The following is a 57,671-nucleotide window of genomic DNA, read 5'->3' on the forward strand; positions in this document are numbered from 1 at the left end:
GGGGGAGCGGGAACCGGGTGGTGCCGGTGGTGGCGGTGCTGCCCAGCTCCTCGGCCCGCAGCGGCGCCGTCCCCGAGCCGTCCTCCGCCTCGCACAGCACCAGCCGGTCGCCGGCGAGGTGCCCCGGCGGCGCCGACCAGTGCACGGCGGCCGCGCCGCCGGCCACGCCCGAGGACGAGCCGACGTTGACCGTCCACGGCACCCAGCCGCCCAGCGTGTGCGCGGGGTCCCGCCACCGCGCGGCCTCGGCTGCGGCCAGCGGGCGGTCACGGCGGGTGGGGCGGCCGAGGGCGTCGGTGCAGTCGTGCTCGAGGAACCGCTCCCGGCCCGGCGCGTCGGCCGGCGGGTGGACCAGCCAGCGGTCAGGGTGGACGTGGTCGTCCAGCCGGCAGCCCAGCAGCACCGCCTCGCTGTGCGGGAAGGCGCGGGGGTCGGTGCGGGCCACCCGGACCGAGTGGTCGGGGACGCCCGCGGCGCGGGTCAGCCGGCAGTCGACGAGGACGTGCCCGCGCTCGTCGGCGCCGTTGCGGATCTGCATCAGGTAGCCGGGACCGAGCGAGCGGTACTCCGAGCGCCAGTGGTGGACGGCCCCGGTGCCCCAGACGAAGTCGACGTCGCCCTCGACGAGCGTGTCGACGACGAAGCCCGTGCCCTGCAGCCGGAGGGTGTCCTGGTGGCCGTGCAGCGCCACGCGGTTGAGGACGGTGCGGGTGCCGTTGCCGCGGAGGGCCTCCGCCTGAGACCCGCCGGCCGGGGTCGTGTTCACGCAGCTGAGGTCGACCAGCGTGACGTCGTCGGCCTCGACGCCGACGTTGGCCCGCCAGCCGTTGTGCAGGTCCCGGTCCCCGAGCCGGCGGTTGGGGCAGTGGCTGGGGGAGGGCAGACCGTTGAGCTGGTTGTTGTTGTCGTAGCTGAGGACCGTGCGTCCGCGCCCGGCTCCCTGGATGGTGAGGTGCGGGCGGTCGGCGGAGATGTAGAGGATCTCGCGGTACGTGCCGGCGGCCACCTCGATCCTCACCGGCCGGCGGTTGCCGGCCGGGACGGCGTCGACGGCCCCCTGCACGGTGCAGAAGTCGCCCGAGCCGTCCTGGGCGACCCGGAGCACCTGCCGCCCCGCCGGCGGCGCGGCACGGGTGGTGAACCAGGGGCCCACCGCGCCGTCGAGCTCCAGCCGGTAGGTGCGGGCGTGCTCCAGCGGGGCGTGCGGGTAGATCTCCAGCACCCGTCCGCCCGAGCCGGGCCGCTCCAGCACGGGGTGGTAGCGGAACCAGTGCAGCTCGCCGGTGTCGGAGACCGCGCCCCCCACCGTCCGCAGGCAGGACGCCGGGTCGCCGGCGTCCAGGGTGTCGACCACGACGCCGTCGGAGCGGCGGATGCGGACCGGCCCCAGGTCCTGCGGTGAGGTCGGCTCCGCCACCGCGACGACCAGCGGCGTGTCGACGCAGACGTCCACCGCTCCCGGCCGCGGCCAGGGCGGTGGCATGCTGGTGGCATCCCACCGTCCGGAGCGTGTCGTCGTCGTCATGGCGGCTCCGGTCAGCGCCAGCCGGCCAGGCCGGCCCCGTCGCCGGCGATGCGGGGCTGGGACATGAAGACGATGGTCTGGTCGCGCACCCGCAGGATGTGGGACTCCAGCGCCTCCCGCGCGCCCGGCCCGTCGTGGGCCTCGAGCGCGTCCACCACGGCGCGGTGCTCGGCCACCGCGGCGTCGAGGCGCTGGTGGTTCATGGGTGCCTCCATCCCGGCCCGGGTGACGTGGATGTTCAGGTGCAGGTCGTCGTGCAGCGCCAGCAGCCGCGGCAGCCCCGCCAGCTCCACCAGGGCCCGGTGGAAGCGGCTGTCGTTCTGGCGGAAGGCGATGTACTGCGCCGGGTCCTCGACGGCCTGCTCGACCAGCTCCGAGGCCTCGTCGACGAGCTGGCGCAGCGCCACGGGGGCCGAGCGGGCACCCTGCTCGACGTAGCGCCGGACGCTGTGCGACTCGATCATCAGCCGGAGCTCGAACAACTCGTAGAGCGAGCTCATCGAGGGCACCGCCACGGTGAACCCGGCCGTGGGGTCGTAGGACAGCAGCCCGCGCTCGTGCAGCCGGCCCACCGCGCTGCGCACCGGGGTGCGGCTCATCCCCAGCTTGCGGGCGAACTCCCGGATCGGCACCGTCTGCCCGGGCTGGGGGTGCTCCTCGGTCAGCCACGTCACCAGGGCCTGGTGCGCGCGGTTCTCGAGGTTGGTGTCACCGACCGTCTCGCCGGCCGCCGGTCCGTCTCCCGTGGTGAGTGGCACCTGGATCCTCCCGTCCCCGCGCCGATGCGGTGCGTCGTCTCTGCTGACCCCGCGTGGGGTCCCCTCATGGTATGCCACCTGCCGTCTCGTGCACCGGAAGCCTCGACGGCAGCCGGTGCCGGTAGCGAGAGCGGCGTGAGATGGTCGAGGAACGGAACCTTGACATCGATCACGAAGCCCTCGATCATTATGGTATGCCACCGGCATTCAACACGTCGACGGAGACGCAGATGACCGAACCCCTGGGTGTCGTACCGCCCGTCGTGCTCCCCATGAGCCGCGACGGCGGGATCGACTCCGCCTCGCTCGAGCGGCACGTGAACCACCTGGTCGACGCGGGGGTGAGCGGTCTGTGGGTCAACGGCACCACCGGCGAGTTCTACGCCCTCGACGTCGAGCTGCGGGCGCGCGCGGTCCGCGAGTGCGTCAAGGCCACCGGGGGCCGAGTTCCGGTGGTGGCCCACGTGGGGGACACCTCGACCGACCTGGCGCTGCAGCACGCCCGTGCCGCCGTGGCCGCCGGCGCCCAGCACGTCGCCGTGCTGCCGCCCTACTTCATCGGCTTCGGCCAGGAGGAGCTGAAGGCGCACTTCCGGGCGGTGGCCCGGGTCGTCGGCGGGCCGGTGTACGCCTACCACCTGCCGCAGCTGGCCCCGGCCACCCTGAGCCTGGACTCGATCGTCGAGCTGGTGGCCGAGGGCGTGCTGTGCGGCGCCAAGGACAGCAGCTCCAACATGGTCTGGTTCCGACAGCTGCAGGCGCGGCTCCGGGCCGAGGGCACCCCGCTGCCCGTGCTGACCGGCGGGTCCAGCGTGGCCGACCTGGGCTACTTCCTCGGTGCGGTCGGATCCGTGTCGTCGACCGGCAACCTGACGCCGCGGCACCTGGTGCGGCAGTACCAGGCCGCCCTGGCGGAGGACTGGACCCTGGTGCGGGCCCTGCAGGAGCAGACCGAGGAGCTCATCGCGCGGCTGACCCTGCCGGGCCTGGCGCCCTCGCCCAGCCTGACCAACGCGGTCTACAAGTACGTCCTGGTGGCGCTGGGACGCATCGACGACGAGCACACCGCGCGGCCCCAGGCACTGCTGCCGGAGCCGGCGCGCCAGCACCTGGACACCCACGCGCTGCCCCTCGTCGAGCACCTGGAGTCCCAGGAGCACCCCCCACGACCCTGATCGACCTGCCGGTGCGCCCGCACCGGTTCCCAACGCAGGAGGAAGACAACGATGTCTCTCAACCCATCCGAGGTGGTGGACCACCTCCGCACCGGCGCCTGGTCCCGCCGGTCGGTGCTGGCCGCAGGCGGCGGCCTGGTCGCGGCGGCCTCGCTCTCCGGCTGCTCGTTCTTCGAGACCGAGGCGGTCCGCGAGGGCGGCAACGACGACGTCGGCGACGGGGTCAAGGGCAAGGAGGCGCCCTCCCTCGCCGCCAAGGTGGCCGCCGGGGAGCTGCCGCCGGTCGAGGAGCGGCTGCCGAAGAACCCCATGGTCGTGCAGCCGCTCAACCAGATCGGCCGCTACGGCGGCACCTGGCGCTCGGCGATGATCACCCAGGAGGACCGCACCTGGCTGACCCAGTCGATCGGCTACGAGCCGCTGGTGCGCTGGGTCCCGGGCTGGACCGGCAAGCCGGGCACCGAGGAGATGGTGCCCAACCTCGCGGAGAAGTTCGAGGAGCTCGAGGGCGGTGCGGTCTTCCAGTTCACGCTGCGCGAGGGCGTGAGGTGGTCCGACGGCACCCCGCTGACCGCGGAGGACTTCCGGTTCACCTTCGAGGACGTCAACACCTCCGAGGAGATGCACCCGGACGGCCTGTACGCGCTGTGGACCAACCCCAGCCAGCCGGACAAGCCCGCCGTCTTCGAGTCCGAGGGCAACGTGATCCGCTACGTCTTCGACGAGCCCAAGCCCGGGTTCCTCGAGGAGCTGGCCGCCAACGTCACCATGGTGCTGCCCAAGCACTACATGCAGCAGTTCCACGCCTCCTACAACCCCGACGTGGACCAGCTGGTGGAGGAGGCGAGCTTCAACGACTGGGTGCAGCTGTGGGAGTCCAAGGTCGAGGCCTTCACCGACGTGGACATGCCCACCCTGCACGGCTGGATGCTGACCGAGGCGCTGGGTGACGGCAGCTACGTCACCGCGGTGCGCAACCCGTACTACTGGAAGGTCGACCCGGACGGCAGCCAGCTGCCCTACATCGAGGACATCCGCTGCGAGGTCCTGCAGGACATCGAGGTGGAGCTGCTCAAGATCGTCAACGGCGAGATCGACATGCAGATGCGCAACTTCGCCACCATCCGCAACCTGCCGGTCGTCTCGGACAACCGCGAGAGCGGCGGCTACCGCATGTTCACGGTCTCCCCGCAGGGGGTGAACGCGATGGTCATCGGGTTCAACCAGACGCTGGAGGACGCGAACAAGCGCCAGATGTACGCCAACAAGGACTTCCGGGTGGGGCTGTCGTACGCGATCGACCGCCAGCGCGTCATCGACACCGTCTACGCCGGGCAGACCAAGCCGTGGCAGTGCGCCCCCACCGAGGGCGACCCCGTCTACGACGAGGAGTTCGGCACCCAGTTCACCGAGTACTCCGTCGACAAGGCCAACCAGGCGCTGGACCGGGCCGGCTACACCGAGAAGGACGGCGACGGCTTCCGGCTCAGCGGCGGCGAGCGGATCACCGTGACCGTGCTGGTCCCGAGCTCCTTCCCCGACCACATCGACGCCTTCGAGCTCATCAAGCAGGACTGGGCCGCGGTCGGCGTGGAGACCAACGTCCAGGTGCTGGCCGAGACGCTGTACTGGGAGCGGGTCGAGGCGAACCAGGCCGAGGCCTCCACCTGGACCGGCGGCGGTTTCGAGATCCGGGCCAGCCAGGGCTCCAACCACTACTTCCTGCCCTCCAACCCCCGCGGGTCCTCGCGCTACGGCCACACCTGGGCGAACTGGTACCGCGGCGAGCCGGGCGGCGAGGAGCCGCCGGCGCCGGTCAAGCGGCAGCTGGAGCTCTTCGACGAGATGCGCAGCACCTACGACGCCGCGGCCGCCACCGAGCTGGGCAAGGAGATCATCGAGATCGCCAAGGACCAGTTCGTCTACATCGGCATCTGCACCGAGCCCGACTCCTACGGCATCGTCCGCAACGACATGGGAGTCAACGTGGTGGAGGCGATGCCCGGCGAGGTCGGCTACCAGCCCCCGGGCCCGACCAACCCCGAGCAGTACTTCTTCACCGCCTGAGCTCCCGCGACCTCGAGGGCTACCGAACCATGCGAAGGGTGTGATCCGCCGTGGCCATGTACATCGTGCGCCGGGTGGGCCTGATGCTCATCACGTTGCTGGCGATCTCGTTCGCCACCTTCTGGATCATCAGCCTCCCGCCCGGCGACTACGTCTCGACCCTGGTGGCGCAGGCCGAGACCCGGGGCGAGTCGATCAGCGCCGAGCGCATCGCGGCGCTGCGCGACCGGTACGGGTTGAACGACCCGTTCCTGGTCCAGTACTGGAAGTGGATCAGCAACATCGTCTTCCACGGCGACTTCGGGGAGTCCTTCGCCTGGAACCGGCCGGTCTCGACGCTGATCTGGGACCGGGTCGGGCTGTCGTTCTTCCTCTCGGTCAGCACGCTGCTGCTGGTGTGGGCGATCGCCTTCCCGATCGGCATCTACTCCGCGGTCAAGCAGTACTCCCCGGGCGACTACGTGGCGACCTTTTTCGGGTTCGTGGGGATGGCGGTGCCGGAGTTCATGCTGGCCCTGATCTTCCTCTACATCGGGGTCCGGTTCTTCAACCAGAGCGCGGGCGGGCTGTTCTCACCGGAGTACGTCGACGCGGTGTGGAACCTCGGCAAGGTGCTCGACCTGGCCTCGCACCTGTGGTTGCCGGTCCTCATCATCAGCATCTCCGGCACGGCCGGGCTGATCCGCGTCACCCGGGCCAACCTGCTCGACGAGCTCTACAAGCCCTACGTGGTGACGGCACGGGCCAAGGGCCTGCCCGAGTGGAAGCTGCTGCTCAAGTACCCGGTGCGGATGTCGCTCAGCCCCTTCTTCAGCACCGTCGGCTGGCTGCTGCCGGGGCTGATCAGCGGCGAGACGATCATCTCGATCGTCCTCAGCCTGCCCACCACCGGGCCGTTGCTGTTCGGGGCCACCGAGAGCCAGGACATGTACCTGGTGGGCAGCTTCGTGCTCATCCTGAGCGCGCTCACCGTGGTCGGCACGCTGCTCAGCGACATCGCCCTCGCGTGGTGGGATCCACGCATCCGACACCGCTACCAGGGGAGCTGACCCATGGCAGAGAAGACCGTCGACGCGCTGCGCCGCAGCAGCAGCGAGCCGGCCGAGGGCGTCCAGCTGGGTCCCGCGGGGGAGCAGGTGCCGCTGGGCATCGGCGGCGACGACGCGGCGACGGCCCCCACCGCGGCCCCGCTGGCCACCGGCGGCACGGCCTCGCAGTGGCGCCTGGTCTGGCGCAAGTTCCGCAAGCACAAGCTCGCGCTGGTGGGGGCCTGGGTGGTGATCGCCATCTACGCGGTCGTGGCGTTCGCCGAGTTCCTCTCGCCGAGCACCACGCGGGCCCAGGACGCCGCCTACGCCTACGCGCCGCCGCAGGCGCTGCACGTCTACCACCCGACCGAGGGCCTGGGTCTGTACGTCAACGGCTACACGGTCACGCAGGACCCGGAGACCTTCGCGCTCGACTTCGCCGTCGACGAGAGCCAGTACATCCCGGTCGGCCTGCTCGTGAAGGGTGAGCCGTACGAGATGTGGGGCCTCATCCCGATGGAGCGGCACCTGATCGGCCCCGAGGACCCCGACCAGCCCTTCTACCTGTGGGGAGCGGACCGGGCCGGCCGCGACATGCTGACGCGGATCATCTACGGCGCCCGGGTGTCGCTGTCCATCGGTCTGGTGGGGGTGGCGGCGAGCTTCGTGCTGGGGCTCACGCTGGGCGGGCTGTCGGGCTACTACGGCGGCAAGCTCGACGCCTTCATCCAGCGCATCATCGAGTTCCTGATGGCCATCCCGAGCCTGCCGCTGTGGCTGGCCCTGTCGGCGGCGGTGCCCCCGACCTGGGGTCCGCTGACCCGCTACTTCGCGATCACGGTGATCCTGTCGGTGATCGGCTGGACCGGGATGGCGCGGGTCGTGCGAGGACGGTTCCTCTCGCTGCGGGAGGAGGACTTCATCACCGCCGCCCGGCTGGACGGCTGCAGCAGACCCAGGATCATCGGACGCCACATGCTGCCGTCGTTCTCCAGCCACATGATCGCGTCGCTGACCATGGCCGTGCCGGGGATGATCCTCGGCGAGACGGCGCTGAGCTTCCTCGGCCTGGGCCTGCAGTCGCCGGCGGTGAGCTGGGGCGTGCTGCTGCAGGACGCGCAGAACATCCGGGCGATCGAGACCGCGCCGTGGCTGATGCTGCCCGGTGCGGCCATCTTCGTCACCGTGCTCGCCATGAACTTCGTCGGAGATGGGTTGAGAGATGCTGCAGACCCCTACAAGTGACCAGGCGCCCGCCCGGCGGGTGGCCCTCGACGCGCCGCTGGTGCTCAAGCTGGACGGGCTGCGCACCCAGTTCGTCCTCGACGACGGCGTGGTCGAGGCCGTCGAGGGCGTCGACCTGGAGATGCGCCGGGGCGAGACCCTGGCCGTGGTCGGCGAGTCCGGCTGCGGGAAGAGCGTGATGGCGCGCTCGATCCTGCAGCTGGTCGACCGTCCCGGGCGGATCGTCGGCGGGCAGGTGTGGGTGCCGCGCCCGCCGGCGGAGGCGGTGGCCAGCCGGCGGCGCCCCGGCCTGCTCCGGCGCGGCCGGCCCGAGCCCGTGCAGCAGGAGGACGGCCCCGAGGGCATGGTGAACCTGATCGGCGCCGAGCCGGAGATGATCCGGGCCGTCCGCGGCAAGCGGATCGCGATGGTCTTCCAGGAGCCCATGACCTCGCTGTCGGCGGTGCACACGGTCGGCAACCAGATCATCGAGGCCATCCAGCTGCACGAGCCGATGAGCAAGGAGGCGGCCCGCGAGCGCGCCGTCGACCTGCTGCGCCGGGTGGGGATCGCCGGCCCGGAGAAGCGGATCGACACCTACCCCTTCCAGCTCAGCGGCGGCATGCGCCAGCGGGTGATGATCGCCATGGCGCTGTCCTGCGGGCCGGAGCTGCTGATCGCCGACGAGCCGACCACCGCCCTCGACGTCACCACGCAGGCCCAGATCCTCGAGCTGCTGGCCGAGCTCCGCGAGGACCTCGGCATGGCCATCATGCTGATCACCCACGACCTCGGGGTGGCGGCGCGGCTGGCCGACAGCGTCGCCGTGATGTACCTGGGCCGGGTGGTGGAGCGCGGCGAGCTGGCCGAGATCTTCCGCAGCCCGCGCCACCCCTACACCCAGGCGCTGCTGCGCTCGGTCCCCAAGCTCGGCCGCCGGCGCGGGGAGCGGCTGGCGCCGGTGCGGGGCATGGTGCCCCACCCCTACGCCCGCCCCAGCGGGTGCACCTTCCGGGACCGCTGCGACCACTTCATCCCCGGCAGCTGCGACACCGCGCTGCCGCCGCTGATCCGCGACGAGCAGGGCCACGAGGTCCGCTGCGTGCTGTACAAGGAGGACGACCGATGACGCACCCGACGGACGTGGCGGAGCGGCAGGTCGAGGCCCCGGCTGCGGAGGTGCTGCTGGAGACCCGCGGGCTGACCAAGCACTTCCCGATCAAGAAGGGCTTCCTGGGACGGACCGTCGGCCACGTCAAGGCCGTGGACGGGGTGGACCTGCGGATCCGCGCCGGCCAGACGGTCGGCCTGGTGGGGGAGTCCGGCTGCGGCAAGAGCACGCTGGCCCGCACGATCCTGCGCGCCTACGAACCCACCGCCGGGGAGATCCTCTACCGGCGCCCGGACGGCCGGGTGGTCGACCTGGCGCCGATGGGCGACCGCGAGCTCAAGCCCTACCGCCGCGACATCCGCATGGTCTTCCAGGACCCGTTCTCCTCGCTCAACCCGCGGATGACGCTGCTGCAGCTCGTGGGGGAGCCGCTGCGGGTCAACGACGTGGTGCCCCCCTCCCAGATCGAGGAGCGGGTGGCGACGCTGCTCACCCGGGTGGGGCTGCGGCCGGAGTACCTGCACCGCTACCCCAACGCCTTCAGCGGCGGCGAGCGTCAGCGGATCGGTCTGGCCCGGGCGCTGGCGCTGGAGCCGAGGCTGGTGGTGGCCGACGAGGCCGTCAGCGCCCTCGACGTCTCCGTCCGGGCCCAGATCATCAACCTGATGAAGGACCTGCAGGTCGAGGAGGACCTCACCTACCTGTTCGTCAGCCACGACCTCGGCATGGTCGAGTACATGTCCGACGAGGTCGTCGTGATGTACGTCGGCAGGGTGGTCGAGACCGGCCCCACCGACGACCTGTACACCCGCCCCTACCACCCCTACACCGAGGCGCTGCTCTCCGCCGTGCCCGACCCCGACCCGAACGCGGCCAGGCGGCCCGAGCGGATCGTGCTCCGCGGTGAGGTGGCCGACCCCTCCGACGTGCCGCCCGGCTGCCCGTTCCACCCGCGCTGCTTCTACGCCCAGGACAGGTGCCGGACGGAGGTCCCGGCGCTGCGGGAGATCTCGCCCGGCAGGCGCGCGGCCTGCCACTTCTCCGAGGAGCTGCAGCTGCGCGGCATCGACGAGAGCGAGGCCGCATGACCGCCCCGTGGTCGCGACGGACCCTGCTGCTCACCGCCGGCGTGGCCTCGCTCGGGCTCGGCTCGGCCGGGCTCAGCTCGTGCAGCTTCCTCAGCACCGAGCCGGTCAGCCAGGACGGGCAGGGGGCGGGCGGCCCGCAGCCCAAGGGCAAGGAGGCGCCGGCGCTGGCCGAGCAGGTCCGGGCCGGGCAGCTGCCGCCGCTGGAGGAGCGGCTGCCGAGGACGCCGATGGTCGTGGAGCCGGTGGAGGGGATGGGGCGCTACGGCGGCACCTGGCGCTCGGCGATGATCACCCAGGAGGACGTCACCTGGCTGGACAGCACGGTCGGCTACGAGCCGCTGGTGCGATGGGCCCGGAGCTGGACCAACTCCGCCGGCACCGAGGAGATCCTGCCCAACATCTGCGAGTCCTACGCCGAGCTGGAGGGCGGCAGCGTCTTCGAGTTCACGCTCCGGGAGGGCATGCGCTGGTCCGACGGCGAGCCGGTCACCGTGGAGGACTACCGCTTCGCCTTCGAGGACTGCAACGCCTCGGCCGCCTTCCACCCGTTCGGCATCTACAGCATGTGGACGAACCCCTCCGACGGCTCCCCGGCCACCTTCGAGCAGGTCGACGAGCGCACCATCCGCTACGTCTTCGACGGCCCCAAGCCCGGCTGGCTGCACGAGCAGTGCCGCAACCGGGTGATGGTGCTGCCGCGCCACCACCTCGCGCAGTTCCACGTCGACCACAACCCCGACGTCGACCAGCTGGTGGCGGCCGAGGGCCTCAACGACTGGATCGAGCTGCTGCAGCTGAAGTCGACGAACTGGACCAGCGCGGAGCTGCCGACCCTGCACGCGTGGCGGCTGGTGGAGGCGATCGGTGACGGCAACGCCGTGACCTTCGAGCGCAACCCCTACTACTGGAAGACCGACCCCGAGGGCAGCCAGCTGCCCTACATCGACGACCTGCGCGTCGACGTGCTGCTCGACGTCGAGGTGGAGCTGCTCAAGATCGTCAACGGCGAGATCGACATGCAGATGACCCACTTCGCCACGCTGCGCAACCTGCCGGTGGTCGCCGACAACCGCGAGAGCGGGGACTACCGGATGATCGACGTCGGCGCCGCCGGCACCAACGCCCTCGGCATCGCCTTCAACCAGACCTACGGCGAGGAGCACCTGGCCGAGCTGCACCGCAACAAGGACTTCCGGATCGGGCTGTCGCACGCCATCGACCGGCAGCGGATCATCGACTCGGTGTACGCGGGGCAGACCCGGCCCTGGCAGCTCGCGCCGACCGAGGGCCACCCCCTCTACGACGAGGAGATGGGCACCCAGTACACCGAGCACTCGGTGGAGCTGGCCAACCGGCACCTGGACGCCGCCGGGCTCACCGAGCGGGACGCCGAGGGCTTCCGCACCTACCGCGGTGAACGGCTGCGGGTCACCGCGCTGGTGAACTCCTCCGTCCCCGACCAGGTCGACGGGCTGGAGCTGGTCAAGCAGGACTGGGCCGAGGTCGGCGTCGAGCTGCAGGTCTCGCGGGTGGCCGAGACCCTCTTCTGGGAGCGCGTCGAGGCCAACCAGTCGCCCTGCTCGATCTCCACCGGCGGCGACTTCGAGATGCGCCCGACGATGGGCTCCAACCACTACTGGGTGCCCTCGAACCCCAGGGGGTCGTCGATGTGGGGCCACTCCTGGGCGACCTGGTGGCGCAGCGAGGGCGAGGACGGGGAGACCCCGCCGGACGAGATCCGCCGCTCGCTCGACCTCTTCGACCAGGCGCTGACCACCTACGACGCGGAGGCCTCCACCGAGCTCTCGCGGCAGATCCTGCAGATCGCCAAGGAGCAGTTCGCCTGGATCGGCGTGTGCACCCGACCCCAGACCTACGGCATCGCCAAGAACGACCTCGGCAACGTGCCGCAGTCCATGCCGGGCGAGGGCGTCTACACCGCACCCGGCCCCAGCCACCCCGAGCAGTACTACTTCGAGGAATGAGATGGATCCCCGCTTCACCGGGCGACTCGCCCCCGCCAGCACCGACCCCGACCTGACCGAGGCGCTGCTGCCCGTCCTGCACCCCTCCGACAGCCACGCGGCGACGCTCACCGAGTCCGCCCGCGGCGACCTGCTGTGCGCCTGGTTCAACGGCCCGCAGGAGGGCGACAAGGACACCGACGTGGTGCTCTCGCGGCTGCCCGCCGGCAGCGGGACGTGGAGCGAGCCGCAGCTCATCGCCTGCGACCCGGAGCGCTCGGAGCAGAACCCGGTGCTCTTCACCGAGCCCGGTGGGCGGATCTGGCTGCTGCACACCTCCAACGAGCCCCACGACCGGACCACCGCGCACGTGCTGGCCCGCACCTCCGACGACGACGGCCTCACCTGGTCACCGCCGCGGGTGCTGTTCGAGGGCCCCGGCTTCTTCCTGCGGAACCCGCCGCTGTTCCAGCCCGACGGCAGCTGGCTGCTGCCGGCCTACCAGGTGGACGCCCAGGGCGAGTACACCGTGGTCGTGATCAGCAGCGACCAGGGCAGGAGCTGGGCGACCTCCACCGTGCCCGGCAGCCGGCACCGGGTGCAGATGAGCGTGGCCCCCCGCCCGGACGGCAGCCTGCTCGGGCTGCTGCGCTCCCGGGCAGCCGACCGGGTCTACGCCTCCGAGTCCACCGACCTGGGCCGCACCTGGAGCGAGCCGGTGCGCACCGAGCTGCCCAACAACAACTCCGCGCTGCACCAGATCGCCCTCGCCGACGGACGGCTGGCCGTGGTCTTCAACGACGCGACCCTGGAACGGGACCAGTTCCGCTGGGTGCGGGCCGGGGACAGCTGGCGCAAGAAGGCCGTCCGCACCCCGCTCACCCTGGCGCTGTCCCGCGACGGCGGACGCAGCTGGCCCACGCGGCGCAACCTGCAGCTGGCCGACCTGGAGTACAAGGACGCCCCGATGGGCTACTCCTACCCGGCGATGATCCAGACCCGGGACGGGGCCCTGCAGGTGGCCTACTCGTTCCTGCGCAAGACGATCAAGCACGTCCGTCTCGACCCCGGCTGGATCGAGCGGGACGCCGACCAAGAGGCCACCCTCGACACCACCGAGGACGTCCGGTGAGCACGCCGACCGCGCAGGTCGAGCGCTGGGGTCTGCACGAGATCCAGCTCGACGGCCCCAGCGAGGGCAACCCCTTCACCGACGTCGAGCTGGGCGCCACCTTCTGCTTCCGCAACCGCGAGGTCGCCGTCGCCGGCTTCTACGACGGCGACGGCCGCTACCGCATCCGGTTCTCACCCGACCAGGAGGGCCGCTGGAGCTACCGGACGTGGAGCTCGGCGCCGGAGCTCGACGGGGTCCGCGGCGAGCTCGCGGTCGGACCGCCCGGCGAGGGCAACCACGGACCGGTGCACGTCTGGGACGGCTCGCTGTTCCGCTACGCCGACGGCACCCGGCACGAGTCCTTCGGCACCACCTGCTACCACTGGACGCACCGCGGCGACGAGGAGCTGGAGGAGCAGACGCTGCAGACGCTGGCCGGCTCCCCGTTCAACAAGGTGCGGATGTGCCTGCTCCCCACCGCGTCGATGCAGCCGCCACGGCTGGCCTTCGTCGGAGACACCCCGGGTGAGCTGGACAAGACCCGCTTCGACCCCGAGTTCTTCGCCCACCTCGAACGCCGGGTGCTCGACCTGCAGCGTCTCGGCATCGAGGCCGACCTCATCCTGTTCCACCCCTACGACAAGGGGCACTGGGGCGTCGACGACATGACGCCGGAGGAGGACCGGTTCTACCTGCGCTACGTGGTCGCCCGGCTGGCCGCCTTCCGAAACGTCTGGTGGTCGATGTCGAACGAGTTCGACTTCAACAAGGCCAAGACGATGGCCGACTGGGACGCGCTGCTGCAGCACCTGCAGCGGATCGACCCCTACCGCCGGCTGGCCTCCATCCACAACGGCACGGCCATGTACGTCTACGCCTCGATCTACGACTTCGACAAGCCGTGGACCACCCACCAGAGCATCCAGCACTGGGACGCCCGGCTGACCTCGACCTGGCGGCAGGCCCACCCCAGACCGGTGGTGGTCGACGAGATCGGCTACGAGGGCGACATCGAGCGCCGCTGGGGCAACCTGAGCGGTCGGGACCTGACCCGCCGGTTCTGGTACACCATGGCCGGCGGCGGCTTCATGGGCCACGGCGAGTGCTTCGTCGACACCAAGCCGCAGTGGGTCTCCTCCGGTGGTCGGCTGGTGGGGGAGAGCCCGGCCCGCATCGCCTTCCTCCGCTCGATCATCGCCGAGGGACCGGCGGACTGGATCGCCGCCCGCGACGACGGCTACCGGCTGGACTACTTCGGCGAACGACGCTTCGCCTACCACGACCTCGAGCTCGGCGACGACCCGCACGAGGTGGACGTGATCGACACCTGGGAGATGACCGTGACCCCACTGGAGGGGACCTTCCGCGGCCGTTGCCGGATCCCGCTGCCCGACCGCAGCGACCTGGCGGTCCGGGTCCGGAGGGTCTCGTGAGCCGCGAGCAGACGCCGGTGGCCGCGAGCGCGACCGGCGAGGCAGTCGGAGTCGCCCGCTGGGGGGTGCTGGAGCTCGACGTCACCGGCACCGCGGCGGCGGCCGTCACCTTCCACCACGCGGACCGGGAGGCGGTGGCCGGACCGGTCGACGTCGGTGGACGTCGGCTGGTCCGCTTCTCCCCGGACCTGCCCGGACGATGGAGCTACTCGGTCACCGACGCCGGCGGCGCCGTCCTCGACGAGGGCAGCCGGGAGTGCCTCCCCGCCCGGCCGGGCGACCACGGCCCGGTGCGCGTCCACGGCACCCGGTTCGTCCACGCCGACGGCACCCGCCACCACTCCATCGGCACCACCGCGCTGTGGTGGCACCACCAGGACGAGGTGGAGCGGGCCGCCACCCTGGCCACCCTCGTCGCGTCCCCGTTCGACACCGTCCGGATGTCCGTGCTGCCCGAGGGCGCCACCAGCTGGACCGACGAGGAGGGGCTGGCTGTCGTGGAGGCCGCGGTGGCAGAGCTCGCCCAGCTCGGGCTGCAGGCCGAGCTGGTGCTGTTCGCCACCGAGGGCGCGCTGCGCCCCGGCCAGCCCGGTTGGCAGCAGCACCTGCAGCAGGTGGTCGGTCGGCTGGCCGCCGCGAGCAACGTCACCTGGTGCCTCGCGCTGGACGCCGACCGGTCCGGGCTGCCGGCGCAGGTGTGGGACGAGACCCTGCGGGTGCTGGCCGAGCTCGACCACGGCCGCCGGCTGCGCACGGTGCACGCAGGCCCCGGCTTCGACTTCGGGCACCGGCTGATCACCCACAGCAGCGTCCGCGACGACATGCGCTGGGAGGCCCAGGACCTCGTCCGCGCCTTCGCGAAGCCGGCGGTGCTCGACGTGGGGTCCGAGGGCGACGTGCCGGTCCCCGGTGGCGGGCTGACGGCGCAGGAGATGGTGTCGCTGATGTGGTGGGGCGTGTGCCGCGGCGCGTACAGCTGGCACGCCGAGGAGTTCGTCGACGGGCCCTGGAGCCGGTACGGCGGCAAGCTGGACGGCGACGCCGCGCCCCGGCTGGCGTTCCTGCGCCAGGTGCTGGCCGCGGCGCCGGCCGAGCTGGCCCGCAACCCGGTGGAGCGCCACACCTTCACCCTCGAGGCGCCGGGGGAGTACTACCTGCAGTACCACGGGCTGCACCGCTACTCGACCCACCGCTTCTCGCTGCCCGAGGACGTCCGCTTCGGCGTCGAGGTGGTCGACACCTGGGAGATGACCGTCGACCGGCTCGCCGGCACCTTCAGCGGTGACATCGTCCTCGACCTGCCCCGCAAGCCCTACGTCGCGGTCCGGATCACCCGGTGCTGAGCGAGGAGGTCGCCCGGTTCCTGCTCGGCGCCACCCGCCCGCCCGGTGCACCGGCCGGCGGGACCGGCTGGGTCGAGCTGCTCGACCAGCTGCTCGTGGTGTCGGTCGGGCGACCCTGGCGGCCGAGCACCCCCGGCCTGCAGCGGCCGCGCCAGACGAGCGCCGACGGGCAGGTGACGGTGACCGGGACGGTGGGCGGGCTGGGCGTGACCGTCGGCGCCCGCCTCGAGGGCGACCGCCTCCGGCTGGACCTGGCGTGGCGCAACGACGGCAGCCGGGTGGTCGAGGACCTCGCCGTCGGCCTGCAGCTGCTCGCGCCGCCGCAGCTGCGGGTCACCATCCCGCAGGTCGTCTACCACGACAACCCGTCGGCCGACCCCGACCGGGTGGTGCCCCACGTCTCCCGCGGCGGCTTCGTCACCGAGCTGCACCGGCTCCCGATCCCCGGCGTCGCCCTGCAGCACCCCGACGGGCCGACCGTGTCCCTGGTGGTGCTGCCCGATCCCGACGAGGACGCCGACGGGCGGGTCCGCTACGGCTCCCTGGGCGCGGTCAGCACGCCGGAGGGCACGCGTGCGCTGGCGCTGAGCGGGGTGGTCGCCTTCGACGGCGAGCCCGACGTCACCTACGTGCACAAGGCCGTGACCGCTCCCACGGACCGGGGCTACCGGCGGCTGGAGCCCGGGGAGGTGCTGGCCCAGCACCTGCTCGTCGACCGCGGTGACGCCGTGCCTGGGCACGGCTTCCGGGAGCTGGTGCGGATCGGCCGGGAGGTCTTCGACGGCGGCGCGCAGGTGCGGCCCGGTCCGCTCGGGCGGCGCGAGCACACCGACCTGCGGCTCGCGGCCCTGGAGGCGCGCGCCTGCACCGACGGCGAGGTGGCCGGCTACCTGAAGTTCCCCTCGTGGGGGGAGCCGCGACGGCGCCCGGGCCGGGCGGAGGTGGACTTCCTCTACGGCTGGACCGGGCAGTGCCTGCGGCTGGCCTGGTGCGAAGCCTGGGTGGGTCTGGAGCGCGACGAGCCGCAGCGGGTCGCCCGGGCGCGGGCGGTCTGCGACTTCTACCTGGCCGGTTCCGCGACCGCGGTGCCCGGCCTGCGGCTGAACTCCTACGTGCACGACGAGCGCCGCTGGCAGGGTCTGCGGCGCCGGGGGACCGAGATCGTCTCGGCCCGGGCGCTGGGGGAGACGCTGTGCGACCTGGCCGACCTGGTGACCCTGTTCCGCCACCACCGCGCCGAGGTGCCGCAGGCGTGGGTGACGGCGCTGCGTGAGGGCGCGGACTTCGTCGCCGGTGCCGCGCTGCCGTCGGGTCTGCTGCCGCTCGGCTGGCTGCCCGACGGCACGCCCGCCGACGACCTGGCCTGCGCCGCCGGCCTGCCCGCCGTGCTGGCGCTGGCCCGGGCCGCCGCCGTCACCGGGGAGCGCCGCTTCCTGGACCGGGCGGTGGAGCTGGCCGAGGTCTACCACGAGCAGCACGACCGGACCTTCGACCGCCCGTTCGCCCACTCCACCCTCGACGCCGCCTGCGAGGACAAGGAGGCCGGGATGGCGTGCTTCGAGCTGCTGCTGGAGCTCCACGAGCAGACCGGCGACCAGCGCTACCTGCGGCGCGCCGAGGTGGTGGCCGACTGGCTGCTGACCTGGGTGTACCACTGGAACCCGGTGCACGACCGGGGCACCCCGCTGCGCGAGCGCGGGTTCGACGCGGTCGGCTGGCCGGGGGTGAGCGTGCAGAACCACCACCTCGACGTCTTCTTCCCCACCTTCGACCTGTGGCGGCTGGGCCGGCTGACCGGCGCCCCGCACCTGGTGCGGTGGGCCGGGACGATCCTCGACACCATGGGTCAGGGCGTCTGCACCCGGCCGGGGGAGTGGGGCTTCGACGTGGTCGGCGAGCAGGGTGAGGCGTTCTTCGTCACCGAGTGGCAGGACCGCGGCCGCAGCAACACCTGGAACCCGTCCTGGGTGATCGCGCTACCGCTGACCCAGCTGCTCCGGTTCTCCGCGGTCGAGGGCGTCGACGCCGGAGCTGTCGAGGACGTGGCGGACGACGTCCGGGGCGCCGACCGAGCCGAAGCTGCAGTCCTGCAGCCGTAGGCCCCTGATCGGGGCGTCAGGCAGCCCCACCAGGTTGAGGGCCCGGCCGGCGGAGGCCACCCGGAGCCCGTGCACCTCGATGTCGCGCACGTCCGGCGGCTGCGGTCCGGTGGTGACCCGGCCGTAGTCGAGGGTGATCTCGACCGCGGCCCCCGCCACCGTGCCCACCTCGATGTCGGAGAACAGCACGTCGCGGACGTAGCCGCCGCGGTCGGGGTTGGACTTGATCCGCAGCGCCCGCTTGAGGTCGGCGCTGCTCATCCGGCAGCGGTGGGCCACCACGTCGCGGATCCCGCCGCTGGTCTCGCTGCCCACCGTCACCCCGCCGTGCCCGGCGCGCATCTGGCAGTCCTGGACGACGATGCGCTCGCTGGGGCGCCCGACCCGCCGCCCGTCGTCGTCCTTGCCGGCCTTGATGGCGATGCAGTCGTCGCCGGTGTCGAAGGTGCAGCCGGTGATCAGCACGTCGCTGCAGGACTCGGGGTTGCAGCCGTCGTTGTTCTTGCCGTGGCTGTCGACGACCACGTCGCGGACGGTGACGTTCTGGCACAGCACCGGGTGGATGGTCCACATCGGGGAGCGGCGGAAGGTGACGCCCTCGACGAGCACGTCGCGGCACTCGTAGAGCTGGAGGAACTGCGGGCGCAGGTTCTGGCCGCGACCGAAGACGCGCTCCTCGACCGGCACCCCGGCGGCCGCGGCGGCCAGCAGCCGCGTCTTGGCCGGGCCCTCCTCGGGAGCCGGCGCGCCCACCCAGCTCCACCAGTGCTGCTCGTCGGCCCGGCCGTCCACCGTGCCGGCACCGGTCAGCGCGACGTTGCGCCGCCGGTAGGCGTAGATGAAGGGGGAGTAGTTGTAGCAGTCGACGCCCTCGTAGCGGGTCCGCACGCAGGGCAGGTAGTCCTCGGGGTCGCGGCTGAACTCCAGCACCGCGCCCTCGGCCAGGTGCAGCTCGACGTCGTCGAGCAGGTGGACCGCACCGGTGCGGTAGCGGCCCGCAGGGACCAGCACCCGCCCGCCGCCGGCCGAGGAGCAGCGGGCGATCGCGTCGGCGAGGGCGGCGGTGCAGTCGGTGCGGCCGTCCCCGACGGCGCCGTGGGCGGTGACGTCGAAGACCCGGTCGGCGAAGACCGGCGGCTCGATGCGGGCGAGGGTGCGGGCGATGCGCTGCTCGACGGTGAGCGCGGCGGGGGGTACCGGCACCCGCGCGACGCTAGCGGCTGACGGCGTGGTGCAGCAAGGGGTGGCACCGGTCGGCTTTGCCAACCGGGTGGGCCAGACGACAGGATTGTGCGGTGACTGACAGCGGCGGGGACGGGCGCAGGGGCGCAGACGACGCACGGGGACCGGACCGCGGAGGCCGCGGTGCCGGCCGTGGGCCCCGCTCCGGCGCCAGCCGTGACACCTCCCGCGGCAGCGGCGCCCGCGACGCCTCCCGCGGCAGCGGCTCCCGCGAGGACCGCCGTGGCAGCGGCCCGCGCGACGACCGCCGCGGCGGCGAGCGGCGCGGTGACGGGCCGCGGGGTGCCGGGGGCGGCCGGGGCGAGCGACCCGCCGGCGGGGAGCGACGTGGCGGCGGCGGGTACGGCCGTGACGACCGCCGGAGCGGCGCAGCCGGACGTGACCAGCGCCCGGGCGGCGGCTACGGCCGCGACGAGCGCTCCGGTGGTGGCAGTCGCGACGAGCGCACGGGCGGCAAGGCGTGGGGTCGTGACGACCGCCGCGGCGCAGGCGGCGGGGAGCAGCGCGGCGGCTACCGGGGCGAGGACCGTCGCGGCGGTGGCGGCTACGGCCGCGACGACCGCCGGGGCGACGACCGTCGGGGCGGTGCGGGCTACTCCCGCGGTGACGACCGCGGCGCCGGCAGGTACACCCGCGACGACCGGCGCACCGACGACCGGCGCGGCGACGCCCGTCGCAGCGACGACCGACGCGGCGACGACCGGCGCGGCGGCGGCCAGGACCAGCGTGGCGGTGGCTACCGGGCGGAGAGCCGGGGCGGCTTCCGGGACGAGCGTCGCGGCGGCTCCGACCCCCGCGGTGAGCGGGGCGGCGGCGGACGCGGCGGTCCCCGGGACGAGCGGCGTGGCCGCCCGGACCGCGGTGAGGGTGCGGGACGCCGTCCCGGACCGCAGGACCGGTCCGGCCGCGGCGAGCGCTCCGAGCCGCGCGGCGGCGGCCGCCCCTTCGTCGAGCGCGAGCCGCGGATGCAGGCGCACCGGCGGACCTCGCCCGACGTCGACCCGGTGCTGCCCCCGGACCTCGACCTGCGCGAGCTGCCCCGGGCCGTCCGCGCCGAGCTGCGTGGACTGCGCCCCGACGCCGCGGAGGAGGCGGGTGCGCACCTGCTGATGGCCGGCCGCCTGGTCGACACCGACCCGCAGCTCGCCTTCGCCCACGCCGAGGCCGCCCGCCGTCGGGCGTCCCGGCTGCCGATCGTCCGCGAGGCCTCGGCGGAGACCGCCTACGCCGCCGGGGAGTACCAGCACGCGCTCTCGGAGTACCGGGCGCTGCGCCGGATGACCGGCGGCGACGAGTACCTGCCCGTGATGGCCGACTGCGAGCGTGCGCTGGGCCGCCACCAGGACGCCCTGGACCTGCTGCGCGAGGCCGCCGCGGCCGAGCTGGACGCCGACGCGCGCGCCGAGGCCCTGATGGTCGAGGCCGGGGTCCGCGAGGACATGGGGCAGGCCCGGGAGGGTCTGCGGCTGCTCAAGAACGCCAACCGCCAGCCGGTGCGCGGCACCAGCCGCGACACCCGGGTCCGGCTGGCCTACGCCTACGCCGACCTGCTGCTGCGCACCGGGGACGAGACCGGGGCGAGCCGCTGGTTCGCGGCCGCGGCCGGGCTGGACACCGACCAGGTCACCGACGCCGCCGACCGTCTCGCCGCGCTGCAGGGCGTGGTGCTCGAGCTCGACGAGGAGGGCGTGGAGCCCTGGGCGCCGGTCGAGGACGAGGACGAGCCCGTGGGCGAGGAGCCCGTGGGTGAGGAGTCCGTGGACGAGGAGTCCGAGGACGAGGAGCTCGACGACGAAGAGCTCGACGACGAGGAGATCGACGACGAGGAGCTCGACGACGAGGGGCCCGAGGACGAGGAGCCGGTCGAGGACGAGGAGCCGGTCGACGACCTGCACGCGGGTGACCCCGACGGCGGGCCGGCCGTGACGGAGCCGGACCCCGAGCAGGAGACCCGGTGAGCCCCGTGTCCCTGGCCGACCGCCACGACGTGGTGCTGTTCGACCTCGACGGGGTGGTCTACCTCGGCCCGCAGCCCGTCCCCGGCGCCGCCGAGGGCATCGCCGCGCTGCGGGCCGGTGGGACCCGGGTGGCCTTCGTCACCAACAACGCCGCCCGTACCCCGCGCTCGGTGGCCGAGCACCTGGTCCAGCTCGGGGTGGAGGCCGGCGAGGAGGACGTCATCACCTCCGCGCAGGCCGGCGCCCGGCTGCTGGCCGAGCACCTGCCCGCCGGGGCGACGGTGCTCGTGGTCGGGGCGGAGTCGCTGCGCCAGGAGGTGCTGGCCCAGGGGCTGGTGCCGGTGGAGTCGGCCGACGACCGCCCGGCGGGGGTCATCCAGGGCTACGACCCCACGCTGGCCTGGCCGCGGCTCAACGAGGCCGCCCACGCGGTGCAGCGCGGGGCGCTGTGGGTGGCGACCAACACCGACAGCAACCGGCCCACCGACCGCGGGCTGGTGCCGGGGCACGGCACCGCCGTCGCCGCCGTCCGGGCCGCGGTGGACGTCGACCCGCTGGTGGCGGGCAAGCCGTCGCCGCCGCTGCTGCAGGAGGCCGTGCGGCGCACCGGTGCCACCCGTCCCGTGTTCGTGGGGGACCGGCTGGACACCGACGTGGCCGGCGCGGTCGCCGCCGGGATGCCCTCGGTGCTGGTGCTGTCCGGCAGCCACGGACGCCGCCAGCTGCTCGCCGCCCCGCCCGGCCAGCGACCCGACCACCTGGCCCGGGACCTGCGCGGGCTGCTGCAGCCGGCCCGCGACGTCGAGCTGTCGGACGGGACCGCCAGCTGCGCCGGTGTCGAGGTGAGCGAGGTCGCCGGCGCGCTCGCCGTCCCCGCCGGTCTCGACCCGGAGCAGCAGCTGGCCGCGGTCTGGGCCGCAGCCGCCCTGGCGTGGCGCGCCGCGGACGCCGGCCGCCAGCTGGACGTGGCGGCCGTGCTGGCCGCCACCCCCGACGTACCCTGAGCTCCCCGACGTCTGCGCAGGAGTGAGATGAGCGAGTCCGCGACGCCCGAGCCGGGCGCGGTGCCGACCAGCGACCTGCCCGAGGTGGACGCCGCCCTGCGCGAGGTCGCCGACCTCTCGTCGGTCCCGCTGGAGGAGCACCACCGGCGCCTGGAGCGGGCCCACGAGGTGCTGCACGCCGTGCTGGACCGGGCCCGCGGCGGCTCCTGAGGTGCGGCTCGACCGGGCCCTGGTCGAGCAGGGGCTGTGCCGCTCCCGCAGCCGCGCCCAGCAGCTGATCGCCGAGGGGCGGGTCCGGGTGGACGGCGAGGTGGTGACCAGGGCGGCCACCGTGGTCCAGGGCCAGCGGCTCGCCGTCGAGGACGACCCCTGGGTCTCCCGCGCCGCCCACAAGCTGCTCGGCGCCCTGGACGACCTCCGGCTCACCGTCTCCGGCCGGGCGCTGGACGCCGGCGCGTCCACCGGTGGCTTCACCCAGGTGCTGCTCGCCCGGGGCTGCGAGCTGGTGCACGCGGTCGACGTCGGGCACGGCCAGCTCGCCGAGCCGGTCCGCTCGGACCCGCGGGTGCGGGTGCACGAGCGCCTCAACCTGCGCGACCTCACCCTCGCCCACCTCGACGGCGAGCCCGTGGACCTGGTGGTGGCCGACGTCTCCTTCATCTCCCTCACGCTGCTGGTGCCCGCGCTGGCCGGCGTGACCCGGGCCGACGGGCGGATGCTGCTGATGGTCAAGCCCCAGTTCGAGGTGGGCCGGGAGCGGCTGGGCCGCGGCGGCGTCGTCCGCGACCCCGCGCTGCACCAGGAGTCGGTGCGCACCGTCGCCGCGGCGGCCCGCGAGCACGGCTGGCAGCAGCAGGCGGTGGTGACCAGCCGGCTGCCGGGCGCGGACGGCAACACCGAGCTCTTCCTGCTGCTGCAGCGCGGCTGAGCCGACACCTCCTCCTCACCCCCGGTTCAGCGCCCGTACCCGCGGGCGTCAGCCGGTGGCACCAGGCTCGGCACGACCGCCCCGGACCAGGAGGACCCGTGCCCGACACCCACGACACGACCGCGCAGCCCGCCGGCGACGGCATCGGCCGCCGCGGCTTCATCGCCACCACCGGCCTCGGAGCGGCTGCGGTCGCGCTGGGGGCGGGGGCTGCCACCGCCGGCCCCGCCGGGCCGGCCGCCGCCGCGTCGCCCACGCCGCTGCGCTTCGGCTCCGACGGCCGCTTCCGCATCGTGCAGTTCAACGACACCCAGGACGACGAGCGCACCGACCGGCGCACCGTCGAGCTGATGGGCGCGGTGCTCGACGACCAGCAGCCCGACCTGGTCGTGATGAACGGCGACAACATCACCGGCGGCTGCGCCGACGAGCGGGAGATGCGCCAGGCCATGAACAACGTGGTCGACCCGATGGAGCGGCGCCGGGTGCCGTGGGTGATCACCTTCGGCAACCACGACGAGGACTCCACCCCGCAGGGCGGCCTCGACGAGGCCGACATGCTCGAGGTCTACCGCAGCTACCGGTACAACCTGAACCAGCCCGGACCCAAGGGCGTCACCGGCACCGGCAACATGGCGCTCAGCATCGGCAGCCGGCGCTCGCGGCGCAGCGACGGCTTCACCGTCTACCTGCTCGACGGCGGCCGCTACGCCCCCGAGACGATCGCCGGGCAGGACCTGGCCGGCTACCCCACCTGGGACTGGCTGCGGATGAACCAGGTGGAGTGGTACTGCCGCACCTCGCGCGAGATCGAGCGCCGCAACCGCCGCCCCGTCCCGGCGCTGATGTTCGTCCACATCCCGCTCTGGGAGCACCGCTTCATGTGGTTCGGCGGCGTCGACGGCCGCAACGGCGGCAACCACGAGCTGGCGGTGCAGCGGCACGGCATCGTGGGGGAGCGCAACGAGGACGAGTGCCCCGGGCCCTTCAACAGCGGGCTGTTCTCGGCCGTGCTGGACCGCGGCGACGTCCGCGGCATCTTCTGCGGCCACGACCACGTCAACACCTACGTCGGCGACTACTACGGCGTGCTGCTCGGCTACGCCGGCAACACCGGTTTCGGCACCTACGGCCTGCCCGGGGCGGAGCGCAACCGGCTCCGCGGCGCCCGCGTCTTCGACCTCACCGAGGCCGGGGACGACGTCGAGGTGGAGACCCGCATGGTCTTCGCCGCCGACTACGGCATCGACCTCACCGCCGACGACCAGCCGATGGAGCCGCTGCCGCTGCCCCGGGGACGCTGACCTGCCGGCCGGCGGGTGTCGACGTGGACGGGCGCGCGCCGGCGCTGTCGTACCCAGCCCGTAGGGTGATCGCGTGAACGAGGCACACCCCACCGCTGCGGTCGCCGACGTCCGCCGGGTCGCCGTCCTGACCCACAGCGGACGGCCACCGGCGGTCGAGGCGGCGGTGCGTTTCCTCCACGGCATGGGCGAGCACGGTCTGGAGTGCCTCGTCCCCGAGGTCGACCTGGAGCTGCTGCGGGGACGCTGCCCCGCCGCCCGGCTGGTGCCCTTCGAGGGCGCCACCGGTCCGGAGCAGGACCACTGCGAGATCATGGTGGTCTTCGGCGGCGACGGCACCATCCTGCGGGGGGCCGAGTGGGCGGTGCCGGCCGGCGTCCCCCTGCTCGGGGTGAACCTGGGCCACGTCGGCTTCCTGGCCGAGGCCGAGTCCAGCGAGATCGACACCGTCGTGGAGCAGGTGGTGGCGCGCAGCTGGCGGCTGGAGGAGCGCACCGTGCTGGAGGTGGTGGTCACCGAACCCGGGGCGACGACCCCCCGCTGGCGCTCCTTCGCCGTCAACGAGTTCTCCCTCGAGAAGGCGGCCCGGGAGAAGATGCTCGAGGTGATGGTCGAGATCGACGGCCGTCCCCTCTCGCGCTGGTCCTGCGACGGCGTGCTGGTCGCCACCCCCACCGGCTCCACCGCCTACGCCTTCTCCGCCGGCGGGCCGGTGATGTGGCCCGACGTCGAGGCCCTGCTGCTGGTCCCGCTCAGCGCCCACGCCCTCTTCGCCCGGCCGCTGGTGCTGGGCCCCTCGTCGACCATCCGGGTGCAGATGCTGGGCGTCTCCAAGGCCGCCGGCGTGGTGTGGTGCGACGGGCGACGCTCGGTCGACGTCTCCGGGGCCTCGGTCGAGGTCCACCGCAGCGACCACCGGCTCCGGCTGGCCCGGCTGACCGAGGCCCCCTTCACCGACCGGCTGGTGGGCAAGTTCGGGCTGCGGGTCGAGGGGTGGCGCAGCGACCCGCTGGGGCGGGAGCTGCCGGCGTGATCTCCGAGCTGGCCATCACCGACCTCGGCGTCATCGACTCCGCCGTGCTCGAGCTGCACCCCGGGCTGACGGTCGTCACCGGCGAGACCGGCGCGGGCAAGACCATGGTGGTGACGGGGCTGGGGCTGCTGCTCGGCGGGCGGGCCGACCGGGCCGCCGTCCGGGTGGGTGCCGAACGGGCCCGGGTGGAGGGCCGCTTCACCGCGCTGCCCCCGCAGCTGGCCGAGCGGGTCCGCGAGCACGGCGGCGAGCTGGAGCAGGACCCGACCGGCGAGGGTGCAGGTGGGGAGGAGGGCGGCGAGGAGCTGCTGGTCACCCGGCAGCTGTCGGCCACGGGCCGCACCCGCTGCTGGTTGGGCGGTGCTCAGGTGACGGCCAACCAGTGCGCCGACGTGGCCGCGGAGCTGATCGCCATCCACGGCCAGTCCGAGCAGGTGCGGCTGCAGCGCCCCGACCGCCAGCGCGAGCTGCTCGACGCCGCCGCCGGCCCCGGGCTGGCCGAGGTGCTGGAGGCCTACCGCCGCTGCTACGCCCGCCGGCGGGCGCTGCAGCAGGAGCTGACCGAGCTCCGCGACCAGGCGCTGGCCCGGGCCCGGGAGATCGACCTGCTGACCTTCGGCCTGGACGAGGTGTCGGCCGTCGACCCCCGTCCCGGGGAGGACGTCGAGCTGGCCGCCGAGGCCAGCCGGCTGCAGGCGGTCGACGAGCTGCGCTACTCCGCCGGACGGGCCCTGGTGGCCCTGGCGGGCGAGGAGGACGCGCTCGACGCCTCCGGGGCGCTGGCGCTGACCCAGCTGGCGCGCAAGGCGCTGGCCGAGCTGGCCGCCACCGACCCGCAGGCCGCCGGTCTGGCGGAGCGGGCCACCGAGGCCGAGGCGCTGCTCGCCGACCTCGCCGTGGACGTCTCCGCCCACCTGGACCGGCTGGAGGCCGATCCGGCCCGGCTCGAGCAGGTGATGCAGCGCACGGCCGCGCTGACCGCGCTCACCCGCAAGTACGGCCGCGACGTCGACGAGGTGCTGGCCTGGGCCGAGGCGTCCGCACGCCGGCTCGGCGAGCTGCAGGGCGGCGACGCCCGGATCGCCCAGCTGGAGGACGAGCTCACCCGGGCCGCCGCCGAGCTCGCCGAGCTGGGCGGGCGGCTGAGCGCGCTGCGGGCCGGCGCGGCCGCCACCCTGGCCGAGCGCTGCGTGGCCGAGCTGGCCGCGCTGGCCATGCCGCACGCCCGCCTCCGGTTCGAGCTGACCCCGCTGGAGGAGCCCGGCCCGCACGGGCTGGAGTCGGTGCAGCTGCTGTTCTCCGCCAACCCCGGCAGCGACCCCGCGCCGCTCGGGCGGGTCGCCTCCGGCGGCGAGCTGTCCCGGGTCCGCCTCGCCCTCGAGGTCGTGCTCGCCTCCGGCCTCGACGGCGGCGCGCCCGCCGGCCCCGGCCGCAGCACGCTCGTCTTCGACGAGGTCGACGCCGGCGTGGGCGGCCGGGTCGCGGTCGAGATCGGTCGCCGGCTGGCGGTCCTGGCCGAGCACACCCAGGTGGTGGTGGTCACCCACCTGGCCCAGGTGGCCGCCTTCGCCGACCGGCACTTCGTGGTGGCCAAGTCCGACGACGGGCAGGTGACCACCTCCGGGGTGCACCGGGTCGAGGACGCGGAGCGGGCCGGCGAGCTGGCCCGGATGATGGCCGGGCTCGACAGCAGCGACACCGCGCTGGCCCACGCCCGCGAGCTGCTCGCGCTCGCGGGTCAGGGTGGCTGAGGACACGCCCCGTCGAGTCGCGTCCGGTTGGTCCCGGGGCCTAGGATGGAGGTCCGTGGGCCACCCGAGCGATTACCGCGTGCACAGCACGAGCGACTACCGCATGCAGAGCACGACGAAGCACGTCTTCGTCACCGGGGGAGTCGTCTCCTCCCTCGGCAAGGGGCTCACCGCCTCCAGCCTGGGCAGCCTGCTCATCGCCCGGGGGCTGCGGGTGACGATGCAGAAGCTCGACCCGTACCTCAACGTGGACCCGGGGACGATGAACCCCTTCCAGCACGGTGAGGTGTTCGTCACCGAGGACGGGGCCGAGACCGATCTCGACGTCGGTCACTACGAGCGCTTCCTCGACGTCAACCTCAACGCCGACGCCAACGTCACCACCGGCAAGGTCTACTCCTCGGTGATCGCCAAGGAGCGGCGCGGGGACTACCTCGGCGACACCGTGCAGGTCATCCCGCACATCACCAACGAGATCAAGGACTCCATGCTCGCCATGGGCGGCGAGGGCGTCGACGTGGTGATCCACGAGATCGGCGGCACCGTCGGCGACATCGAGTCCCTGCCGTTCCTCGAGGCGGCCCGCCAGGTGCGTCGCGACATCGGACGCGCCAACGCCTTCTTCCTCCACGTCTCGCTGATCCCCTACATCGGCCCCAGCGGGGAGCTCAAGACCAAGCCCACCCAGCACTCGGTGGCCGCGCTGCGCCAGGTCGGCATCCAGCCCGACGCGATCGTCTGCCGCTGCGACCGCGAGGTGCCCGAGGCGGTCAAGCGCAAGATCGCCCTGGCCTGCGACGTCGACGAGGAGGCGGTGGCGGTCGCCGTCGACGCCCCGAGCATCTACGCCATCCCGCGGGTGCTGCACCGCGAGGGCCTCGACGCCTACCTGGTGCGCCGTCTCGACCTCTCCTTCCGCGACGTCGACTGGCGCCGCTGGGACGACCTGCTGGACCGGGTCGAGAACCCGGCCGAGGACGTCACCATCGCGCTGGTCGGCAAGTACGTCGACCTGCCCGACGCCTACCTCTCGGTGGTCGAGGCGCTGCGCGCGGGCGGGTTCGCCAACCGCGCCAAGGTGCACGTGCGCTGGGTGCCCTCCGACGAGTGCGCCACCGAGTCCGGCGCGGCGGCCGCCCTGGGCGACGTGGACGGCATCTGCATCCCCGGCGGCTTCGGGATCCGCGGGGTCGAGGGCAAGGTCGGCGCCGTCCGCTACGCCCGCGAGAACCAGATCCCGCTGCTGGGTCTGTGCCTGGGCCTGCAGGTGATGGTCATCGAGGTGGCCCGCCACCTCGCCGGGCTCGAGGGCGCCGCCTCCACCGAGTTCGAGGCCGGGGCCGAGCACCCGGTGATCGCCACCATGGCCGAGCAGGTCGCCATCGTCGACGGCCAGGGCGACCTGGGCGGCTCGATGCGGCTCGGCTCCTACCCGGCCAGCCTGACCCCGGGCAGCCTGGTGGCCCAGCTCTACGGCAGCCAGCAGGTCGAGGAGCGCCACCGGCACCGCTACGAGGTCAACAACGCCTACCGCGACCGGCTCGAGGAGGCCGGGCTGGTCATCTCGGGCACCTCCCCGGACTCCCGGCTGGTGGAGTTCGTCGAGCTGCCGACCGACGTGCACCCCTTCTTCGTCGCCACCCAGGCCCACCCCGAGCTGAAGTCGCGTCCCACCAACGCCCACCCGCTGTTCGCCGGCCTGGTGCGGGCCGCGGTGCTGCGCCAGCGCAGCACCCGGCTGCCGGTGGACGCCCGGTGAGCCGTCCCGCGCTGGACGTGCCGGTGCTTCCGGCCGGCGAGCTGGCCGACCAGCCGCTCGGCTGGGAGGTCGTCCGCAGCGAGGTGCTGGCCCGCGGCGGCATCACCACGATGGTCGACGACGAGGTCCGCACCCCCGGTGGGGAGACCCTGCACCGGCAGTACCTGCAGCACCCCGGTGCGGTGGGTGTGATCGCCCTGGACGAGCAGGACCGGGTCGTGCTGGTGCGCCAGTACCGCCACCCGGTGCGGCACCGGCTGGTGGAGCCGCCCGCCGGGCTGCTCGACGTGGCCGAGGAGGAGTGGCTGACCGCCGCGCAGCGCGAGCTGGCCGAGGAGACCCGGCTGGCGGCGGGGGAGTGGCACGTGCTGGTCGACCAGTTCGTCAGCCCCGGCAGCACCAGCGAGTCCGTCCGGGTGTACCTGGCGCGTGACCTCCACCCCACCGACCACCCCGAGGGCTTCGTCGTGGAGGGTGAGGAGCTCGAGATGGACGTCGTGCTGGCCCCGCTGGCCGAGCTGGTCCAGGCGGTGCTGGCCGGCCGGCTGCAGAACCCGCTCACCGTGTCCGGGGTGCTGGCCACCGAGCTGGCCCGCCGCGACGGCTTCCGCACGCTGCGTCCGGCCGACGCCCCCTGGCCCGCCCGCACCGCCCGTCCGTGACCCCGGCCGAGGACCGGCCCGAGGACCGGCCCGCCGAGGGGCCCGGCCCCGAGCTGACCCGGTTCGTGCAGGGCTACCTGGACCACCTGGCCGTCGAGCGCGGCATGTCGGTCCACACCGTGCAGGGCTACCGGCGCGACCTCGAGCGCTACCTGGCCCACCTCGCCGCCCGCGGGGTGCGCACCCCCGCCGAGATCGACCCCGGGGCGGTCAGCTCCTTCGCCCACGCGCTGCAGCAGGGGTGGACCGCGCCCGACGGCAGCAACCACCCGCCGCTGGCGCGGGCCAGCGTGGCGCGGGCGGTGGTCGCGGTGCGCAGCCTGCACCGCTTCGGCGTGCAGGAGCGCCTCACCACCGACAACCCGGCCGCGGCCGTGCACCCGCCCGGCGGCGGGCGCCGGCTGCCGAAGGCGCTGCCGCTGGAGCAGGTGCAGGCCGTGCTGGACGCGGTCGACCGCAGCACCCCGACGGGGCTCCGCGACGCCGCCCTGCTGGAGCTGCTGTACGGCACGGGGGCCCGGATCAGCGAGGTGGTGGCGCTCGACGTCGACGACGTCGCCCGGCTGGTCGAGGCCGACGCCGACCCGCGCCAGGGGCTGCGGCTGATCGGCAAGGGCGACAAGGAGCGGATCGTGCCGCTGGGCTCCTACGCCCGCCGCGCCGTCTCGGACTGGCTGGTCCGCGGCCGGCCCGCGCTGTCGACCGGACGCGGTGGGCCGGCCCTGCTGCTCAACTCCCGCGGCGGGCGGCTGTCGCGGCAGAGCGCCTGGGGGCTGCTGCGCAGCGCCGCCGCCCGGGCCGGGATCGAGGCCGAGATCTCGCCCCACACGCTGCGCCACTCCTTCGCCACCCACCTGCTCGACGGCGGCGCGGACGTCCGCGTGGTGCAGGAGCTGCTGGGCCACGCCTCGGTCACCACCACCCAGATCTACACCCTGGTCACCGTCGACCACCTGCGCGAGGTGTACCTCAGCGCCCACCCGCGCGCCCGCTGAGCGCCGAGACTTCTCCCCGCACTCGCGCTAACCTCACTCAGACGCGGGAACCACGTGCAGCCCGCGGGCGTCCAGCTGCCGTCGGGAGACGGGTCCGGCTGGGGCGCGGAGCCGCACGGGAAGGACACACGTGGACGACAGCCGGTACCCGAGGAACGGGGCCCAGGACCGAGCGACCCCCCTGTTCGAGACCGCCCCGGCGGTGGGGCGGGCCACCGACACGGCCGAGCAGCCCGCCGTCGGCCCCACGGGACGCCCCTGGCCCGAGATCCCGCAGCCCACGCCGCCGGGTCCCGGCCCCCGGCGCGCGGTCGTGATCGCCATGTGCAACCAGAAGGGCGGGGTGGGCAAGACCACCACCACCATCAACCTGGGGGCGGCGCTGGTGGAGACCGGCCGACGGGTGCTGATGGTCGACTTCGACCCGCAGGGCTCGCTGTCGGTCGGGCTGGGGGTCAACCCGCACACCCTCGAGGCCAGCGTGTACAACCTGCTGATGTCGCGGGAGTACACCGTCGACGAGGTGCTCACCCCCACCAGCGTCGAGGGCCTGGACCTGCTGCCGGCCAACATCGACCTCTCCGCCGCGGAGGTCCAGCTGGTCTCGGAGGTGGCCCGTGAGCAGACCCTCAAGCGGGTGCTGGACGGCGTCCGCAAGCGCTACGACGTCATCCTCATCGACTGCGCCCCCTCCCTCGGCCTGCTGACGGTCAACGCGCTGACCGCCGCGGACAAGGTGGTCGTGCCGCTGGAGTGCGAGTTCTTCGCCCTCCGCGGGGTCGCCCTGCTGACCGACACCATCGCCAAGGTGCAGGACCGGCTCAACCCCGAGCTGGAGCTGATGGGGATCCTGGGCACCATGTACGACGCGCGCACGCTGCACAGCCGCGAGGTGCTGGAGCGGGTCGTGCAGGCCTTCGGGGACGTGGTCTTCCACACCGTCATCCGGCGCACCATCAAGTTCCCCGAGACCACGGTGGCCGGTGAGCCGATCACCACCTACGCCTCCTCCTCACCCGGTGCGGCCGCCTACCGCTCGCTGGCCCGGGAGGTGCTGGCCCGATGCCACGCCGAGTGAACCTGCCCGGCGCCTCCGAGCTGTTCCGCACCACCCAGACCGGCGACACCGGCGCCACCCCGCGGCGGCCCGCCGAGGCCCCGCCGGCGGTCGAGAGCGGGCGGCCGGTCGAGAGCGGGCCGGCGGCCGAGAGCGGGTGGACGGGCGAGCGCGCGGCCGGGCGCGGCACGCCGAAGCCCACCGGCCGGGTCCGCCACGACGAGAAGATCACCGTCTACGTCAGCGGCGACGAGCTGCTGTCCCTGGAGCAGGCGCGGATCCAGCTCCGGGCCGAGCACCGGCTGGGGGTGGACCGCGGCCGGATCGTCCGCGCCGCCATCGCCGGCGCGCTCGCCGACCTGGCCGAGCGCGGTGCCGACTCCGACCTGGTCCGCCGGCTGACCGACACGTGAGCACCGCTGCCCCCGGCGGCGCCCGGCTGGACGGGTCGCCGGCCGGCGAGGAGACACCCCGGCCGTCCTCCTTCACCGTCCGGCTGGACAACTTCGAGGGTCCCTTCGACCTGCTGCTGCAGCTGATCTCGCGGCACCGGATGGACGTCACCGAGGTCGCCCTCTCACGGGTCACCGACGAGTTCATCGCCCACATCAAGGCCGCCGGCACCAGCTGGGACCTGGAGCAGACCAGCCAGTTCGTGCTGGTCGCGGCCACCCTGCTCGACCTCAAGGCCGCCCGGCTGCTGCCCGCCGGGGAGGTGGAGGACCCCGAGGACCTGGCGCTGCTCGAGGCCCGCGACCTGCTCTTCGCCCGGCTGCTGCAGTACCGGGCCTTCAAGCGCGTGGCCGCCTGGCTGGGCGCCGCGCTCGAGGAGCAGGCCCGCCGCTTCCCCCGCCCGGGCGGGCTGGAGGACCGCTACGCCCGGCTGCTGCCCGAGGTCACCTTCACCACCACCCCCGAGCAGCTGGCCGCGCTGGCCGGGCGCGCCCTCACCCCCCGCCCGGCGGCGGAGATCTCGCTGGCGCACCTGCACGCCCCGCAGGTCAGCGTCCGCGAGCAGGCGGGGCTGGTGGTCGCCCGGCTGCGCCGTGCCCGGGCCGCCACCTTCGCCGAGCTGACCGCCGACGCCGACCGGATGACCACGGTCGCCCGCTTCCTGGCGCTGCTGGAGCTGTACCGCGAGCAGGCGGTGGTCTTCGAGCAGCCCGACCCGCTGGGTGAGCTGACCATCCGCTGGGTGGGTAGCGACACGGGCGAGCTGGCGATCTCGGAGGAGTTCGACGAGGCTGGTCCGACGGGTGCCGAGGAGACCCCCGACGGGCGAGCGCCCGACGGGGAGCCCGACGGGCACCACCAGCAGGACAGGGCGCAGGGAGGACGGCGGTGAGCGAGCAGCAGGAGGGCCAGACCGTGCACCCCGAGCTCGCCGGCGACCTCGGCGGGCCGCTGGAGGCGCTGCTGCTGATGGCCGACGAGCCGCTGAGCACCCTCACGCTGGCCCAGGTGCTCGGCGTCCCGACCGAGCTGGTGCAGCAGGCGCTGGAGGAGCTCGCGGACTTCTACGACCGCACCGGCCGCGGCTTCGAGCTCCGGCACCTGGCCGGCGGCTGGCGCTACTGGACCCGCGAGGAGCACGCCGACGTCATCACCCGCGCCGTGCTGCAGGGCCAGCAGGCCCGGCTCTCGCAGGCGGCGCTGGAGACGCTGGCCGTCGTCGCCTACCTGCAGCCCATCTCACGGGCCCGGATGTCGGCGGTCCGCGGCGTCAACGTGGACGGGGTGGTGCGCACCCTCGTCGCCCGGGAGATGATCGAGGAGGCGGGGCAGGACCCGGTCACCGGGGCCACCGTCTTCCGCACCACCGACACCTTCCTGCAGCGGCTGGGGCTGCAGTCGCTGGACCAGCTGCCCGACCTGGCCCCGCACCTGCCCGACGCCAGCGCGCTGGAGGCCGAGCTCGGCCAGCTCGCCGCCGTGCCGCGCACCTCCGGCACCGACCCGGCAGCAGGCCAGCTGCCCGACGACCCGACCACCGAGAACCAGGAGCAGCCGTGAGCGGCGAGCGACCAGACGACGACGACAACACCCCCGGGGTGCGCCTGCAGAAGGTGCTCGCCCAGGCCGGCTTCGCCTCCCGGCGGGCCAGCGAGCGGCTGATCGCCGAGGGCCGGGTGGAGGTCAACGGCTCGGTGGTCACCGAGCAGGGGCTGCGGGTCGACCCCGCCTCCGACGTCATCCGCGTGGACGGCGCCCGGGTGCCACCGGCCCGCCACCACGTGTACCTGGTGCTCAACAAGCCCCGCGGGGTCGTCTCCACCATGGACGACCCGCTGGAGCGACGCACCCTGGACGACCTGCTGGGCCGGCGCAAGGAGCGGCTCTTCCACGTCGGGCGGCTCGACACCGACACCGAGGGCCTGATCCTGCTCACCAACGACGGCGAGTTCGCCCACCGGATGACCCACCCCTCCTGGGAGGTCCCGAAGACCTACCTGGCCGAGGTGGCCGGGGTGGTCGACCGGCGCACCGTCCGCCGGCTGGAGAAGGGCGTCACCCTCGACGACGGCCCGGTCCGCCCCGACTCGGTCCGGCTGGTCTCGGTCGCCGCCGACCGCAGCATGCTGCAGATCACCCTGCACCAGGGCCGCAACCGGGTGGTGCGGCGGATGATGGACACCGTCGGCCACCCGGTCAACGAGCTGTCGCGGATCGCCATCGGCCCGGTGCGGCTGGGCCGGCTGCCGGTCGGGGAGCTGCGGGAGCTGACCCGCGAGGAGCTCGGCAGCCTGCTCGACCTGGTCGGGATGTGAGCCGGTGCCCGCACCGGCGCGTCGGCGGCCGCTGAGGCGGAGGGGGACGAGCGCGTGCTGAGCCGGCGGATCTACGGGCTGGAGACCGAGTTCGGGGTCGCCTGCACCAGCAGCGGCGGGCGCCGCGTCAACCCCGACGAGGTGGCCCGCTACCTGTTCCGGACGGTGGTCAGCTGGGGCCGCTCCAGCAACGTCTTCCTCTCCAACGGGGCACGGGTCTACCTCGACGTGGGCTCCCACCCCGAGTACGCCACCGCCGAGTGCGACAACCTGCGCCAGCTGCTGGCCCACGACCGCGCCGGTGAGGTCGTCGTCAGCCGGCTGGCCGCCGACGCCCGCGAGCGGCTGGCCGAGGAGGACGTCGACGCCCGCATCTACCTGTTCAAGAACAACGCCGACTCCCACGGCAACTCCTACGGATCGCACGAGAACTACCTGATCTCGCGCGAGGGCAGCTTCTCCCGCTACACCGACCTGCTGGTGCCGTTCCTGGTCTCGCGGCAGCTGCTGTGCGGCGCCGGGCGGATCGTGCGCGACGGGCCGCGGGCCGGGTACGCGCTGAGCCAGCGGGCCGAGCACATCTGGGAGTCGGTCTCCTCGGCCACCACCCGCAGCCGCCCGATCATCAACACCCGCGACGAGCCCCACGCCGATCCCGAGCGCTACCGGCGGCTGCACGTCATCGTCGGCGACTCCACCATGAGCGAGACCACCACGCTGCTCAAGGTGGGCAGCCTCGAGCTCGTGCTGCGGCTGGTGGAGGACGGCGTCGCGCTGCGCAACCTGGCCTGCGAGAACCCGATCCGGGCGCTGCGCGACATCAGCCGGGACCGCACCGGCCGGGCGGAGGTGGTGCTCGCCAACGGCCGCACCACCACCGGGCTGGCGCTGCAGCAGACGTTCCTGCAGGCGGTGCAGGCCCACGTGGCGGCCGAGATGGACCCGGGCCCGGAGCTGCGCCAGGTGCTCGACCTGTGGGAGCGGACGCTGCTGGCCATCGAGTCCGACCGGCTCTCCGACGTCGAGACCGAGATCGACTGGGTGATCAAGCGGCGGCTGCTGCTGCGCTACGCCGAGCGGCACTCGATGGACCTCGACGACCCCCGGCTGGCCCAGATCGACCTCGCCTACCACGACATCGAGCCCGGCCGGGGGCTGTTCCGGCTGCTCGAGTCCCGCGGGGCCGCGGTCCGGCTCACCACCCCCGAAGAGGTCGAGCTGGCCACCACCGAGCCGCCGCAGACCACGCGGGCCCGGCTGCGCGGCCGCTTCGTCACCGCGGCGCGGGCCCACGGCCTGGAGTACACCGTCGACTGGGTGCACCTGAAGCTCAACGACCAGTCCCAGCGCACCATCCTGTGCCGGGACCCCTTCGTGGCCACCGACGACCGGGTGGACCGGCTGATCGAGGCCATGGAGCAGCGCGGGAGCCACTGACCGGCGCCCACGCGCCGCCCTCCGCAGCGGCCACGCGCCGCCCTCCGCGGCGGCCGCGCGGCGGTCGAGGGGCCGGCTCGACCTCGGGTATGTTGCAGCGGTGCCTGAGAGCAGAACGCCCCCCACCCTGATCCGCCTGCGCGGCGCCGCCCTCCGACGTCGGCTCACCGCGGCCGGCGCGGTCGCCGCCCTGGTCCCGCTGCTGGCCCTCAGCGCCTGCGGGAGCGACGAGCCGGAGGCCGCCCCCGCCCCCTCGGAGTCCGCCACCCCCTCGGCGGCACCGAGCCCGAGCGAGACCGCGACGCCCTCACCCAGCCCCACGCCCGAGCCGGTCGACCCCTCCAGCGACCTGGACGAGATCACCGTGAGCGGCAAGGCCGGCGAGGCCCCCGAGGTCGAGGTGGACGCCCCCTGGGCGGTGGACCAGACCCGCACCAAGGTGCTGTCGGAGGGCGACGGCGCCGAGCTGGCCGCCGACGGCACCGCCGAGCTGGACTACGTCGGCGTCAACGCCCGCACCGGGGAGGTGTTCGACTCCTCCTTCGAGCGCGGTCAGACGGCCGTCTTCCCCCTCGACCAGGTCGTCCCCGGCTTCTCCAAGGGTCTGGAGGGCCAGCGGGTGGGCAGCCGGGTGCTGATCGCGATGCCCGGCGAGGACGGCTACGACGCCTCCGGCGGCAACCCGCAGGCCGGCATCGAGGTCGGCGACACGCTGCTGTTCGTGGTCGACGTGGTGGCCACCCAGCTGGACGGCCCCGAGGGCACCGCGGTCGAGCCCGAGGAGGGCCTGCCCGAGGTGTCGGGCCCCGAGGACGACCCGAAGATCACCGTCCCCGACGGCGAGGCCCCCGGCGAGCTGGTGGTGCAGCCGCTGGTCGAGGGCGAGGGCAAGCCGGTCGCCGCCGAGGACACCATCACCGTCAACTACCGCGGGGTGGTGTGGGAGACCGGCGAGGTCTTCGACAGCAGCTACGAGGACGGCCCGCAGACCGGTGCGCTCTCCTCGCTGATCCCCGGCTGGCAGCAGGGGCTGGTCGACCAGCCCGTCGGCAGCCGCGTGCTGCTGGTGGTGCCGCCCGACCAGGGCTACCCGCAGGGCAACCAGACGCCGGCTCTCGAGCCCGGCCAGACCCTGGTCTACGTCGTGGACGTCCTCTTCACCCAGGCCGGCCAGTGAGCACCCCCGGACCCGACGCCCGCTGGTTCGACGAGGCCCGCTTCGGCCTCTTCCTGCACTTCGGCCTGTACTCGGTCGCCGCCCGGCACGAGTGGGTGATGCACCGCGAGGAGATGGAGGTCGCCGACTACGAGCGCTACGCCGAGGTCTTCGACGCCGACCGCTACGACGCCACCGCCGTGGTGGCGCGGGCGGCCGCGGCCGGCATGCGCTACGTGGTGCTGACCAGCAAGCACCACGACGGCTTCTGCCTCTTCGACTCCGCGCAGACCGACTACACCTCGGTGCGCAGCTGCGGCCGGGACCTGGTGGCCGAGACGGTGGCCGCCTGCCGGGCGGCCGGGCTGCGGGTGGGGCTGTACCACTCGCTGCTGGACTGGCACCACCCCGACTACACCGTCGACGCCTTCCACCCCCGCCGCCACCACCCGGACTGGGCCGAGCTGGACGCCGGCAAGGACTTCTCCCGCTACGTCGACTACCTGCACGCCCAGGTGCGGGAGCTGCTGACCGGCTACGGCCCGATCGACTACCTCTTCTTCGACTTCACCCAGCCCGACGGGATGGCCGGGCTGCCCGGGCGCACCTCGGCCGACTGGCGGGGGGAGGAGCTGCTGGCGCTGTGCCGGGAGCTGCAGCCCCAGATGCTGGTCAACGACCGCCTCGGCATCCCCGCCGACCTGGTCACCCCCGAGCAGTACCAGCCGACCGCGCCGATGGAGCAGGACGGCGTCCGGCTGCGCTGGGAGGCCTGCCAGACCATCAACGGCTCCTGGGGCTACGACCGCGACAACACCGCCGACAAGAGCGTCCGCCAGATCGTGGAGATGCTGGTGCAGACCGTCAGCTGCGACGGCAACCTGCTGCTCAACGTCGGGCCGGACGGCCGCGGGGCCATCCCGCCCCGCGACGCGGCCACCCTCGACGCCGTCGCCGCCTGGATGGAGCTGCACCGCGACTCCGTCCACGGCGCGGGGGCCAGCGAGCACACCGCCCCCAGCGGCACCGTCTACACCCAGCGCGGGGACCGGCTCTACGTGCACCTGCTGTCCTGGCCGTTCGCCCACCTGCACCTGCCCGGGCTGGCCGGCCAGGTGCGCTTCGCCCGCTTCCTGCACGACGGCTCCGAGGTCCGCACCGAGGTGCACGAGCCCGGCCAGGAGGCCCACACCATGCGCCCCGGCGGGCAGCCGCCGGGCACGCTGACGCTGCTGCTGCCCACCGTGCGGCCCGACGTGGCCGTGCCGGTGGTCGAGCTGCGGCTGGCGCGGTGACCTCGCTCGAGCTCGCCGTCTCCGACCGGGCCGGCGTCGAGGTGGCGCGGGCCGTGGGCGCCCGGCGGGTCGAGCTGGGGGTCGCGCTGGCCCTCGGCGGGCTCACCCCCTCGCTCGGCACCCTCCGCGCCGCGGTGGCCGCGGCCGGTCCGGTCGAGGTGCACGTGCTGGTCCGCCCCCGCGGCGGCGGTTTCCGCTACACCGCCGACGAGGTCGAGCTGTGCTGCGACGACGTCGCGGTCGCGGTCGAGGCCGGCGCCGACGGGGTGGTGGTCGGCGCCCTCGACGACGAGGGCGAGCTCGATCTGGACGTGCTGCGACGCCTCGTGGCCGTCGCCGACGGGCTGCCGGTCACCGTGCACCGGGCCGTCGACGTCTCCGCCGACCCGGTGCGCTCGGTCCGGCGGCTCGCCGGCCTCGGCGTCGCCCGCGTGCTCAGCTCCGGCGGGGCGGCCAGCGCCCACCAGGGCCTGCCGACGCTGGCGGCGATGGTGCAGGCGGCCGGGGACGTGGCGGTGGTCGCCGGCGGCGGAGTCCGCCCCGAGCACGTCGCCGACCTGGCCGCGGTCGGGGTGGAGGGGGTGCACGCCTCGGCCAAGGTGTTCGTCCCCGCGGGCTCGCGGCTCTCGCTCGGCTCCGCCACCACCGACGGCGTTCCGGAGGGCCACGAGGCGACCGACCTGGCCACCGCGCGACGGCTGGCCGAGGCCGTCGCCGGCGTCCGCGGCTAGCTCCTCGCAGCCGCCCGGGGCGCTGGTACTGTCCCGGCCATGGCCCCGCGGAAGTCAGAGCGCATCCTCAATCTGACCATCTGCCTGCTGGCCACCCGCCGCTTCCTGGCCAAGGACCAGATCCGCCAGGTGGTGGAGGGCTACCGGGGGCTCTCCGACGCCGCCTTCGAACGCACCTTCGAGCGCGACAAGGACGAGCTGCGAGCCATGGGCGTCCCGGTGGAGACCGGCAGCAACTCCAGCTACTTCGACGACGAGCTCGGCTACCGGATCCGCCGCACCGACTTCGAGCTGCCGCCGATCGAGCTCGACGCCGACGAGGCCGCCGTGGTCGCGCTCGCCGCCCAGAGCTGGCGGCAGAGCCGGATGGCCTCCTCCACCCGCAGCGCCTGGGCCAAGCTGCGCGCCGCCGGGGTCGAGACCGACTCGAGCCGGATCACCAGCATCAACCCCACCGTGGCCGCCCGCGAGGGCGCCTTCGAGGTGCTCTGGCAGGCGGTGCTCACCCGCTCCCAGGTCCGCTTCCGCTACCGCCGCGGCGGCACCGGGACCGGGGAGGTGCGCACCCTGCAGCCCTGGGGCGTCACCTCCAACAAGGGCCGCTGGTACGTCGTCGGACACGACCTGGACCGCGGCGCGCCGCGGATGTTCAAGATGTCGCGGATCGTCGGCCAGCCCGAGGTGGTGGCCGGGCCGGACGCCTTCGAGGTGCCCGCCGACGTCGACGTGCGGGCGCTGGCGCGCAGCCTCGAGCCCGCCCCCGCCACCGGCACCGCCGTGCTGGCCGTCCGCGCCGACCGGGCGCCCGCGCTGCGCCGCCGCGGCCGCCCGAGCAGCCGGCCGCTGCCTCCGGAGCTCGCCGGGGCGTGGTCGGTGTGGGAGGTCGGCTACGCCGACGAGGCGAGCCTGGTCGGCGAGGTGGCCGCCTGCGGGGCCGACGTGGTGGTGCTGGAGCCGGCGGGCGTGCGCGAGCGGCTGCTGCGCCACCTGGCCGGGGTGGCCGGTGCCGGTGCGGTCGAGGCCTCGACCTGGCTGGAGGAGAGCGCATGACGTCGGCGCAGCAGGTGCAGCGGCTGCTCGCCCTGGTGCCGTACCTGCTGGCCCACGACGGTGCCAGCCTGACCGAGACCGCCGCCACCTTCGGGGTGACCCCGCGCCAGCTCCGCGCCGACCTGTCGGTGCTCTACATGTGCGGGCTGCCGGGGCTGATGCCGGGCGACCTCATCGAGATCGACATGGACGCGGTGGAGGGCGAGGGCACCATCCACCTCTCCAACGCCGACTACCTGTCCCGCCCGCTGCGTTTCACCCCCGACGAGGCCCTCGGGCTCGTGCTGGGGCTGCGCTCGCTGCGCGAGGTGGCCGGCGAGGACGTGCTCGCCGTGGTCGACTCCGCGCTGGCCAAGCTGGAGCGGGCGGCCGGGTCGGTGCACGAGCTGGCCGGACGGGTCAGCGTGTCGGTGCAGTCCGGTGACGACCGGATCCGCGACACCGTGGCCGCCGCCGTCACGGCCGGGCAGCGCCTCCACCTCGTCTACGACGCCCCGACCCGCACCACCCGTCGCCAGGTCGACCCCGGCCGGGTCAGCATCCGCGACGGGGTGGCCTACCTGGAGGCCTGGGACCTGGAGCGCCGGGACTGGCGCACCTTCCGGCTCGACCGGATCGCCTCGGTGGAGCCCACCGGCGAGCCGGCCGAGGACCACGGCGAGCTGCCGGCGTCCCCCGAGGGGTGGCTGGAGGCCCTGGTGCCGGTGGGTGAGGTCACCCTCGAGCTGGCGCCCGGGGCGGCGTGGGTGGCCGAGTACCACCCGGTGCTGTCGGTGGAGCAGCTGGACGAGGAGGGCGCGGTGCGGGCCACGCTGCCGCTGTCCGACCCCGGCTGGCTGCGCGCGCTGCTGCTGCAGCTCTCCGACGGGGTCCGCGCCGTGGTACCTCCCGAGGCGGCCGAGGACGCCGCCCGGGCCGCCGCGCAGACGCTGGCCCTGTACCGCCGCCTCGACCTGGACGGGCTAGGGTCGGCGTCATGATGTGGGTGCTGATCATCGGCGGTGGCTGCCTGCTGCTGGTGGTGACCCTGGTGCTGTGGGGGATCTACCTGTGGCACCGCGGCGAGGAGCTGTGGTCGGAGGTCGCCCACCTGGGCCGGCAGGCCGAGCAGCTCGCCGACCTGGCCGGCCAGCTCGCCCCCGAACCCGATCCCGAGCGGGTGCAGGCCCTCCGCGACCGGGTGGCCGGGCCGCGCAGCCGGTGAGCGGCGGCAGGCAGAACCCGGCTCGGACGCGTACGATGGACGAGGCTGTCGACGGGGACCCGTGGACGGCCCGACACTGGAAAGAGGACACGCCATGACTCCCTCGATTATGGGACTGCCCGCGGGCTCGGAGATCATCATCCTGATCATCGTCGCCCTGGTGATCTTCGGCGGCTCCCGCCTGGCCGGCATCGGCAAGGGCACCGGCCGGGCCATCCGCGAGTTCAAGGAGGAGACCGCCAGCCTCCGCAGCGGCAAGAAGGACGACAAGGCCGAGCAGGCCTCCGCCGAGGACTCCACGCCGCCGGCGCCGCAGCCGACCCGGCGGGACGACGTCGTGGACGCCGAGGTGGTCGACCCGCCGACCGAGCCCCGGCGCGACGCCTGATCCCAGGAGATGTCGCTGACCCTGCGGGGCCGCCGTGTCTCGTTCGACTGGCTGAAGCCGCCGCCGTCCAGCCCGGACGGCACCATGGCCCTCGTCGACCACCTGCGTGAGCTGCGCTACCGGCTGACGATCGCGTTGATCGCCATCGTGCTGGCGTCGATCCTGTCGGCGGTGTTCTACCAGCGGCTGTACGCGGTGCTGCTGTACCCCTACAACCTCGCCCGGCAGTACCTGGCCGAGGACAACCCCGGGATCAGCACCGAGATCGTCAACATCGGCGTCCCCGCCCCCTTCGTGCTGGCCATCAAGATCTGCGTGGTGGCCGGTCTGCTGCTGTCCTCGCCGGTGTGGATCTACCAGATCTGGGCCTTCATCGTGCCGGCGCTGCTGGCGCAGGAGAAGAAGTGGGCGCTGCTGTTCATCGGCTCCGCCACCCCGCTCTTCCTCGGCGGCGTCGCGATGGGCTACTGGATCATGCCGCGGGCCATCTCCGTCATGCTCGGGTTCACCCCCGAGGGGCAGGAGGTGACCAACATGATCGACCTGCCCGACTTCCTCAACCTGCTGATCCAGCTCATGCTGGTCTTCGGGGTGGCCTTCCTGCTGCCCATCGTGGTGCTCGCGCTGAACCTCCTCGGCGTGGTCAAGGCCAAGCAGCTGGCGCAGGCGCGGACCTTCATCATCTTCGGCACCTTCGTGGTGGGCGCGGTCGCCACCCCCACCACGGACCCCTTCTCGATGCTGGCGCTGGCCCTGCCGATGTCGCTGCTGTACCTGATCGCCGAGGCGGTCTGCCACGTCAACGACCGGCGCCGGGCGCGCCGGCAGCTGGAGGCCGAGGCGTCCGAGGCGACGCCCGAGATCACCTCCTGACGCCGTGGCCGACGACGACCACCCCCCGTCCGGCACGGGCCGCGCGGGGCACGCGACGCCGCGCTGCACCCTGGTGGTCAACCCGACCGCCGGCAAGGGCCGCGCCGGGCGACGGCTGCCCGACGTCCTGACCGCCGTCGCCCGGGCGCTGCCACGGCACCGGATCGACGTCCGTCGCACCGAGGGCTACCCCGAGGCCCGGGAGGCCTGCGGGCGGGCGGTCGAGGACGCCGAGGCCGCCGCCGGCCGCGACGACTGCCTGCTGGTGATGGGCGGTGACGGCATGATGCACCTGGGGGTCAACGCCTGCGCCGGCACCTCCGTCCCGCTGGGGATGCTGCCGGCGGGCACCGGCAACGACATGTGCCGCGGCCTCGGTCTCGACCTGCGCGGGCCGGTGCGGGCGGCCGAGCGGCTGGGCGGGGCCCGGACCCGGACGGTGGACGCGCTGCGCGTCGAGGGGGAGCTGGCCGAGGGCCGCACCAGCACGTGGGTCGGCAGCGTGGTCGCCACCGGGTTCGACGCCCGGGTGAACCGCCGCGCCAACGCGATGGCCCGTCCGAAGGGCAACCTGCGCTACGCCGTGGCCGCGCTGGCCGAGCTGGCCACCTTCACCCCGCTGCCGTACCGCCTGGCGGTGGACGGCACCAGCCGCGAGCTGGAGGCGATGCTGGTGGCGGTGGGCAACGGCGGCTACTACGGCGGCGGCATGAACATCTGCCCCTCGGCCGACCCCACCGACGGCCAGCTCGACGTCACGATCATCCACCCCGCCAGCCGGGCCACCCTGCTGGCGCTGCTGCCGCTGATGTTCACCGGCTGGTTCGTCCACCACCCCGCCGTCGAGCGGCTGCGGGCCCGCCGCGTCGACCTGCTGGGCGACGGGCTGGTGGCCATGGGCGACGGCGAGCTGCTCGGCCCCGCCCCGCTGAGCGTGCGGTCGGTGCCGGCGGCGCTGACCGTCCTGGCCTGACGGGCGAGGCGCCCCGGGGTCGTGCCGGTCCGCGGCCGGGGGCGGCGGGGGAGGGCCGGGAGGTGGCCGTGGGCCCGGTGGGTAGGTTGGGACGGTGATCGAGCCCACCGAGGAGCTGTCGGCGGCCGAGCGGTTCCGGCGTTTCCGCGAGCGCCAGGCCAGCCCCGCGCTGGCCGAGTTCGCCGACACCTTCCCCTTCCCCCTGGACGACTACCAGCTGCAGGCCTGCCGCCACGTCGAGGACGGCTCCGGCGTGCTGGTCGCCGCGCCCACCGGCGCGGGCAAGACCATCGTCGGCGAGTTCGCCGTCCACCTGGCCCTGCTGCAGGGCCGCAAGGCCTTCTACACCACCCCGATCAAGGCGCTGTCGAACCAGAAGTACGCCGACCTGGTCCGCCGCCACGGCTCGGAGAACGTCGGGCTGCTGACCGGCGACACCAGCCACAACTCCGAGGCGCCGGTGGTGGTGATGACCACCGAGGTGCTGCGCAACATGATCTACGCCGGCTCCCGCAGCCTCACCAACCTGGGCTACGTGGTGATGGACGAGGTGCACTACCTCGCCGACCGTTTCCGCGGCCCGGTCTGGGAGGAGGTCATCATCGGCCTGGCCGAGTCGGTGCAGGTGGTGGCGCTGTCGGCCACGGTGAGCAACGCCGAGGAGTTCGGCGAGTGGCTGGCCGAGGTCCGCGGCGAGATGGCGATCGTGGTCTCCGAGCGCCGCCCCGTGCCGCTCTACCAGCACGTGCTGGCCGGCCGCGACCTGATCGACCTCTTCGACGACATCGCGCCCACCGCGGTCACCGACCCCGACGCGCCCGCCCGCCGCCCCGACGTCAACCCCCGGCTGCTGCGCATCGCCAAGAGCGAGACCCGCCAGCTCCGCGACGACTCCCGCCGTCCCCGCGGCCGCAACGGCAAGGGCAGGCGGCAGACCAGCTACGGCTCCGGCGCCTACGGCGGGGCGTCCGCCCCGCGCGGCGGACCGCGCTCGAACCTGGTGCCCAGCCGGGCCATGATGGTGCGCAGCCTGGAGCGGGCCAACCTGCTGCCGGCGATCGTGTTCGTCTTCAGCCGGGCCGGCTGCGACGGTGCCGTCAGCCAGCTGCTCGGCTCGGACCTGTACCTCACCAACGGCGTCGAGCGCGCCCAGATCCTCGACATCGCCGACGCCCACGTCTCCGGGCTGTCGCCGGAGGACCTGGAGGCGCTGGGCTACCACACCTTCCTCGAGGGGCTGCTGCGCGGCATCGCCGCCCACCACGCCGGCATGCTGCCCGCGTTCAAGGAGTGCGTGGAGCAGGCGTTCGTGCGCGGCCTGGTCAAGGTCGTCTTCGCCACCGAGACCCTCGCCCTGGGCATCAACATGCCGGCCCGCAGCGTGGTGCTGGAGAAGCTGGTCAAGTACAACGGCGAGAACCACGTCGACATCACCCCCGGCGAGTACACCCAGCTCACCGGCCGGGCCGGCCGCCGCGGCATCGACGTCGAGGGCCACGCGGTCGTGCAGTGGGCACCCGGCCTCGACCCGCGGGCGGTGGCCGGGCTCGCCTCCCGGCGCACCTACCCGCTCCGCTCGGCCTTCCGGCCCACGTACAACATGGCGGTCAACATGGTCGCCGCCGTCGGCCGGGCCCGGGCGCGGGAGCTGCTCGAGCAGTCCTTCGCCCAGTTCCAGACCGACCGGGCGGTCGTGGGGATGGCCCGCAACCAGGCCCGCAACCGCGCCCAGGTCGCCCAGCTGATGGAGCGCGCCGCCTGCGAGCTGGGCGACTTCGGGGAGTACGCCCGGCTGCGCAGCGAGATCGCCCGGCTGGAGGCCGAGGCCGCCCGCGAGCGCAAGGCCGACAAGCGTGCGGAGTCGCTGCAGGCGCTGCTCGCGCTCAAGCCCGGCGACCTGATCCGGGTCCCCAGCGGACGCTCCAGCGGCTGGGCCGTGGTGATCGACCCCGGCGTGCGCCGCGACTCCGCCGACCCCACGCCGACGGTGATGACCGAGGAACGTCAGGTCCGCCGGCTCAGCCTCGTCGACTTCCCCGTCCCCACCGTCGTGGTGGGCCGGGTCCGGGTCCCCAAGCACTTCGACGTCAAGCAGCCGGCCAGCCGGCGCAGCCTGTCGGCCGCGCTGCGCTCCCGGCTGGAGGAGATCGACCCCGACCCCGCCGCCTACCGCCGCAGCGCGCTGGACGCCGAGAGCCGGGAACGGATCGAGGAGCTGCGGGCGCGGCTGCAGGCCCACCCGTGCCACCGCTGCCCCGACCGCGAGGACCACGCCCGGCTCGCCGAGCGGGCGCTGCGGCTGGAGCGCGAGAACGCCCAGCTGGAGAACAAGGTGCGCCGGCGCACCAGCGGCATCGCCAGCCAGTTCGACCGGATCTGCCAGGTGCTGGGCGCTCTCGGGCACCTGGTGCCGCCCGCCGACGACCCGGACGCCGACCTGGACCGCTGGCGGGTCAGCGACGCCGGGCGGGTGCTGTCGCGCATCTACAGCCAGCTGGACCTGGTCACCGCCGAGTGCATCCGCGGCGGGGTGCTCGACGGGCTGAGCTCGCCGCAGCTGGCGGCGGTGCTGTCCACCCTCGTCTTCGAGTCCCGGCGCGCCGAGGGACGCTTCCGGCCCCGCATGCCGGACGCCGAGACCGAGGAGGTGATGAGCCGGGTCCGTGGCATCTGGCGCGAGGTCAGCCTGCTGGAGCGCGACGCCCGGCTGGACCGCGGCCCCGAGCCCGACATCGGCTTCGCCCGGGCCGCGCACCACTGGACCGCCGGGCGTCCGCTGGCCGAGGTGCTGGACATCACCGGGCTGTCGGCGGGCGACTTCGTCCGCTGGGTGCGTCAGGTGCTGGACCTGGCCGACCAGGTCGGCTCGGCGACCACCGACCCCCGGCTGCGGGCGACCTGCCGCGAGGTGGTCGCGCGGATGCGCCGCGGCGTCGTGGCCTTCGAGCCGGAGGACGCCGACCCGGAGGAGGGCGAGCTCGAGCAGGGCGACTTCGCCCCCGAGCCGGACGTCGAGCGCTCCTGACGCTCCCCGGTCCACCCGGCGGCGCAGCGGGGGCGCGGTGCCCCGGGCAGGGTTGTGGGCGCTGGCTACCGTGGCCGCGTACCAGGACCGATCGGGAGGGGACCGACGTGGACCGCAGCAGGACGCCGACGACCGGCGGCGGCGTCCTCCTCGCCACCACCGCGGTGGCGCTGCTCGCCGCCTGCACCGGTCCCACCACCGCCCCGGCCGGGCAGCCGACGGCACCTGCGGCCACGACGGCCCCGCCGACGGCGACCGCCTCCGCCACCGGGACGCCGGCCGGCACCCCTGCCGGGTCGCCCACCCCGGCCCCGGAGGCCCTCCGGGCCGCGCTGGAGTGCCTGCAGGGCGTCTGGACCATGGACCGCTTCGCGCTGGGGACCGGTGACGCGACGGCCACCGAGGGCCGCGGCGGCGACGTGGCCTTCGGCTTCGAGGACGGCCGCTGGTGGCTGAGCAGCACCGGCGACGAGGACGTGACGGTCAGCATCGGCCACCGCGAGAGCGAGATCAGCGTCGCGGGCAGCGCCACGGGCAGCGTCGTGGTGCAGGGCGACGGCGTGCGCTACACCGTCGAGGAGTCGGAGGGGACGGTGGCGATGGAGCTCCCGGAGGGCTCGCCGGAGCACGGGATGCCGCTGGAGCACCTGCTCGGCACCATGGTCCCCGCCGGCGGCACGGACCTGGAGTGCGACGACGACGAGGCCACCATCTCCAGCCGCGGCACCTCGGTCCGCCAGGTGCTCCAGCTGCGTCGCTGACCGTCCGGCCGGGCCGGCCCCGGTTCAGGAGGCCTGGGACACCGTGGACATGTTGAAGTCCGGAACCCGCAGCGCCGGCATCCGGGTGCGGGTGAACCAGTCGTTCCACTCCCGGCACAGCGTCTGCTCGCTGACCGAGGCCTCGGTGGCCCGGCGCAGCAGGTCCACCGGCGACTCGTTGAAGCGGAAGTTGTTCACCTGCGCCACGACCTGGCCGTCCTCCACGAGGTAGACGCCGTCGCGGGTCAGCCCGGTGAGCAGCAGGGTCTCGGGGTCCACCTCGCGCATGTACCACAGGCAGGTGAGCAGCAGACCGCGCTCGGTGCGGGCGATCATCTCGTCCAGGGTGGCGGTGCCGCCCGCCTCGGCCAGCAGGTTGTCGACCGGGAAGCGCAGCACCGGGTCGGCCGGCGTCCGCGGCGCGACGAGCTCGGTGAGCACCCCGTCGGTGATCCACTGCACCCGCTCCACGGGGGCGCCGTTGTCGAAGACCGAGGTCATCCCCGAGGCGGGGGCGCGCACCACCGCGTGGTCGGCGGTTCCCATCCCTGGTGCGGCCGGGTCCGAGGCCAGCGTGAAGGGCAGGCTGGTCAGCCGCTCGCCCAGCCGGGTCCGGCCGCCCTCGCCGGCGTAGACGTTGCGGCCCTCCTCGGCGTCGCGGCGCGACATCGTCCAGTAGGCGTAGATCATGCAGTCGGCCACCGCCGACGGCGGCAGCAGCGTCTCGTAGCGCCCGGCCGGCAGGTCGACGCTGCGCCGCGACCAGCCCAGCCGGCGGTCCAGCTCCACCGCCATCGCGTCGACGTCGACCTCGGCGAAGTCCTCGCAGGCCTGGCCGACCCAGGCCGAGGCCCCGCGCCCCCCGTCCTCGGCCGGACGCTTGGCGTTCACCTCGATCCGGCCCATCCGGTCTACGCTGCGGCGCCGGACCCCGGTGCTGGTCCCCAACCAGGTGGTCGTCACCACGTACTCGGCGAACCCGAACCACACCGTGCCCTCGCGCCGGGCCCGCTCCAGCTGCCCGCCCAGCCCGCGGGCCAGGTCGGCGAACACCTCGATGCCGCCGGCGGCGGCCGGCTCCTGCCAGCCGTCGGCGGCCGTCCCGGGCACCAGCTCCACCGCGTCCTCGACCGGTCCGGAGACGGCCGCGGCGGCGGTGGCCTGGTCGACCAGCTGCTCCACGTCGGCCGGGCCGACCAGCGGGCCGGAGGCGATCCCGACCGCCGTGCCGCCGGCCACCTCCGCGTGCGCCACCACGGTCATCCGCCGCTCGTGCATCTGGCCGTTGGTGGTCAGCGAGCTGTTGGCCCAGCGCAGGTTGGCGCTGGTGGCCTCGTCGACGACCACGGAGCCGGCGGAGCCGCCCAGCCGCGCCAGCGCCATCTCCAGCAGCGACGCGACCGGCGCTCCGCCGGCCGCCAGCTCCTGCGGTGCCTGCTCCTCCATCACAGCCCTCCCTCGGCGCGCGCGTTCAGGACGTTGACTCCTCGGAAGAGCGCCGACGGGCAGCCGTGGGACACCGAGGCGACCTGCCCTGGCTGGCCCTTGCCGCAGTTCATCGCCCCACCCAGCCGGTAGGTGCCGGCGCCTCCCACGGCCTCCATCGAGCGCCAGAAGTCGGTGGTGGTGGCCTGGTAGGCGACGTCGCGGACCTGCCCGGCCAGCCGTCCGCCGCTGATCCGGTAGAACCGCTGCCCGGTGAACTGGAAGTTGTAGCGCTGCATGTCGATCGACCAGGACTTGTCGCCGACGACGTAGAGGCCGTCCTCGACCTGGCTGATCAGGTCGTCGGTGCTGGTCGCGCCGGGGGAGGGCTGCAGCGACACGTTCGGCATCCGCTGCAGCGGGATGTGACCGGGGGAGTCGGCGAAGGCGCAGCCGTTGGAGCGCCCTCCGCCGGGTCCGGCCAGGTCCGCGGCCATCTGACGGTTGAGCTGGTAGCCGACCAGGGTGCCGGCGGAGATGATGTCGAAGGTCTGCGCGGCCACGCCCTCGTCGTCGACGGCCACGGTGGCCAGCCCGTGCGGGGTGACCCGGTCACCGGTCACGTGCATCACCGGGCTGCCGTAGTGCAGGCTGCCGAGCTGGTCGGGGGTGGCGAAGGAGGTGCCGGCGTAGGCGGCCTCGTAGCCCAGCGCCCGGTCGAGCTCGGTGGCGTGGGCGACCGACTCGTGGATGGTCAGCCACAGGTTGGTCGGGTCGATCACCAGGTCCAGCCGGCCGGGCTGCACCGACGGCGCCTTCACGTGCTCGGCGAGCAGCTCGGGCAGCTCGGCCACCTCGGCGTCGAGGTCCCAGCCGGTCCCGGTGAGGTACTCCCAGCCGCGGCCGGTCGGCGGGGCCAGCGTGCGCATGGTCGAGAAGCCCTCGGGGCCGACCGAGGTGGCGGTGACCTCCGGGTGGATCCGGACCCGCTGCTGCACGGTGCGGGTGCCGGCGGTGTCGGCGTAGAACTTGTTCTCCTGCACCGCGTGCACCCGGGCGTCCACGTGGTGCACGCCGTCGGCGGCCAGCAGCCGCTCGCTCAGGTCGGTCAGCCGGGCCTGCTTCTCCGCCTCCGGCACCTCGAAGGGGTTGAGCTCGTAGTCCGAGCAGTACTCCAGCCGGTGCACCGGCTCCTCGGCCAGCCGCACCGGGTCGGCGTTGAGGGCGGCGGAGACGGTGGCCGTGGTCACCGCCTGGCTGGCCAGCGTCCGGGCCGCCTCGGGGGTCAGGGTGATGCCGGCGGCGAACCCCCAGCAGCCGCGGTGCACCACCCGCACCGACATCCCCAGCACGGTGCTGGCGGTGCTGCGGTCGAGCCGGGCGTCGCGCAGCGCGAGCTCGGACTCGCGGATCCGCTCCACCCGGACGTCGGCGTGCTCGGCGCCCAGGTCGAGGGCCCGGCCGAGGGCGGCGTCGGCCAGCAGGTCCAGGGGGAGCTCGGTGAAGGTGGCGTCCACGGCGGGCATGGGCCCACCCTAGTGGCGCGCGCACCCCGATAGGTTGGGCGCATGGCCTTCCCCGTCCTCCCCGCCGGCCGCGTGGCCGTCGGGTCCCTCCCGGGCGCCCCCTCCGGCGTCCGCCGGCGCCGATGAGCGTGGCGGTCCGCGTCATCCCGTGCCTGGACGTGCACGCGGGGCGCGTGGTGAAGGGGGTCAACTTCACCGACCTGCGCGACGCCGGCGACCCGGTCGAGCTGGCCGCGGCCTACGGCGCGGCGGGCGCGGACGAGGTCACCTTCCTCGACATCTCCGCCTCGTTCGAAGGGCGCGAGACGACCCGGGAGGTGGTGGCCCAGACGGCCGGCACGGTGTTCATCCCGCTCACGGTCGGCGGCGGGGTGACCAGCGCCGCCGACGTGGACGCGCTGCTGCGGGCCGGCGCCGACAAGGCCGCCATCAACACCGGCGCCATCCACCGGCCCGAGGTGATCGCCGAGATCACCCGCCGCTTCGGCAACCAGGTGCTGGTGCTCTCCGTCGACGCCCGCCGCGACCCGGCGCAGCCGTCCGGCTTCGGGGTGACCACCCACGGCGGCCGCAAGGACGCCGGGCTGGACGCCGTGGAGTGGGCCCGGCGCGGCGTCGAGCTCGGGGTGGGCGAGGTGCTGCTCAACTCCATGGACGCCGACGGCACCACCGCCGGCTTCGACCTGGAGATGATCCGGGCGGTCCGCTCGCAGGTGGAGGTGCCGCTGATCGCCTCCGGCGGTGCCGGCACCGCGGCGCACTTCGTCGAGGCGGTGGAGGCCGGCGCGGACGCCGTGCTGGCGGCCAGCGTCTTCCACTACGGCACGCTGTCCATCACAGAGGTCAAGGACGCCCTGGCCGCGGCCGGGCACCCCGTCAGGAGAGGATTCTGAGCATGGCGAACCGCGTGGTCTGGCTGCCCTACGGCGCCGAGGAGGCCGAGCAGAAGCTCGGCGGGCTCCCCGACGGGCTCACCGTGGAGGCGTGGACGTCCGCGACCGAGCTGCCCGGCTCCGTCGCGGACGTGGAGTTCGCCGTGATGCCGTACATGGCGGGGCCGAAGGCGCTGGAGCGGATCGAGGAGATGACCTCGCTGCAGGTGCTGCAGCTGCAGTCCGCCGGTTACGAGAACGTCGTCGACCGGGTCCCCGACGGCGTCACCCTCTGCAACGGCGGCGGCATCCACGACACCGCCACCGCCGAGCTGGCGGTCGCCCTCGCGCTGGCCAGCGGACGGCACCTGGACCGCTTCGCCCGCCAGCAGGCCACCGCGACCTGGGACGCCACCTGGGGCGTCTCGCTGGCCGACCAGGACGTCGCCATCGTGGGCTACGGCCGCATCGGCAAGGCCATCGAGGCCCGGCTCGGCGGCTTCGAGGTCGCCTCGGTGACCCGCTTCGCCCGCTCGGCCAAGAGCGACCCCGAGGTGAGGCCGGTCGAGGAGCTGGCCGAGCACCTGCCCCGGATGGGCACCGTCTTCGTGATCACCCCGCTCACCGAGCAGACCGAGGGCCTCTTCGACGCCGAGATGCTGGCGCGGATGGCCGACGGGGCCCTGCTGGTCAACGTGTCCCGGGGGCCGGTGGTCGACACGGACGCCCTGCTGGCCGAGACCTCCTCGGGACGGCTGCGGGCCGCGCTCGACGTCACCGACCCCGAGCCGCTGCCCTCCGACCACCCGCTGTGGGGGGTGGAGAACGTGCTCATCAGCCCCCACGTGGGCGGCTACGCCTCCTCCTTCGAGCGCCGCCGGGACCGCCTGGTGGCCGCCCAGGTGCGCCGGTTCGCCGCCGGTGAGCCGCTGGAGAATGTGGTCAACTGAACCCATGAGCTGCCTGTTCTGCCGGGTCGTCGCGGGGGAGCTGCCCTCGCGCCAGGTGCACGCCGACGAGCACGCGGTGGCCTTCCTCGACATCGCCCCGCTGCACCGCGGCCACACCCTGGTGGTGCCGCGGCGCCACGTCGAGGACCTGCTCGACGGGGCCGGGACGTGGACCGAGATCGCCCCGGCCGTCGAGACGACCGCCCGGCTGCTGCGCGAGCGGCTCGGCTGCGCGGGGATGAACGTCTTCAGCTCCGCCGGTGCCGTGGCCGGGCAGGAGGTGCCGCACCTGCACGTGCACCTGGTGCCGCGCTACCCCGAGCACCCCGGCCTGCGGGCGCTGCTCGAGCGCCGCGCCGACCCCGACGAGCTGGACGCCGTGCACGCCCGGCTGACCGGGAGCGCCGGGTGAGCGCGACAGTCCTGAGCGAGGGGGCGCAGCCCGAGGTGTCCGGCCGGGACCGGCTGCAGCGCGGGCTGGTCGAGCTGCTGCCGCCGCTCCTGGTGGCGGTCGCGGTGCTGCCCTTCGTCATCTCCGGCGGCCGCGGCTGGCCGTGGGCACCGGCCACCATCGACCTCGACGTCTACGTGCTGGCCGTCAAGGACATGCTCGCCGGCGGCAACATCTACACCACCCAGAGCCCCGGCTACGGGCTGTTCTTCATCTACCCGCCGGTCGCCGCGGTGCTGATGGCGCCGCTGGCGGTCGGCCCCTACGTGGTCTGGCAGCTGCTGTGGACCGCGGCGGGGGTCGCCGCCCAGCAGGCCGTGCTGCGCCGCTGCGGCGCCCCCCGCGGCTGGCCGCTGGCCCTGCTCGGGGTCGTCGCCGTGCTGGCGGTGGAGCCGGTGCGGACCACGCTGGGCTACGGCCAGGTCAACACCTTCCTGATGTTCCTGGTGGTCGCCGACCTCCTCCCCGACGCCGAGGGGGAGCGGCGCTGGCTGCCCCGCGGCACCCTCGTCGGGCTGGCCGCGGCGATCAAGCTGACCCCGGCGCTGTTCGTGGTGTTCGCCTTCCTGGTCGGCCGCCGCCGGCTGGCGTGGACCGCCATCGCCAGCTTCGCCGTGCTGACCCTGCTGGGCGCGCTGCTGCAGCCCAGCCGCTCGCTGGAGTTCTTCGGCGGGCTGGCCGCCGGGGACACCCGCACCGCGGGACCCATCTACGTCGGCAACCAGTCGCTGCTGGGGGTGGTGACCCGGCTGGCCGACGACGACGGCCGGCTGGTGACGCTCGCCGGGCTGGCGCTCGCGGCGGTGGTGGCCCTGCTCTCGGCGGTGGTGGCCCGCTGGTGGTGGCTGCGGGGGCACCGGGTGCTCGCCGTCGCCCTGGTCGGGATGGGCACCTGCCTGGCCTCGCCGCTGTCGTGGACCCACCACCACGTCTGGGTGCTGGTGCTGGGGATGGCCGTGCTCGTCGGCTGGCGGGACCGCTCGCTGCCGCGGTGGGTGCTGCTGCTGGCCGGCGGCTGGACGCTGTGGGTCTCGCTCTGCCTGCCGCTGGCCCTGCTGCCCTACGGCCAGGAGGTCGAGCGCGGCTACGGCCCGCTGCAGGAGCTCGTGGCGAACCTCGGCCCGGTCGCCGGTCTGGGGCTGCTGGTCGGTCTGACCGTCCGGCTGCTGCGCCGCAGGGGCGCTCCGGCACCCGCGGGCGCCCCTGGCCCCCGCTAGCAGGGGTCCCGCGGCCAGCAGGGCGCGGCCAGCAGGGGCGCGGCGTCCTCGTGGGCGCGGTGAGCCGGTCGTCCCTCAGCCCGGGCCGCGTGGCGGCGGAGCCGTGTGGGTATCTCCGCGGCATGGCCACGCCCTTCGCGATCCTGCTGCGCAACCACCACGCCGGTGGACGGGCGGTGGTCGACCTCTTCGTCCGGGCCGCGGCCGCCCAGCGTGACCGCCCGCACGGCGCGGTGCTGGACCAGCTGGCCCGCGAGGCGCGCGAGGACCTCGGTTTCGACGAGCGGGTGATGCGGCGCCTGGGCGTCCGGCCGTCGTGGCCGCAGGTCGTGGCGCTGCGGCTGGGGGAGAGGGTCGGCCGGCTGAAGCCGAACGGCCGGCTGCTGCGGCGTGCCCCGCTCAGCGACCTCGTCGAGCTGGAGGGCCTGATCGCCGGCGTGCACGTCAAGATCGCGGGCTGGCAGGCGGCCCAGGTCGCCGGCGTGCTGGAGGAGGGCGAGCTCGCCGAGCTGGAGGGCCTGCTGGACCGTGCCCGGTCCCAGGCGGAGCGGCTCGCGCAGGCGCACCTGGCCGCGGCCGCGTCGGTCCTCGCACGACAGGCCTGAGCAGGGCTGCCGACGGCTCCGGCCTCAGAGCCGGCGGGTGAGGATCACCCACACGGTCCGCAGCATGATCTGCAGGTCGACCACGGGCGACCAGTCGGCGAGGTAGTGCAGGTCGTGGCCCAGCTTGTACTCGATGGCGGTGTGGTAACGGCCGTAGACCTGGGCCAGGCCGGTGATGCCGGGCAGCGTCTGGTGGCGGCGCCGGTAGCCGGGGAAGGCGGCCTCGTAGGCCGCCATCTCCTCCGGGCGCTCGGGGCGGGGGCCGACGATGGTCATGCTGCCGTGCAGCACGTTCAGCAGCTGCGGCAGCTCGTCCAGCCGGGTGGCGCGGATCCAGGCCATCCCCGGCAGCACCCGCGGGTCGTCGGCGGCCGCCTGCACCGGCCCGGTGCCGCGCTCGGCGTCCACGCCCATGGTGCGGAACTTCAGCATCCAGTAGGGCCGGCCCTCGAACCCCACCCGCTGCTGCACGAACAGCAGCGGGCGGCCTGCCACGGCAGCCACGTAGAGGGTGGTGAACAGCCCCAGCGGCAGGGTGACCGGGGCGGTCACCAGCAGCACCACCACGTCCATCCACCGCTTCAGCCGCCGCTGCGAGGGGGTCAGCGCGTGGGCCGAGAGCAGCACGAAGGGCATGCCGCCGATCTCGCCGACGTTGCGCAGCCCCAGCAGCGAGTCCTGCGGGCGGACGATCTGCAGGGTCGAGACGCCGTCGCGCTCCAGGTCCGCCAGCCCCGCGGTGGTGTAGAGGACCTCCAGCGAGCCGGCGTCGAGCAGCACGACGTCGGTCGCGCCCGCCTCGCGGACCCGCTGCTGCAGGTCCAGCACCGAGGCGCTGTGCCCGGCGACCACGATGCCCTCGCCGGCCTGCAGCAGGTGCTGCTCGGCGAGGGTGACGGTCTGCGGGTCCCCGACCAGCAGCACCCGGGGCGGGCCCTCGGTGCGCAGCCGCACCCGGCGGGAGAGCCAGCGGTTGGCGGCCAGGCAGAAGGGCCCGACCACGGCGTAGACCAGCAGCACGCTGCGGGGGATCAGGAACTCCCCGGCCAGCCAGCTGATCAGGCCGATCAGTAGCGAGGCGAACCACACCGCGGTGATGATCTTGGCCGCCCCGGGGCGCACCCCCAGACGACGCTCGCGGTCGTAGAGACCGCCGAAGTAGAAGACGGCGAGGTGGACCAGCACCACCACCGCGTAGGTCCAGGCGTAGCGCTGGGAGTAGGAGGCGGCGTTGAAGCCGGGCCGGACCAGGATCAGCGCCCCGGTGATCAGCCACAGGCTGGCGTAGATGGAGACGGCGTCGAGGAGGTGCAGCAGCCGCACCCCGCGACGGTTGAGCCAGCGGAGCGCGCGCACCCGGCGCGGGTCGCGGCGCCCCGCCGGCGCGGCAGTCGGCCCGTCCACGTCAGCGGTCGCTGTGACCGAGGTCGCGGCCGGGGGCGACGACGTCACGCACCCGGCGCTTGAGCTCCTTGGCCTCGGGGAAGCCGTCGTCGCGGCGGCGGTCCCAGACCAGGGTGTCGCCGACGTGCACGGTGAAGACGCCGCCGGTGCCCGGCTCCAGCGTCACGCGCAGGTCGGTGCCGAAGGTGCTGAGCAGCTCCGAGGCCAGCCAGGTGGCCCGCAGCAGCCACTGGCACTGGGTGCAGTAGGTGATGACCACGCTGGCGCGGTCGGCGGTGGCGTCCATCGGCGACATCCTCCCACCCCGGCCCGCCGGCGCACCGGCACGTCGCGGGCGCGGCGCGCCTGCGCCGGGAGGGCCGGATGCCGGTCGCGCGCGGAAGGTGTCGCAGCCGCGGTCTAGATTGAGGGCCATGTCGATCGATGCCGAGACCCGCACCACCGCCGACGTGAAGCCCCGCTCCCGGGCGGTGACCGACGGCCTCGAGGCCACGGCCGCCCGCGGCATGCTCCGCGCGGTGGGCATGGGCGACGACGACTTCGCCAAGCCCCAGATCGGGGTGGCCTCCAGCTGGAACGAGATCACCCCCTGCAACCTGTCGCTGGACCGGCTGGCCAAGGCGGTCAAGGACGGCGTCCACGCCGCCGGCGGCTACCCGATGGAGTTCGGCACCATCTCCGTCTCCGACGGCATCTCGATGGGCCACGAGGGCATGCACTACTCGCTGGTCAGCCGCGAGATCATCGCCGACTCGGTGGAGACGGTGATGGAGGCCGAGCGGATGGACGGCTCGGTGCTGCTGGCCGGCTGCGACAAGTCGCTGCCCGGCATGCTGATGGCCGCGGCCCGCCTCGACCTGGCCTCGGTGTTCCTCTACGCCGGCTCGATCCTGCCGGGCAAGGTGGACGGCCGCGACGTCACCGTCATCGACGCCTTCGAGGCGGTCGGCGCCTGCGTGAAGGGCCTGATCAGCCGCGAGAAGGTCACCGAGATCGAGAAGGCGATCTGCCCCGGCGAGGGCGCCTGCGGCGGCATGTACACCGCCAACACGATGGCCAGCGCGGCCGAGGCCCTCGGCATGTCGCTGCCCGGCTCCGCCGCCCCGCCGGCCGTGGACCGCCGCCGTGACGGCTTCGCCCGCAAGAGCGGCGAGGCCGTGGTGCAGATGCTGCGCCAGGGCATCACCGCCCGACAGATCCTGACCAAGGAGGCCTTCGAGAACGCCATCGCGGTCACCATGGCCTTCGGCGGCTCCACCAACGCGGTGCTGCACCTGCTGGCCATCGCCCACGAGGCCGAGGTCGACCTGACCCTCGACGACTTCGTCCGCGTCGGCAAGAAGGTCCCGCACCTGGGCGACCTCAAGCCGTTCGGCCGGTTCGTGATGACCGACGTCGACCGCGTCGGCGGTGTCCCGGTGGTGATGAAGGCGCTGCTCGACGCCGGCCTGCTGCACGGTGACTGCCTGACCGTCACCGGGAAGACGATGGCCGAGAACCTGGCCGACATCGCCCCGCCGGACGTGGACGGCACGATCCTGCGCGCGATGGACAACCCGATGCACCCCACCGGTGGCATCACGATCCTGCACGGCACGCTCGCGCCGGAGGGCGCGGTGGTCAAGAGCGCCGGCTTCGACACCGAGGTGGTCAGCGGCACCGCCCGCGTCTTCGACGGCGAGCGCGCCGCCATGGACGCCCTCGAGGACGGCACCGTCACCGCCGGCGACGTGGTGGTGATCCGCTACGAGGGGCCCAAGGGCGGTCCGGGGATGCGCGAGATGCTGGCCATCACCGGCGCGATCAAGGGCGCCGGGCTGGGCAAGGACGTCATGCTCATCACCGACGGCCGCTTCTCCGGCGGCACCACCGGCCTCTGCGTCGGCCACATCGCCCCCGAGGCCACCGAGGGCGGGCCGATCGCCTTCGTCCGCGACG

Annotated in this window: 49 protein-coding genes and 1 pseudogene (2 of these 50 only partly in view); 43 read left to right on the forward strand and 7 right to left on the reverse strand. The window is 73.9% G+C overall.

The window, feature by feature from the left end; genetic code table 11:
- Both GC722_RS05995 and GC722_RS06000 read right to left on the reverse strand, forming a co-directional pair.
- A protein-coding gene (locus tag GC722_RS05995) for a pectinesterase family protein (protein WP_456298110.1) crosses the window boundary here: on the reverse strand, positions 1 to 1,525 show its 5' portion. The gene continues 1,124 nt to the left of window position 1, outside the view; only the first 1,525 of its 2,649 coding nucleotides appear in the window; the start codon lies at positions 1,523 to 1,525; its stop codon lies off the left edge, out of view.
- 11 nt (positions 1,526 to 1,536) lie between these two features.
- Complete coding sequence (locus GC722_RS06000; protein WP_197429859.1) at positions 1,537 to 2,283, reverse strand: GntR family transcriptional regulator; 747 nt, start codon at positions 2,281 to 2,283, stop codon at positions 1,537 to 1,539.
- A 230-nt stretch (positions 2,284 to 2,513) separates the two neighbouring features.
- On the opposite strand from GC722_RS06000, the gene GC722_RS06005 reads away from it, so the two are divergent.
- Genes GC722_RS06005 through GC722_RS19185 form a run of 10 tightly spaced genes read left to right on the forward strand, consistent with a single transcriptional unit; the run spans position 2,514 to position 15,830 of the window.
- A complete protein-coding gene (locus tag GC722_RS06005; RefSeq protein ID WP_197429860.1) occupies positions 2,514 to 3,458 on the forward strand; it encodes a dihydrodipicolinate synthase family protein in 945 nt (314 codons plus the stop codon).
- Between the two features lie 51 nt (positions 3,459 to 3,509).
- The gene (locus GC722_RS06010) at positions 3,510 to 5,525 is read left to right on the forward strand and encodes an ABC transporter substrate-binding protein (RefSeq protein ID WP_156609046.1); all 2,016 of its coding nucleotides are present in this window, start codon (positions 3,510 to 3,512) and stop codon (positions 5,523 to 5,525) included.
- A 56-nt stretch (positions 5,526 to 5,581) separates the two neighbouring features.
- Complete coding sequence (locus tag GC722_RS06015) at positions 5,582 to 6,574, forward strand: ABC transporter permease (RefSeq protein ID WP_156609700.1); 993 nt, start codon at positions 5,582 to 5,584, stop codon at positions 6,572 to 6,574.
- Positions 6,575 to 6,577: 3 nt separating this feature from the next.
- Positions 6,578 to 7,798 carry an ABC transporter permease gene (locus GC722_RS06020; protein WP_156609048.1) on the forward strand — a complete coding sequence of 407 codons (1,221 nt, stop codon included), beginning with the start codon at positions 6,578 to 6,580 and terminating at the stop codon, positions 7,796 to 7,798.
- A complete protein-coding gene (locus tag GC722_RS06025) occupies positions 7,776 to 8,906 on the forward strand; it encodes an ABC transporter ATP-binding protein (RefSeq protein WP_156609050.1) in 1,131 nt (376 codons plus the stop codon). Before GC722_RS06020 ends, GC722_RS06025 begins: the two co-directional genes overlap by 23 nt.
- Positions 8,903 to 9,976 carry an ABC transporter ATP-binding protein gene (locus GC722_RS06030; RefSeq protein ID WP_156609052.1) on the forward strand — a complete coding sequence of 358 codons (1,074 nt, stop codon included), beginning with the start codon at positions 8,903 to 8,905 and terminating at the stop codon, positions 9,974 to 9,976. Before GC722_RS06025 ends, GC722_RS06030 begins: the two co-directional genes overlap by 4 nt.
- The gene (locus GC722_RS06035; RefSeq protein ID WP_156609054.1) at positions 9,973 to 11,961 is read left to right on the forward strand and encodes an ABC transporter substrate-binding protein; all 1,989 of its coding nucleotides are present in this window, start codon (positions 9,973 to 9,975) and stop codon (positions 11,959 to 11,961) included. Before GC722_RS06030 ends, GC722_RS06035 begins: the two co-directional genes overlap by 4 nt.
- Position 11,962: 1 nt before the next feature.
- Positions 11,963 to 13,072, forward strand: coding sequence for a sialidase family protein (locus tag GC722_RS06040; protein ID WP_156609057.1), 1,110 nt, complete (start codon positions 11,963 to 11,965; stop codon positions 13,070 to 13,072).
- Complete coding sequence (locus tag GC722_RS06045) at positions 13,069 to 14,487, forward strand: DUF5060 domain-containing protein (RefSeq protein WP_331714438.1); 1,419 nt, start codon at positions 13,069 to 13,071, stop codon at positions 14,485 to 14,487. Before GC722_RS06040 ends, GC722_RS06045 begins: the two co-directional genes overlap by 4 nt.
- Positions 14,484 to 15,830 (forward strand): DUF5605 domain-containing protein, encoded by a 1,347-nt coding sequence (locus GC722_RS19185; protein WP_156609059.1) that lies wholly within the window; start codon positions 14,484 to 14,486, stop codon positions 15,828 to 15,830. Before GC722_RS06045 ends, GC722_RS19185 begins: the two co-directional genes overlap by 4 nt.
- Positions 15,831 to 17,806: 1,976 nt before the next feature.
- On the opposite strand, the gene GC722_RS06060 is transcribed toward GC722_RS19185, so the two are convergent.
- Complete coding sequence (locus tag GC722_RS06060; RefSeq protein WP_331714439.1) at positions 17,807 to 19,132, reverse strand: glycoside hydrolase family 28 protein; 1,326 nt, start codon at positions 19,130 to 19,132, stop codon at positions 17,807 to 17,809.
- Positions 19,133 to 19,224: 92 nt separating this feature from the next.
- Here GC722_RS06060 and GC722_RS06065 point away from each other — a divergent pair, with 92 nt between their 5' ends.
- From GC722_RS06065 to GC722_RS06195, 27 genes and pseudogenes are all read left to right on the forward strand, one after another.
- Entirely contained in the window at positions 19,225 to 21,129 is a 1,905-nt protein-coding gene (locus GC722_RS06065; protein WP_156609065.1) for a tetratricopeptide repeat protein, read from the forward strand.
- Positions 21,126 to 22,133 (forward strand): HAD-IIA family hydrolase, encoded by a 1,008-nt coding sequence (locus GC722_RS06070; RefSeq protein ID WP_331714440.1) that lies wholly within the window; start codon positions 21,126 to 21,128, stop codon positions 22,131 to 22,133. The genes GC722_RS06065 and GC722_RS06070 overlap by 4 nt, the downstream gene beginning before the upstream one ends.
- Positions 22,134 to 22,160: 27 nt before the next feature.
- Positions 22,161 to 22,343, forward strand: coding sequence for a hypothetical protein (locus GC722_RS06075; RefSeq protein WP_156609067.1), 183 nt, complete (start codon positions 22,161 to 22,163; stop codon positions 22,341 to 22,343).
- 1 nt (position 22,344) lies between these two features.
- Positions 22,345 to 23,061 (forward strand): TlyA family RNA methyltransferase, encoded by a 717-nt coding sequence (locus GC722_RS06080; RefSeq protein ID WP_331714441.1) that lies wholly within the window; start codon positions 22,345 to 22,347, stop codon positions 23,059 to 23,061.
- Positions 23,062 to 23,159: 98 nt separating this feature from the next.
- Positions 23,160 to 24,365: a metallophosphoesterase family protein gene (locus tag GC722_RS06085; RefSeq protein ID WP_197429861.1), complete on the forward strand. Its 1,206-nt coding sequence runs from the start codon at positions 23,160 to 23,162 to the stop codon at positions 24,363 to 24,365.
- Between the two features lie 73 nt (positions 24,366 to 24,438).
- A complete protein-coding gene (locus GC722_RS06090; protein WP_331714442.1) occupies positions 24,439 to 25,398 on the forward strand; it encodes an NAD kinase in 960 nt (319 codons plus the stop codon).
- Complete coding sequence (gene recN, locus GC722_RS06095) at positions 25,395 to 27,149, forward strand: DNA repair protein RecN (RefSeq protein ID WP_331714443.1); 1,755 nt, start codon at positions 25,395 to 25,397, stop codon at positions 27,147 to 27,149. The genes GC722_RS06090 and recN overlap by 4 nt, the downstream gene beginning before the upstream one ends.
- Before the next feature lie 103 nt (positions 27,150 to 27,252).
- Positions 27,253 to 28,908 (forward strand): CTP synthase, encoded by a 1,656-nt coding sequence (locus GC722_RS06100; RefSeq protein WP_156609707.1) that lies wholly within the window; start codon positions 27,253 to 27,255, stop codon positions 28,906 to 28,908.
- Between the two features lie 41 nt (positions 28,909 to 28,949).
- Positions 28,950 to 29,570, forward strand: a complete 621-nt coding sequence (locus GC722_RS06105) for an NUDIX domain-containing protein (protein ID WP_231747560.1) — start codon at positions 28,950 to 28,952, stop codon at positions 29,568 to 29,570.
- Between the two features lie 53 nt (positions 29,571 to 29,623).
- A complete protein-coding gene (locus GC722_RS06110; RefSeq protein WP_156609708.1) occupies positions 29,624 to 30,565 on the forward strand; it encodes a site-specific tyrosine recombinase XerD in 942 nt (313 codons plus the stop codon).
- A gap of 130 nt (positions 30,566 to 30,695) precedes the next feature.
- The gene (locus GC722_RS06115) at positions 30,696 to 31,643 is read left to right on the forward strand and encodes a ParA family protein (RefSeq protein ID WP_408609296.1); all 948 of its coding nucleotides are present in this window, start codon (positions 30,696 to 30,698) and stop codon (positions 31,641 to 31,643) included.
- On the forward strand, positions 31,628 to 32,035 hold the full coding sequence (locus GC722_RS06120; RefSeq protein WP_156609069.1) for a hypothetical protein: 408 nt from the start codon (positions 31,628 to 31,630) through the stop codon (positions 32,033 to 32,035). Before GC722_RS06115 ends, GC722_RS06120 begins: the two co-directional genes overlap by 16 nt.
- Complete coding sequence (locus GC722_RS06125) at positions 32,032 to 32,967, forward strand: segregation and condensation protein A (RefSeq protein ID WP_408609297.1); 936 nt, start codon at positions 32,032 to 32,034, stop codon at positions 32,965 to 32,967. Before GC722_RS06120 ends, GC722_RS06125 begins: the two co-directional genes overlap by 4 nt.
- Positions 32,964 to 33,635, forward strand: coding sequence for an SMC-Scp complex subunit ScpB (gene scpB / locus GC722_RS06130; protein ID WP_331714444.1), 672 nt, complete (start codon positions 32,964 to 32,966; stop codon positions 33,633 to 33,635). The genes GC722_RS06125 and scpB overlap by 4 nt, the downstream gene beginning before the upstream one ends.
- Positions 33,632 to 34,390 carry a pseudouridine synthase gene (locus GC722_RS06135; RefSeq protein ID WP_331714445.1) on the forward strand — a complete coding sequence of 253 codons (759 nt, stop codon included), beginning with the start codon at positions 33,632 to 33,634 and terminating at the stop codon, positions 34,388 to 34,390. The genes scpB and GC722_RS06135 overlap by 4 nt, the downstream gene beginning before the upstream one ends.
- Positions 34,391 to 34,444: 54 nt before the next feature.
- The gene (pafA, locus tag GC722_RS06140; protein ID WP_331714446.1) at positions 34,445 to 35,827 is read left to right on the forward strand and encodes a Pup--protein ligase; all 1,383 of its coding nucleotides are present in this window, start codon (positions 34,445 to 34,447) and stop codon (positions 35,825 to 35,827) included.
- Positions 35,828 to 35,927: 100 nt separating this feature from the next.
- On the forward strand, positions 35,928 to 37,004 hold the full coding sequence (locus tag GC722_RS18200; protein ID WP_156609072.1) for an FKBP-type peptidyl-prolyl cis-trans isomerase: 1,077 nt from the start codon (positions 35,928 to 35,930) through the stop codon (positions 37,002 to 37,004).
- A complete protein-coding gene (locus GC722_RS06150; RefSeq protein WP_156609074.1) occupies positions 37,001 to 38,278 on the forward strand; it encodes an alpha-L-fucosidase in 1,278 nt (425 codons plus the stop codon). The genes GC722_RS18200 and GC722_RS06150 overlap by 4 nt, the downstream gene beginning before the upstream one ends.
- A complete protein-coding gene (locus GC722_RS06155) occupies positions 38,275 to 39,009 on the forward strand; it encodes a copper homeostasis protein CutC (RefSeq protein WP_197429862.1) in 735 nt (244 codons plus the stop codon). The genes GC722_RS06150 and GC722_RS06155 overlap by 4 nt, the downstream gene beginning before the upstream one ends.
- A gap of 39 nt (positions 39,010 to 39,048) precedes the next feature.
- Positions 39,049 to 40,059 (forward strand): helix-turn-helix transcriptional regulator, encoded by a 1,011-nt coding sequence (locus GC722_RS06160; RefSeq protein WP_156609076.1) that lies wholly within the window; start codon positions 39,049 to 39,051, stop codon positions 40,057 to 40,059.
- Positions 40,056 to 41,039, forward strand: a complete 984-nt coding sequence (locus tag GC722_RS06165; RefSeq protein WP_156609078.1) for a helix-turn-helix transcriptional regulator — start codon at positions 40,056 to 40,058, stop codon at positions 41,037 to 41,039. Before GC722_RS06160 ends, GC722_RS06165 begins: the two co-directional genes overlap by 4 nt.
- Complete coding sequence (locus GC722_RS06170) at positions 41,036 to 41,263, forward strand: hypothetical protein (protein WP_156609080.1); 228 nt, start codon at positions 41,036 to 41,038, stop codon at positions 41,261 to 41,263. The genes GC722_RS06165 and GC722_RS06170 overlap by 4 nt, the downstream gene beginning before the upstream one ends.
- A 109-nt stretch (positions 41,264 to 41,372) precedes the next feature.
- Positions 41,373 to 41,585: pseudogene (locus tag GC722_RS06175) on the forward strand (twin-arginine translocase TatA/TatE family subunit); the annotation flags it as partial.
- A gap of 75 nt (positions 41,586 to 41,660) precedes the next feature.
- Positions 41,661 to 42,524, forward strand: a complete 864-nt coding sequence (tatC, locus tag GC722_RS06180; protein WP_156609083.1) for a twin-arginine translocase subunit TatC — start codon at positions 41,661 to 41,663, stop codon at positions 42,522 to 42,524.
- A gap of 4 nt (positions 42,525 to 42,528) precedes the next feature.
- Positions 42,529 to 43,497, forward strand: a complete 969-nt coding sequence (locus GC722_RS06185; protein WP_331714447.1) for a diacylglycerol/lipid kinase family protein — start codon at positions 42,529 to 42,531, stop codon at positions 43,495 to 43,497.
- 115 nt (positions 43,498 to 43,612) lie between these two features.
- On the forward strand, positions 43,613 to 46,522 hold the full coding sequence (locus tag GC722_RS06190) for a DEAD/DEAH box helicase (protein ID WP_408609303.1): 2,910 nt from the start codon (positions 43,613 to 43,615) through the stop codon (positions 46,520 to 46,522).
- 107 nt (positions 46,523 to 46,629) lie between these two features.
- Complete coding sequence (locus GC722_RS06195) at positions 46,630 to 47,283, forward strand: hypothetical protein (protein WP_156609085.1); 654 nt, start codon at positions 46,630 to 46,632, stop codon at positions 47,281 to 47,283.
- A gap of 24 nt (positions 47,284 to 47,307) precedes the next feature.
- Here the strand turns inward: GC722_RS06195 and GC722_RS06200 are convergent, their stop codons facing one another.
- Both GC722_RS06200 and GC722_RS06205 read right to left on the reverse strand, forming a co-directional pair.
- Positions 47,308 to 48,729, reverse strand: a complete 1,422-nt coding sequence (locus GC722_RS06200; protein WP_156609087.1) for a metallopeptidase TldD-related protein — start codon at positions 48,727 to 48,729, stop codon at positions 47,308 to 47,310.
- Complete coding sequence (locus tag GC722_RS06205; RefSeq protein WP_156609089.1) at positions 48,729 to 50,234, reverse strand: TldD/PmbA family protein; 1,506 nt, start codon at positions 50,232 to 50,234, stop codon at positions 48,729 to 48,731. The genes GC722_RS06200 and GC722_RS06205 overlap by 1 nt, the downstream gene beginning before the upstream one ends.
- 122 nt (positions 50,235 to 50,356) lie before the next feature.
- On the opposite strand from GC722_RS06205, the gene hisF reads away from it, so the two are divergent.
- The 5 genes from hisF to GC722_RS06230 all read left to right on the forward strand — a co-directional run bounded on the left by hisF (position 50,357) and on the right by GC722_RS06230 (position 54,329).
- Complete coding sequence (gene hisF / locus GC722_RS06210; protein ID WP_156609095.1) at positions 50,357 to 51,127, forward strand: imidazole glycerol phosphate synthase subunit HisF; 771 nt, start codon at positions 50,357 to 50,359, stop codon at positions 51,125 to 51,127.
- 2 nt (positions 51,128 to 51,129) lie between these two features.
- Positions 51,130 to 52,056, forward strand: a complete 927-nt coding sequence (locus GC722_RS06215; protein ID WP_156609097.1) for a 2-hydroxyacid dehydrogenase — start codon at positions 51,130 to 51,132, stop codon at positions 52,054 to 52,056.
- Positions 52,057 to 52,060: 4 nt separating this feature from the next.
- Positions 52,061 to 52,468, forward strand: coding sequence for an HIT family protein (locus GC722_RS06220; protein ID WP_156609099.1), 408 nt, complete (start codon positions 52,061 to 52,063; stop codon positions 52,466 to 52,468).
- The gene (locus tag GC722_RS06225; protein ID WP_156609106.1) at positions 52,465 to 53,724 is read left to right on the forward strand and encodes a glycosyltransferase 87 family protein; all 1,260 of its coding nucleotides are present in this window, start codon (positions 52,465 to 52,467) and stop codon (positions 53,722 to 53,724) included. The genes GC722_RS06220 and GC722_RS06225 overlap by 4 nt, the downstream gene beginning before the upstream one ends.
- A gap of 122 nt (positions 53,725 to 53,846) precedes the next feature.
- Positions 53,847 to 54,329 (forward strand): hypothetical protein, encoded by a 483-nt coding sequence (locus GC722_RS06230; protein WP_156609110.1) that lies wholly within the window; start codon positions 53,847 to 53,849, stop codon positions 54,327 to 54,329.
- 24 nt (positions 54,330 to 54,353) lie between these two features.
- Here the strand turns inward: GC722_RS06230 and GC722_RS06235 are convergent, their stop codons facing one another.
- Both GC722_RS06235 and GC722_RS06240 read right to left on the reverse strand, forming a co-directional pair.
- Positions 54,354 to 55,733: an exopolysaccharide biosynthesis polyprenyl glycosylphosphotransferase gene (locus GC722_RS06235; RefSeq protein WP_156609115.1), complete on the reverse strand. Its 1,380-nt coding sequence runs from the start codon at positions 55,731 to 55,733 to the stop codon at positions 54,354 to 54,356.
- Between the two features lies 1 nt (position 55,734).
- Positions 55,735 to 56,019, reverse strand: a complete 285-nt coding sequence (locus tag GC722_RS06240; protein ID WP_156609117.1) for a SelT/SelW/SelH family protein — start codon at positions 56,017 to 56,019, stop codon at positions 55,735 to 55,737.
- Positions 56,020 to 56,146: 127 nt separating this feature from the next.
- Here GC722_RS06240 and ilvD point away from each other — a divergent pair, with 127 nt between their 5' ends.
- Positions 56,147 to 57,671, forward strand: partial view of a dihydroxy-acid dehydratase gene (ilvD, locus tag GC722_RS06245; RefSeq protein ID WP_197429864.1) — the 5' portion only. 182 nt of this gene lie beyond the right edge of the window; 1,525 of the gene's 1,707 nt are visible here — the first part of the coding sequence; its start codon is at positions 56,147 to 56,149; the stop codon falls past the right edge of the window.

The organism is Auraticoccus cholistanensis (genome assembly GCF_009742705.1).
In the GTDB taxonomy this organism is placed as follows: Bacteria; Actinomycetota; Actinomycetes; order Propionibacteriales; family Propionibacteriaceae; genus Auraticoccus; species Auraticoccus cholistanensis.

What these genes read in the sequence shown, in the direction of transcription:
- GC722_RS06120 (WP_156609069.1), top strand. Translation starts at nt 31,628, where the DNA reads ATGCCACGCCGAGTGAACCTGCCCGGCGCCTCCGAGCTGTTCCGCACC.
- GC722_RS06215 (WP_156609097.1), top strand. Translation starts at nt 51,130, where the DNA reads ATGGCGAACCGCGTGGTCTGGCTGCCCTACGGCGCCGAGGAGGCCGAG.
- GC722_RS06015 (WP_156609700.1), top strand. Translation starts at nt 5,582, where the DNA reads ATGTACATCGTGCGCCGGGTGGGCCTGATGCTCATCACGTTGCTGGCG.
- GC722_RS06160 (WP_156609076.1), top strand. Translation starts at nt 39,049, where the DNA reads ATGGCCCCGCGGAAGTCAGAGCGCATCCTCAATCTGACCATCTGCCTG.
- GC722_RS06030 (WP_156609052.1), top strand. Translation starts at nt 8,903, where the DNA reads ATGACGCACCCGACGGACGTGGCGGAGCGGCAGGTCGAGGCCCCGGCT.
- GC722_RS06220 (WP_156609099.1), top strand. Translation starts at nt 52,061, where the DNA reads ATGAGCTGCCTGTTCTGCCGGGTCGTCGCGGGGGAGCTGCCCTCGCGC.
- GC722_RS06170 (WP_156609080.1), top strand. Translation starts at nt 41,036, where the DNA reads ATGATGTGGGTGCTGATCATCGGCGGTGGCTGCCTGCTGCTGGTGGTG.
- GC722_RS06240 (WP_156609117.1), bottom strand. Translation starts at nt 56,019, where the DNA reads ATGGACGCCACCGCCGACCGCGCCAGCGTGGTCATCACCTACTGCACC.
- GC722_RS06230 (WP_156609110.1), top strand. Translation starts at nt 53,847, where the DNA reads ATGGCCACGCCCTTCGCGATCCTGCTGCGCAACCACCACGCCGGTGGA.
- GC722_RS06100 (WP_156609707.1), top strand. Translation starts at nt 27,253, where the DNA reads ATGCAGAGCACGACGAAGCACGTCTTCGTCACCGGGGGAGTCGTCTCC.
- GC722_RS06040 (WP_156609057.1), top strand. Translation starts at nt 11,963, where the DNA reads ATGGATCCCCGCTTCACCGGGCGACTCGCCCCCGCCAGCACCGACCCC.
- GC722_RS06020 (WP_156609048.1), top strand. Translation starts at nt 6,578, where the DNA reads ATGGCAGAGAAGACCGTCGACGCGCTGCGCCGCAGCAGCAGCGAGCCG.
- hisF (WP_156609095.1), top strand. Translation starts at nt 50,357, where the DNA reads ATGAGCGTGGCGGTCCGCGTCATCCCGTGCCTGGACGTGCACGCGGGG.
- GC722_RS06075 (WP_156609067.1), top strand. Translation starts at nt 22,161, where the DNA reads ATGAGCGAGTCCGCGACGCCCGAGCCGGGCGCGGTGCCGACCAGCGAC.
- GC722_RS06025 (WP_156609050.1), top strand. Translation starts at nt 7,776, where the DNA reads ATGCTGCAGACCCCTACAAGTGACCAGGCGCCCGCCCGGCGGGTGGCC.
- GC722_RS06005 (WP_197429860.1), top strand. Translation starts at nt 2,514, where the DNA reads ATGACCGAACCCCTGGGTGTCGTACCGCCCGTCGTGCTCCCCATGAGC.
- tatC (WP_156609083.1), top strand. Translation starts at nt 41,661, where the DNA reads ATGTCGCTGACCCTGCGGGGCCGCCGTGTCTCGTTCGACTGGCTGAAG.
- GC722_RS06205 (WP_156609089.1), bottom strand. Translation starts at nt 50,234, where the DNA reads ATGCCCGCCGTGGACGCCACCTTCACCGAGCTCCCCCTGGACCTGCTG.
- GC722_RS06165 (WP_156609078.1), top strand. Translation starts at nt 40,056, where the DNA reads ATGACGTCGGCGCAGCAGGTGCAGCGGCTGCTCGCCCTGGTGCCGTAC.
- GC722_RS06200 (WP_156609087.1), bottom strand. Translation starts at nt 48,729, where the DNA reads ATGGAGGAGCAGGCACCGCAGGAGCTGGCGGCCGGCGGAGCGCCGGTC.
- GC722_RS06010 (WP_156609046.1), top strand. Translation starts at nt 3,510, where the DNA reads ATGTCTCTCAACCCATCCGAGGTGGTGGACCACCTCCGCACCGGCGCC.
- GC722_RS06035 (WP_156609054.1), top strand. Translation starts at nt 9,973, where the DNA reads ATGACCGCCCCGTGGTCGCGACGGACCCTGCTGCTCACCGCCGGCGTG.